Origin of the sequence: Duffyella gerundensis, assembly GCF_001517405.1 — a bacterium.
Taxonomy (GTDB): domain Bacteria; phylum Pseudomonadota; class Gammaproteobacteria; order Enterobacterales; family Enterobacteriaceae; genus Duffyella; species Duffyella gerundensis.
On record NZ_LN907827.1, the window covers coordinates 513106 to 570776 of the forward strand.

The 57671-nt window shown below is 54.0% G+C and carries 50 protein-coding genes and 2 tRNA genes (2 of these 52 only partly in view); 36 read left to right on the plus strand and 16 right to left on the minus strand.

Annotated elements, in window-relative coordinates; all coding sequences use genetic code 11:
• The 6 genes from mlaE to murA form a co-directional block, all read left to right on the plus strand.
• Positions 1–499, plus strand: the 3' portion of a protein-coding gene (mlaE, locus tag EM595_RS02355) for a lipid asymmetry maintenance ABC transporter permease subunit MlaE (protein WP_067427507.1). 284 nt of this gene lie to the left of the window's left edge; 499 of the gene's 783 nt are visible here — the last part of the coding sequence; its start codon lies beyond the left edge, outside the window; it ends in the stop codon at positions 497–499.
• A 4-nt stretch (positions 500–503) separates the two neighbouring features.
• A complete protein-coding gene (gene mlaD / locus EM595_RS02360; protein ID WP_067427509.1) occupies positions 504–1016 on the plus strand; it encodes an outer membrane lipid asymmetry maintenance protein MlaD in 513 nt (170 codons plus the stop codon).
• A 12-nt stretch (positions 1017–1028) separates the two neighbouring features.
• Positions 1029–1661, plus strand: coding sequence for a phospholipid-binding protein MlaC (gene mlaC / locus EM595_RS02365; RefSeq protein ID WP_067427511.1), 633 nt, complete (start codon positions 1029–1031; stop codon positions 1659–1661).
• Positions 1658–1951, plus strand: a complete 294-nt coding sequence (gene mlaB / locus EM595_RS02370; RefSeq protein WP_173645388.1) for a lipid asymmetry maintenance protein MlaB — start codon at positions 1658–1660, stop codon at positions 1949–1951. Before mlaC ends, mlaB begins: the two co-directional genes overlap by 4 nt.
• 113 nt (positions 1952–2064) lie before the next feature.
• On the plus strand, positions 2065–2319 hold the full coding sequence (gene ibaG / locus EM595_RS02375) for a BolA family iron metabolism protein IbaG (protein ID WP_067427515.1): 255 nt from the start codon (positions 2065–2067) through the stop codon (positions 2317–2319).
• Positions 2320–2387: 68 nt separating this feature from the next.
• Positions 2388–3647, plus strand: coding sequence for a UDP-N-acetylglucosamine 1-carboxyvinyltransferase (murA, locus tag EM595_RS02380; protein WP_067427517.1), 1260 nt, complete (start codon positions 2388–2390; stop codon positions 3645–3647).
• A 77-nt stretch (positions 3648–3724) separates the two neighbouring features.
• On the opposite strand, the gene EM595_RS02385 is transcribed toward murA, so the two are convergent.
• Together EM595_RS02385 and ispB are read right to left on the minus strand one after the other, a co-directional pair.
• Positions 3725–4018 (minus strand): helix-turn-helix domain-containing protein, encoded by a 294-nt coding sequence (locus EM595_RS02385; RefSeq protein ID WP_067427519.1) that lies wholly within the window; start codon positions 4016–4018, stop codon positions 3725–3727.
• A 245-nt stretch (positions 4019–4263) separates the two neighbouring features.
• Positions 4264–5235 (minus strand): octaprenyl diphosphate synthase, encoded by a 972-nt coding sequence (gene ispB / locus EM595_RS02390; protein ID WP_067427521.1) that lies wholly within the window; start codon positions 5233–5235, stop codon positions 4264–4266.
• 257 nt (positions 5236–5492) lie between these two features.
• On the opposite strand from ispB, the gene rplU reads away from it, so the two are divergent.
• The 3 genes from rplU (at position 5493) to cgtA (ending at position 7501) form a co-directional block, all read left to right on the plus strand.
• A complete protein-coding gene (gene rplU, locus EM595_RS02395) occupies positions 5493–5804 on the plus strand; it encodes a 50S ribosomal protein L21 (protein ID WP_067427523.1) in 312 nt (103 codons plus the stop codon).
• Positions 5805–5819: 15 nt separating this feature from the next.
• Positions 5820–6077 carry a 50S ribosomal protein L27 gene (gene rpmA, locus EM595_RS02400; RefSeq protein ID WP_007886647.1) on the plus strand — a complete coding sequence of 86 codons (258 nt, stop codon included), beginning with the start codon at positions 5820–5822 and terminating at the stop codon, positions 6075–6077.
• 251 nt (positions 6078–6328) lie between these two features.
• Entirely contained in the window at positions 6329–7501 is a 1173-nt protein-coding gene (cgtA, locus tag EM595_RS02405) for an Obg family GTPase CgtA (protein WP_067427526.1), read from the plus strand.
• 51 nt (positions 7502–7552) lie between these two features.
• Here the strand turns inward: cgtA and EM595_RS02410 are convergent, their stop codons facing one another.
• Genes EM595_RS02410 through EM595_RS02430 form a run of 5 tightly spaced genes read right to left on the minus strand, consistent with a single transcriptional unit; the run spans position 7553 to position 12393 of the window.
• Entirely contained in the window at positions 7553–7972 is a 420-nt protein-coding gene (locus EM595_RS02410) for a hotdog fold thioesterase (RefSeq protein WP_067427528.1), read from the minus strand.
• A gap of 2 nt (positions 7973–7974) precedes the next feature.
• Positions 7975–8721: a 2,3-dihydro-2,3-dihydroxybenzoate dehydrogenase gene (dhbA, locus tag EM595_RS02415; RefSeq protein ID WP_269446995.1), complete on the minus strand. Its 747-nt coding sequence runs from the start codon at positions 8719–8721 to the stop codon at positions 7975–7977.
• Positions 8722–8723: 2 nt separating this feature from the next.
• The gene (locus tag EM595_RS02420; RefSeq protein ID WP_067427532.1) at positions 8724–9578 is read right to left on the minus strand and encodes an isochorismatase family protein; all 855 of its coding nucleotides are present in this window, start codon (positions 9576–9578) and stop codon (positions 8724–8726) included.
• 20 nt (positions 9579–9598) lie between these two features.
• A complete protein-coding gene (locus EM595_RS02425) occupies positions 9599–11209 on the minus strand; it encodes a (2,3-dihydroxybenzoyl)adenylate synthase (protein ID WP_067427534.1) in 1611 nt (536 codons plus the stop codon).
• Positions 11210–11220: 11 nt separating this feature from the next.
• Entirely contained in the window at positions 11221–12393 is a 1173-nt protein-coding gene (locus EM595_RS02430) for an isochorismate synthase (protein ID WP_067427536.1), read from the minus strand.
• Positions 12394–12621: 228 nt separating this feature from the next.
• Between EM595_RS02430 and fepB the strand changes: the two genes are divergently transcribed.
• Positions 12622–13524, plus strand: coding sequence for a Fe2+-enterobactin ABC transporter substrate-binding protein (fepB, locus tag EM595_RS02435; protein ID WP_067435089.1), 903 nt, complete (start codon positions 12622–12624; stop codon positions 13522–13524).
• Here the strand turns inward: fepB and entS are convergent.
• The gene (gene entS, locus EM595_RS02440; RefSeq protein WP_067427537.1) at positions 13519–14757 is read right to left on the minus strand and encodes an enterobactin transporter EntS; all 1239 of its coding nucleotides are present in this window, start codon (positions 14755–14757) and stop codon (positions 13519–13521) included. The two genes, fepB and entS, sit on opposite strands and share 6 nt — an antisense overlap.
• A gap of 136 nt (positions 14758–14893) precedes the next feature.
• On the opposite strand from entS, the gene fepD reads away from it, so the two are divergent.
• The 3 genes from fepD to EM595_RS02455 are packed head-to-tail and all read left to right on the plus strand — an operon-like array spanning position 14894 to position 17639.
• The gene (gene fepD, locus EM595_RS02445) at positions 14894–15877 is read left to right on the plus strand and encodes a Fe(3+)-siderophore ABC transporter permease (protein ID WP_071852474.1); all 984 of its coding nucleotides are present in this window, start codon (positions 14894–14896) and stop codon (positions 15875–15877) included.
• Between the two features lie 2 nt (positions 15878–15879).
• A complete protein-coding gene (gene fepG / locus EM595_RS02450; protein WP_067427539.1) occupies positions 15880–16854 on the plus strand; it encodes an iron-enterobactin ABC transporter permease in 975 nt (324 codons plus the stop codon).
• A complete protein-coding gene (locus tag EM595_RS02455) occupies positions 16851–17639 on the plus strand; it encodes an ATP-binding cassette domain-containing protein (RefSeq protein ID WP_067427541.1) in 789 nt (262 codons plus the stop codon). Before fepG ends, EM595_RS02455 begins: the two co-directional genes overlap by 4 nt.
• Before the next feature lie 24 nt (positions 17640–17663).
• On the opposite strand, the gene EM595_RS02460 is transcribed toward EM595_RS02455, so the two are convergent.
• From EM595_RS02460 to fes, 3 genes are read right to left on the minus strand one after another with little or no spacing between them, the layout of a single operon-like run.
• Entirely contained in the window at positions 17664–21590 is a 3927-nt protein-coding gene (locus EM595_RS02460; protein WP_067427543.1) for an enterobactin synthase subunit F, read from the minus strand.
• Complete coding sequence (locus tag EM595_RS02465) at positions 21583–21792, minus strand: MbtH family protein (protein ID WP_067427545.1); 210 nt, start codon at positions 21790–21792, stop codon at positions 21583–21585. Before EM595_RS02465 ends, EM595_RS02460 begins: the two co-directional genes overlap by 8 nt.
• A 36-nt stretch (positions 21793–21828) precedes the next feature.
• Entirely contained in the window at positions 21829–23046 is a 1218-nt protein-coding gene (gene fes / locus EM595_RS02470; RefSeq protein WP_067427547.1) for an enterochelin esterase, read from the minus strand.
• A 255-nt stretch (positions 23047–23301) separates the two neighbouring features.
• Between fes and EM595_RS02475 the strand changes: the two genes are divergently transcribed.
• Positions 23302–25536 (plus strand): TonB-dependent siderophore receptor, encoded by a 2235-nt coding sequence (locus tag EM595_RS02475; protein ID WP_067427549.1) that lies wholly within the window; start codon positions 23302–23304, stop codon positions 25534–25536.
• A 55-nt stretch (positions 25537–25591) separates the two neighbouring features.
• Here the strand turns inward: EM595_RS02475 and dacB are convergent, their stop codons facing one another.
• On the minus strand, positions 25592–27025 hold the full coding sequence (gene dacB / locus EM595_RS02480) for a serine-type D-Ala-D-Ala carboxypeptidase (protein ID WP_067427551.1): 1434 nt from the start codon (positions 27023–27025) through the stop codon (positions 25592–25594).
• Between the two features lie 252 nt (positions 27026–27277).
• Between dacB and greA the strand changes: the two genes are divergently transcribed.
• Positions 27278–27754, plus strand: coding sequence for a transcription elongation factor GreA (gene greA / locus EM595_RS02485; RefSeq protein WP_067427553.1), 477 nt, complete (start codon positions 27278–27280; stop codon positions 27752–27754).
• A 102-nt stretch (positions 27755–27856) separates the two neighbouring features.
• Here the strand turns inward: greA and yhbY are convergent, their stop codons facing one another.
• Positions 27857–28150, minus strand: a complete 294-nt coding sequence (gene yhbY / locus EM595_RS02490) for a ribosome assembly RNA-binding protein YhbY (protein WP_067427555.1) — start codon at positions 28148–28150, stop codon at positions 27857–27859.
• Between the two features lie 125 nt (positions 28151–28275).
• On the opposite strand from yhbY, the gene rlmE reads away from it, so the two are divergent.
• The 17 genes from rlmE (at position 28276) to EM595_RS02570 (ending at position 46431) form a co-directional block, all read left to right on the plus strand.
• The gene (gene rlmE, locus EM595_RS02495) at positions 28276–28905 is read left to right on the plus strand and encodes a 23S rRNA (uridine(2552)-2'-O)-methyltransferase RlmE (RefSeq protein WP_067427557.1); all 630 of its coding nucleotides are present in this window, start codon (positions 28276–28278) and stop codon (positions 28903–28905) included.
• Positions 28906–29016: 111 nt separating this feature from the next.
• Positions 29017–30948, plus strand: coding sequence for an ATP-dependent zinc metalloprotease FtsH (ftsH, locus tag EM595_RS02500; RefSeq protein ID WP_067427559.1), 1932 nt, complete (start codon positions 29017–29019; stop codon positions 30946–30948).
• Between the two features lie 88 nt (positions 30949–31036).
• Positions 31037–31879, plus strand: coding sequence for a dihydropteroate synthase (folP, locus tag EM595_RS02505; protein WP_067427561.1), 843 nt, complete (start codon positions 31037–31039; stop codon positions 31877–31879).
• The gene (gene glmM, locus EM595_RS02510; protein WP_067427563.1) at positions 31876–33210 is read left to right on the plus strand and encodes a phosphoglucosamine mutase; all 1335 of its coding nucleotides are present in this window, start codon (positions 31876–31878) and stop codon (positions 33208–33210) included. Before folP ends, glmM begins: the two co-directional genes overlap by 4 nt.
• Before the next feature lie 357 nt (positions 33211–33567).
• Positions 33568–33900 carry a preprotein translocase subunit SecG gene (gene secG, locus EM595_RS02515; RefSeq protein WP_067427564.1) on the plus strand — a complete coding sequence of 111 codons (333 nt, stop codon included), beginning with the start codon at positions 33568–33570 and terminating at the stop codon, positions 33898–33900.
• Positions 33901–33962: 62 nt separating this feature from the next.
• Positions 33963–34049: transfer RNA gene (locus EM595_RS02520), tRNA-Leu, on the plus strand.
• Between the two features lie 59 nt (positions 34050–34108).
• Positions 34109–34185, plus strand: a tRNA-Met gene (locus tag EM595_RS02525).
• Between the two features lie 212 nt (positions 34186–34397).
• Complete coding sequence (gene rimP, locus EM595_RS02530) at positions 34398–34850, plus strand: ribosome maturation factor RimP (RefSeq protein WP_067427566.1); 453 nt, start codon at positions 34398–34400, stop codon at positions 34848–34850.
• Between the two features lie 24 nt (positions 34851–34874).
• Positions 34875–36362: a transcription termination factor NusA gene (nusA, locus tag EM595_RS02535; RefSeq protein ID WP_067427568.1), complete on the plus strand. Its 1488-nt coding sequence runs from the start codon at positions 34875–34877 to the stop codon at positions 36360–36362.
• A 17-nt stretch (positions 36363–36379) separates the two neighbouring features.
• A complete protein-coding gene (gene infB / locus EM595_RS02540) occupies positions 36380–39079 on the plus strand; it encodes a translation initiation factor IF-2 (RefSeq protein ID WP_067427570.1) in 2700 nt (899 codons plus the stop codon).
• Positions 39080–39150: 71 nt separating this feature from the next.
• Complete coding sequence (gene rbfA / locus EM595_RS02545; RefSeq protein WP_067427572.1) at positions 39151–39573, plus strand: 30S ribosome-binding factor RbfA; 423 nt, start codon at positions 39151–39153, stop codon at positions 39571–39573.
• A complete protein-coding gene (gene truB, locus EM595_RS02550) occupies positions 39573–40517 on the plus strand; it encodes a tRNA pseudouridine(55) synthase TruB (RefSeq protein WP_067427574.1) in 945 nt (314 codons plus the stop codon). Before rbfA ends, truB begins: the two co-directional genes overlap by 1 nt.
• 106 nt (positions 40518–40623) lie before the next feature.
• Positions 40624–40893, plus strand: a complete 270-nt coding sequence (gene rpsO / locus EM595_RS02555; protein WP_025903869.1) for a 30S ribosomal protein S15 — start codon at positions 40624–40626, stop codon at positions 40891–40893.
• 297 nt (positions 40894–41190) lie between these two features.
• Positions 41191–43320, plus strand: a complete 2130-nt coding sequence (gene pnp / locus EM595_RS02560) for a polyribonucleotide nucleotidyltransferase (RefSeq protein WP_067427575.1) — start codon at positions 41191–41193, stop codon at positions 43318–43320.
• 126 nt (positions 43321–43446) lie between these two features.
• Positions 43447–44331, plus strand: a complete 885-nt coding sequence (nlpI, locus tag EM595_RS02565; RefSeq protein ID WP_067427577.1) for a lipoprotein NlpI — start codon at positions 43447–43449, stop codon at positions 44329–44331.
• Between the two features lie 104 nt (positions 44332–44435).
• The gene (yrbN, locus tag EM595_RS21500) at positions 44436–44492 is read left to right on the plus strand and encodes a protein YrbN (protein ID WP_098053093.1); all 57 of its coding nucleotides are present in this window, start codon (positions 44436–44438) and stop codon (positions 44490–44492) included.
• A 16-nt stretch (positions 44493–44508) separates the two neighbouring features.
• Positions 44509–46431, plus strand: coding sequence for a DEAD/DEAH family ATP-dependent RNA helicase (locus tag EM595_RS02570; protein WP_067427579.1), 1923 nt, complete (start codon positions 44509–44511; stop codon positions 46429–46431).
• A gap of 201 nt (positions 46432–46632) precedes the next feature.
• On the opposite strand, the gene EM595_RS02575 is transcribed toward EM595_RS02570, so the two are convergent.
• Positions 46633–47643, minus strand: a complete 1011-nt coding sequence (locus EM595_RS02575) for a luciferase-like monooxygenase (protein ID WP_067427581.1) — start codon at positions 47641–47643, stop codon at positions 46633–46635.
• 864 nt (positions 47644–48507) lie between these two features.
• Between EM595_RS02575 and EM595_RS02580 the strand changes: the two genes are divergently transcribed.
• The 3 genes from EM595_RS02580 (at position 48508) to EM595_RS02590 (ending at position 52300) form a co-directional block, all read left to right on the plus strand.
• A complete protein-coding gene (locus tag EM595_RS02580; protein ID WP_067427583.1) occupies positions 48508–49137 on the plus strand; it encodes a carbonic anhydrase in 630 nt (209 codons plus the stop codon).
• Positions 49134–50609: a SulP family inorganic anion transporter gene (locus EM595_RS02585; protein ID WP_067427585.1), complete on the plus strand. Its 1476-nt coding sequence runs from the start codon at positions 49134–49136 to the stop codon at positions 50607–50609. The genes EM595_RS02580 and EM595_RS02585 overlap by 4 nt, the downstream gene beginning before the upstream one ends.
• 278 nt (positions 50610–50887) lie before the next feature.
• Positions 50888–52300, plus strand: coding sequence for a GGDEF domain-containing protein (locus EM595_RS02590; protein ID WP_067427587.1), 1413 nt, complete (start codon positions 50888–50890; stop codon positions 52298–52300).
• Positions 52301–52736: 436 nt separating this feature from the next.
• Here EM595_RS02590 and EM595_RS02595 read toward each other — a convergent pair whose 3' ends face one another.
• Complete coding sequence (locus EM595_RS02595; protein ID WP_067427589.1) at positions 52737–55013, minus strand: AAA family ATPase; 2277 nt, start codon at positions 55011–55013, stop codon at positions 52737–52739.
• Between the two features lie 135 nt (positions 55014–55148).
• The gene (locus tag EM595_RS02600; RefSeq protein ID WP_067427591.1) at positions 55149–56168 is read right to left on the minus strand and encodes a phage integrase; all 1020 of its coding nucleotides are present in this window, start codon (positions 56166–56168) and stop codon (positions 55149–55151) included.
• Positions 56169–56219: 51 nt separating this feature from the next.
• On the opposite strand from EM595_RS02600, the gene EM595_RS02605 reads away from it, so the two are divergent.
• On the plus strand, positions 56220–57671 hold the 5' portion of the coding sequence (locus EM595_RS02605) for a hypothetical protein (protein WP_067427593.1). The gene runs 225 nt beyond the window's last position; the window shows 1452 of its 1677 coding nt (coding positions 1–1452); the start codon lies at positions 56220–56222; the stop codon falls past the right edge of the window.

Below are 57671 nucleotides of genomic sequence, written 5' to 3' on the forward strand. Positions count from 1 at the left end.
GCTGCGTGAACTGGGTCCGGTGGTTACCGCGCTGCTGTTTGCCGGCCGCGCCGGGTCGGCGTTAACGGCAGAAATCGGTCTGATGAAGGCCACAGAACAGCTCTCCAGCATGGAGATGATGGCAGTCGATCCGCTGCGTCGGGTGGTTGCGCCACGCTTCTGGGCTGGATTTATCAGCATGCCGTTGTTAACGCTGATTTTTACCGCTATTGGCATTTGGGGCGGTTCGCTGGTGGGCGTGAACTGGAAAGGCATCGATCCTGGCTTTTTCTGGTCAGCGATGCAGAACGCCGTCGATCTACGCACCGATCTGCTTAACTGTGTTATCAAAAGCGCGGTTTTCGCCGTCACGGTGACCTGGATCGCCTTGTTTAACGGCTACGACGCGATTCCAACTTCGGAAGGGATCAGTCGTGCCACCACGCGCACCGTCGTGCATTCGTCACTGGCGGTGCTCGGCTTGGATTTTGTCCTTACCGCACTGATGTTTGGGAATTGATGCAATGAATACCAGGAAAAGTGAAATTACCGTGGGTGCCTTTTTGCTGCTGGCGCTGGTGGCCGTCGTCTTTCTTTGTCTGCGCGTTGCCGATGTGAAATCGCTGGGCAACGAACCGACCTGGCGTCTTTATGCCACCTTCGACAACATTGGCGGGCTGAAGGTCAGCTCACCAGTGAAAATCGGCGGTGTCATTATTGGCCGGGTCAGCAGCATCGCGCTGGATAAAAACTATTCACCTCGCGTGGCGATGGATATCGAGAAAAAGTTTGATCGCCTGCCGGATACCAGCTCGCTGGCCATCCGTACCCAGGGCCTGCTCGGCGAGCAATATCTGGCGATGAATGTTGGCTTTGACGATCCTGATATGGGTACCGCCACGTTGAAAGATGGCGATACGCTGCACGACACCAAGTCCGCGCTGGTGCTGGAAGACTTAATTGGTCAGTTCCTTTACAAAAGCGGCGATAATAATAGTAAACAGCAGGACGATCAGCCTGCTGCGGCTCAACCTTAAGAGGCTTTAACTATGTTTAAACGTGTATTAATGATCGCGATGCTGGTCATCGCTCCGCTGGCGGCGCAGGCGGTGGATCAAAGCAATCCTTACAAGCTGATGAATGAAGCAGCAGATAAAACTTTTACGCGCCTGAAAAATGAGCAGCCGAAGATCAAGCAAAACCCAAACTACCTGCGTGAAATTGTGCGTCAGGAATTGCTGCCTTACGTACAGATTAAATATGCTGGTGCGCTGGTATTAGGACGCTATTACAAAGAAGCGACGCCTGCGCAGCGCGAAGCCTATTTCAAAGCCTTTGCGGATTACCTTGCCCAGGCTTATGGCCAGGCGCTGGCGCTGTACAACGGTCAGACCTATCAGATTCAGCCAGAGAAACCGCTGGGCGATGCGTCAATGCTGGCGATTCGTGTGTCAATTATCGATCCCAATGGCCGTCCACCGGTTCGTCTTGATTTCCAGTGGCGCAAAAACAGCCGTACCGGCGACTGGCAGGCTTATGACATGATCGCTGAAGGCGTCAGCATGATTACCACCAAGCAAAACGAGTGGGGCGATCTGCTGCGTCAACAGGGTATTGATGGCCTGACCGCACGGCTTAAATCAGCGGCTACCCAACCGATTACGCTGGATCAGCAAAAATAATGACGACACTTCGTTGGCATCTGGATGGCAGCGCGATTCGTCTTAGCGGTGAGCTGGATCGGGAAACGCTGCTTGACCTGTGGCAGCAACGGACGTCGGTGATGAAGCAAATCGACGTTATCGATGTGTCAGCGCTGGATCGTGTGGATTCTGCCGGGCTGGCGCTGCTGGTGCATCTGCGGCAGATTGCTCAGGAGCAGGGCACCACACCGCGCTTTCAGGGAATCACCGACAAGCTGCAGTCACTGATCACTCTCTATAACCTGCAACAGATCATTACAGCTAACTGATTTTTCTCACCTTCAAAAGCCCCTGCTCAGTCAGGGGCTTTTTGCTTGTTTCGGATAAAGTCGCTTTCCACTACTATGTGTGGCTGTTTATGATCAACTGACTGTGAAAAACCATGGAAACAAGTGAAATTCAAGCCGTGCTGATGAGCGCGTTACCCCTGCAGGAAGTGCACGTTACCGGCGACGGTAGCCATTTTCAGGTTGTGGCCGTTGGCGAAATGTTCGCTGCACTGAGCCGGGTAAAGAAACAACAGGCGGTCTATGCGCCGCTGATGGCTTACATCGCGGACAACCGCATGCATGCGGTATCGATTAAGACCTACACGCCGGAAGAATGGGCGCGTGACCGTAAGCTGAACGGTTTTTAAGTTGCCGATGCGGCATCATCGATGCAGTGCCGGCAGCCTTGTAGATATATCAACAGAGAGCAGGTGTAATGGATAAATTTCGTGTGCAGGGTCCAACCCGGCTGAGTGGTGAGGTAACGATTTCTGGTGCCAAGAATGCCGCATTGCCAATCCTGTTTGCTGCGTTGCTGGCAGAAGAGCCGGTGGAAATTCAGAATGTCCCGAAGTTAAAAGACATTGATACCACCATGAAGCTGCTGAGCCAGCTTGGCGTGAAAGCTGAACGCAACGGTTCAGTGCATCTTGATGCCAGCGATGTCTCAATTTACTGCGCCCCTTACGAGCTGGTGAAAACCATGCGCGCCTCAATCTGGGCATTAGGGCCGTTAGTGGCACGTTTTGGGCAGGGTCAGGTTTCTCTGCCGGGCGGTTGTGCGATTGGCGCGCGTCCGGTAGACCTGCATATTACCGGCCTGGAACAGCTTGGCGCTGAGATCAAGCTGGAAGAAGGCTATGTCAAAGCGTCGGTCGATGGTCGTCTGAAAGGCGCGCACATTGTGATGGACAAGGTGAGCGTTGGCGCTACCGTGACCATTATGAGCGCAGCCACGCTGGCCACCGGCACCACGATCATTGAGAACGCTGCCCGCGAGCCGGAAATCGTTGATACTGCGAATTTCCTCAACACGCTGGGCGCGAAAATCAGCGGCGCAGGCACAGATAAAATCACCATCGAAGGCGTTGAACGTCTTGGCGGCGGTGTTTACCGTGTTCTGCCCGATCGTATCGAAACCGGGACTTTTCTGGTCGCGGCAGCCATCTCTGGCGGCAAGGTGCTGTGTAAAAATACGCAGCCCGATACGCTTGATGCGGTGCTGGCCAAACTGCGTGATGCCGGTGCAGATATTGAAACCGGTGCTGACTGGATCAGCCTGGACATGCACGGCAAGCGGCCAAAAGCGGTTAACGTGCGCACCGCCCCGCATCCGGGTTTTCCTACCGACATGCAGGCGCAGTTCACGCTGCTTAACCTGGTCGCAGAAGGCACCGGCGTGATCACTGAAACCATCTTTGAAAATCGCTTTATGCACATTCCTGAGCTGATTCGCATGGGTGCGCACGCTGAGATCGAGAGCAATACGGCGATTTGTCATGGCGTTGAAACGCTGTCGGGTGCGCAAGTTATGGCTACCGATCTGCGTGCGTCTGCGAGCCTGGTGCTGGCGGGTTGTATCGCTGAAGGTACTACGCTGGTCGATCGTATTTATCACATCGATCGTGGCTATGAGCACATTGAAGACAAACTTCAGGCCATGGGCGCGAACATCGAACGCATCAGCGGCGAGTAAATCGCGGCAACAATAAAACGGTCGGGCTTATCCCGGCCGTTTTTTTCGTTTTTTTCACTTGGATTTATGCTGGTGGATCACAGCGATGTACGCAACGGATCCTCTTTTGACGAGGATCGGATCAGGCGTTTACGATCCAGCAGCTTGTGGGTGATCGGATCGTAATAGCGGCTTGGCCAGATTTCAGCAGGATGCACATTGATTGCACCAGCGATAAGCCATTCTCCTTTAGGCCAGGGACGCGTGAGCGCATTCGCCAGCGTAGATGAGCTCAATCCTGCCTGACGCGAAACCGCTGCCAGTGAGGTGCCTTTTTTACGCAGGGCGGCGATGATATCCGCCGGATGCCAGTCCTTGTGAGATGCGTACATACGATCTGCTCCTTTTGCGAAGGCAATTTATTGGAAATAAAAGCGCTTAAAAACTCCACGCGTATCCGATAACTACGTCATAAATTCAAACAAATAAAGGCGTTGTTTAAGAATTTATAGCAGAAGTTTCCAATAAGTTTCCAGAAATATTTCCGCCACGAAACAATTTTGCGTGGGGTTTCGCAAAAGGAATGTAATAGCCTGCAAGAGGGGAGAATCGGAAGCCGGACGGCTTCCTGATTGGCTTAAAAATCGCGTTGAACAGACATATGCGCCAGTGCTTCCAGCGCGCTGCGCCATGGGGTTTCCGGCAGCACTTTCAGCGCCGCGATGGCTTTGTCCGCTTCCTGCTCGGCGCGTTGCCGCGTCCATTCCAGTGAACCGCATTGCTGCATAGTCTCCAGCACCGGATCGAGCAGATGGCGGCCGTTGCCCTGTTCGATAGCCTGACGAATCATCGCCGTCTGCTCACTGCTGCCGTGGCGCATAGCATGCAGCAGCGGTAACGTAGGCTTGCCTTCGCTCAGGTCGTCACCAACGTTTTTGCCCAGCGTCTGGCCGTCGGCACTGTAATCGAGCAGATCGTCGATCAGCTGAAAGGCAGTGCCGAGAAAACGACCGTAATCCTGCAATGCCTTTTCCTGTGCTGGCGATGCGTCAGCTAAAATCGCCGAAGCCTGCGCCGCCGCTTCAAACAGCCGCGCCGTTTTGCTGTAGATCACATGCATGTAACTCTCTTCGGTGATATCCGGATCGTTACAGTTCATTAGCTGCAGCACTTCGCCTTCTGCGATCACGTTTACCGCTTCTGACATCAGTGCGAGGATCTTCAGCGATCCCATGCTGGTCATCATTTGAAAAGCGCGCGTATAGATAAAATCGCCGACCAGCACGCTGGCAGCGTTGCCAAAAGCCGCATTGGCCGTGGCTTTGCCACGACGCATGTCGGACTCATCCACCACGTCATCATGCAACAGCGTGGCGGTATGAATGAACTCAATCAGCGCGGCGTTAACGACGTGCAGTTTACCTTCGTATCCCATGGCGCGAGCTGCCAGCACGGCAATCATCGGCCGAATGCGTTTACCGCCGCCGCTGATAATGTAATATCCCAACTGATTGATGAGCGTCACATCTGAATTCAGCTGTTCGAGGATGGTCTCGTTGACCGCCGCCATATCCTGCGCGGTGAGTTCATTAATCTGTTCTAAGTTCATCAGTCTGTTCAGCTTTGGCTCAGTTTATTGCCATGGTAAAGGTTTTTACCGGCAGAATGTCAGGGAATCTGTTACTGGATTGTACTCGAAAAATCGGGATGAGAAACGTGAGCGATTGTGCTGCGCTTTTTTTCTGCGATCCTTTGCAAAGTGCTCTTGTCTTCTGAACGAGTATTGCGTAGAATTCGCGCCCTATTATGAATATTTATCGCGCCGCCTGAATTCAACGAAAGGCAAGCGCAGAAGCGGAGTTCTATATGTACGCGGTTTTCCAAAGTGGTGGTAAACAACACCGAGTAAGCGAAGGTCAGACCGTTCGCCTGGAAAAGCTGGACATCGCAACCGGTGAAACTATCGAGTTTGACCAGGTTCTGATGATTGCTAACGGCGAAGAAGTAACTATCGGTGCGCCACTGGTTTCAGGCGGCGTGATCAAAGCTGAGATCGTTGCACACGGTCGTGGCGAGAAAATCAAAATCGTTAAGTTCCGTCGTCGTAAGCATTATCGTAAGCAGCAGGGCCACCGTCAGTGGTTCACTGATGTGAAAATTACCGGCATCAGCGCTTAACAGGAGATCTGACAAATGGCACATAAAAAGGCTGGTGGCTCGACTCGTAACGGTCGTGACTCCAATGCAAAACGTCTGGGTGTTAAACGTTTCGGTGGCGAATCAGTTCTGGCTGGTAGCATCATCGTTCGTCAGCGTGGCACCAAGTTCCATGCAGGTAGCAATGTAGGCTGTGGTCGTGACCACACTCTGTTTGCAACCGCAGACGGCAAAGTTAAATTCGAGATCAAAGGCCCGAACAACCGTAAATATATCAGCATCGTTGCTGAGTAAGGTTTTCGCGCTTCGGGCTGGCAACGGCCTGCAATGACGAATTGAAGCCCCGCAGCTCTTGCGGGGCTTTTTACATTCTGCTGCTGGCAGGGCGATAAAAACCCGGCCAGAGCAATTCGATTGCTGTACACTTTATGTGCGAATTTTAGTGAAACAGAGTAGATGTTCCGCCGCCGGTCAGCACAGAAGACCCTGGCGGACCCGTCTGGCCGCATTTGTCTGGTCAGGCGAAAAAGTGACGGAGAGAAAAGATGAAGTTTGTTGATGAAGCAACCATTCTGGTGGTTGCAGGTGATGGTGGCAATGGTTGCGTGAGCTTCCGTCGCGAGAAATATATTCCCAAAGGCGGCCCTGACGGCGGCGATGGCGGCGACGGTGGCGACGTGTATCTGGTTGCTGATGAAAACCTCAACACGCTGATTGATTATCGCTTTGAAAAAGCGTTCCGTGCTGAACGTGGTCAGAATGGCCAGAGCCGTGACTGTACCGGCAAGCGCGGTAAAGATATCACCATCAAAGTACCGGTGGGGACGCGCATTATCGATCAGGGCACCGGTGAAACACTGGGCGACATGACGCGCCATGAGCAGAAGCAGATGGTCGCCAAAGGCGGCTGGCATGGCCTGGGCAATACCCGTTTTAAATCGTCGGTGAACCGTACGCCGCGCCAGAAAACCATGGGCACGCCAGGTGAGAAACGCGATCTGCAGCTGGAATTAATGCTGCTGGCAGACGTTGGCATGCTTGGCTTGCCTAACGCTGGCAAGTCGACCTTTATCCGTGCGGTTTCTGCCGCCAAGCCAAAAGTCGCGGATTATCCGTTTACTACGCTGGTGCCAAGCCTTGGCGTCGTGCGTATGGATGCCGAAAAGAGCTTTGTTATCGCCGACATTCCTGGGCTGATCGAAGGCGCCGCCGATGGCGCAGGCCTTGGCATTCGCTTCCTGAAGCACCTTGAGCGTTGTCGTGTGCTGCTGCACCTCATCGATCTGGCGCCGATTGATGAATCCGATCCGGTTGAGAACGCCCGCATCATTCTCGGCGAGCTGGAAAAATACAGCGAGAAGCTGTTCCAGAAACCGCGCTGGCTGGTGTTCAATAAAGTTGACCTGCTGGACGAAGAAGAAGCACAGGCACGTGCTAAAGCGATTGTGGAAGCGCTGGGCTGGGATGAGAAATATTATCTGATCTCTGCGGCCAACCGGGTAGGTGTTAACGCACTCTGCTGGGACGTAATGGCCTTTATCGTGGCTAACCCGAAAGCGGCTGAGCTGGAAGAGATGCAGACCGAGAAAGTGGAATTCATGTGGGACGACTACCATCGCGAAGCGCTGGAAAATGTTGAGCCTGAAGAAGAAGACGATCTTGATGATGACTGGGATGAAGACGACGAAGAAGGTGTTGAATTCATCTATCAGCGTTAAGCGAACTTAACGTGATAAAGGGCCGTGAAACCGGCCCTTTTTTTATGCCTTTCAGCCGAGTACCGCGACCGACAACCGGGCGCTGCAGCAGAGCTGATCGCGCGCGTTAAAAATCTCAATTTGCCAGGATTGATGCGTACGCCCGAGATGAAGCGGGCGACATACGCCGCGCACTTTGCCACTGCTGGCTGCCCGATGATGGCTGGCATTGACCTCAATGCCCACCACGCTCTGGCCCGTGTCAACACAGAGATAGCCCGCTATCGAACCCATGGATTCCGCCAGCACCACCGACGCGCCGCCGTGCAGCAAACCAAAAGGCTGGCGCGTGCGCGCATCCACCGGCATTTCCGCTTCCAGGCTCCCTGCATCGATGCGGGTAAAAACGATGCCCAGATGCGCAACCAGGCAGTTTTCGCCCATGCGATTCAGCTCGGAAAGATCGACCTGACGTTTCCAGATAGCGCTCATGATCAGGCGCCCAATGTCGCGCCGCCATCGATCACGATATCCTGCATCACGATGTGGCTGGCGAGATCCGAGGCGAGGAAAAGCACCGCGTTGGCAATCTCCTGCGGCTGCGCGATCTTCTGCAAAGGAATGCCGATCTTATATTGATCCGGGAAACCGGCGATGGTGCGCTGTTCGGCATCCGGCGTGTGCCACAGGCTGCGCTGCATATCAGTATCGGTTGAGCCGGGCGACACCAGGTTACAGCGCACGCCGTGCGGCGCCATTTCCAGCGCTACCGACAGGCACAGGCTGCGCAAGGCCGCTTTGGAAGCGCCATAGGCGGACATACCAATGCGCGGTGCGTGCGCCGAGTTAGAGGCAAGCGTGACGATGGCGCCACTGCGCTGCTCACGAAAGCGCGGCAGCGTTTGCTGGAACAGGTTAAATGCGCCGCCGACGTTGACCGCCATCAGCGCCTGAAAATCGGCAACCGGCAGCGTATCGGTAGCGCCGATACGCAGGATACCGGCACCGTTGACCAGCACATCCAGCTGTTTTTGCTCTGCCAGCAGCGGCTGGCAAACGCGGGCAACCTGATCGGCATCGGCCACATCCAGCGTCACGCAGCGAAACGGATAATCCGTCTGCCTGAACTGCCGATCAAATCCCACCACCTGCGCTCCGGCCTGCTGAAAGGCGAGCGCGATATGATAGCCAATGCCTTGTCCGGCGCCGGTTACCCAGACCTGCTTTGCGGTGAAATCGATATTCATGGCTGCGGCTCGCGTGACAGCAATGCCCACCAGCCGTTGATGCTGGGATCTTTTGCCAGGCTCACAAAGTCGATGTCAGCGTGCACCTGACGCCAGCGGGCGGCCAGCGTCATCACCCGCACGGAATCGAGGCCATAATCGATCAGGTTATCGTCATCTTCCGGCTGATCATCATCTTCCAGCAGCGGCAGAACCATAGCGCGCAGCTCCGCCTTGTCGAGCGGCAGCGGCATCAGATCGCGGGTCATCACTACGCGGCCGCTGCGGCCTGCGGTGTAAGTCAGCGCCATCATATGCTCTTCACGGGTAAAATCGGCCAGCGCATCGGCCACCATAAAGGGTTTGATGTTACGCATGAAGGCGTCGGTGGCGGTGGTCAGGCAGCCAATATGGGCATACACGCCGCAAATAATCAGCTGATCGCGGCCCATTTCATGCAGCGTCTCTTCCAGCGGCGAGCGATGAAATGCGCTGTAGCGCCATTTCACCAGCACATGATCGTCAGCGTCCGGTGCCAGCGCCGCCGCCACTTTCTGCTGTTCAGGATGCTTGTTCAGTCCCGGTCCCCACATGTCATTCAGCAGGGCGCGATCGGCATCGCTCTGTTCATTCGGTTGCGCGGTATAAAACACCGGCACACCTTGCGCTTTGCAGTAGCGGCGCAAGCAGGCAATGTTCTCTACTACCTGCTGAATCATCGGACTGTTCTCGCCCCAAAAATTGAGAAAATAGTCCTGCATGTCGTGAATCAGCAGCGCGGCGCGCGGCGGCTCAAAAGCCCACTGTACTTTGTTCTGCGGCAGGTCTGCCGCGTCAGGCAGCGCGTAGTCGGCCAGTTTGGGAATGGTCATTGTGGTTCTCCAGATTCAGTTCAGGCTTGCTGCTCAGCAAGCTGTTGGCGCAGACGTTTTTTATCCACCTTGCCAACCGGTGTTAATGGCAGAGCATCAACGCAGGTGATGCGATCGGGCAGTTTGAACTCCGCCACGCCGAGCTCGCGCAGATGACGACGCAGCATCACCGGTTTGATTGGCTGCCGCACCACGATAAACGCACAGCTCTTCTCGCCCATCAGGCTGTCTTCCATCGAGACCAGCGCGGCATGGATCACATCGCTATGCTTCAGCAGCAGGTTTTCGATCTCTTCCGCCGCGATCTTCTCACCGCCGCGGTTGATCTGATCTTTCTCCCGGCCCTGCACGCGAATATAACCCTCGGCATCAATGGCGATCAGATCGCCCGAGCAGTAGAAACCGTTGTCATCAAAGCTGACGGCGTTGTGATCGGGGCTTTGATAGTAGCCGCGAAAGGTATACGGACCGCGCGTCATCAGGCGACCCGTGCTGCCCGTTGGCAGCGGATGACCCTGCTCATCGGCAACCCACACTTCATCATCGGGCGAGATAGGGCAGCCCTGGGTAGTAAAAATGCGCGCGTCGCTGTCATCAAGGCGCGTGTAGTTGACCAGCCCTTCCGCCATGCCAAACACCTGCTGTAGCTGACAACCGATTTCAGCCGGAATGCGCGCAGCGAGCACGTCGCTCAGGCGAGCGCCGCCGACCTGCAACAATTGCAGCGAGGCGAGCTGCTGGTTGCCGCCCCATTCGTTGATTGCTTGCAGCCACAGGCTTACCGCAGGCGGCACCAGCGCCGTGACGTTGATCTGATGGCGCGCAATTAGCGGAAAGCAAAGGTTGGCGCTGGGATCACTGGCCAGAATAACCCGGCCACCGGCGTAGAACACACCCAGCGCGCCAGGAGAACTCAGCGGGTAGTTGTGCGCCGCGGGCAGGGCGCAGAGATAGCGCGTATCGGCGGTAAACTGGCAAATCTCCACGCTGCCGCGAATGCTGTAGTAGTAATCGTTATGGGTGCGCGGAATCAGTTTTGGTGTGCCGGTGCTGCCGCCGGAGAGCTGAAAAAAAGCCACTTCATCGGCGGGCGAAGGCGAGGCTACAAAATCCTCTGCCGCTTCGTTGATGAGCGTCGTCAGCGATTGCGTGTCATCGGTGCCATTAATGAAAGCCAGCGTGCGCAGCTCGGGCTGCTGGTGACGAAGCGCATCCAGCCAGAGATCGTCGGCAAACAGGCTATGCTGACGATCGGCAATCAGCAGAGCAGGTGAGATCAGTTTGGCATAGGCGCTCATTTCGGTGCGCTGATGGCTGAACAACGCGTTCACCGGCGCCACGCCGATTTTAAACAGGGCAAACAACACAATGTAAAACTCAGCAACGTTGCCGAGCTGCACCAGTGCGGTATCACCCTGTTTCAGGCCACGCCGCTGGAGCGCGGCGGCAAGGCGGTCTGACTGCTGCGCCAGCTGGCGATAGGTGAGCTGCTGTTCACCACAGATCACCGCCACGGCATCGTTTTCCGCCTGACGGTTAAGGATGTCAGTGAGCGGCAGGTCGATCCAGTAGCCTTTTTGGCGATAGCGCGCGGCGAGATCGTCAGGCCAGCGCGTATAGGAAATAGTCATAGTGGCTTCTCTTATTGCAATCCAAAAGCGCGCAGCATGGTGTCGAGCTTAACGCCGGTTTCATTCCATTCAGATTCCGGCGAGGAATCGGGCACGATGCCTGCGCCGGCAAACAGTCGCACGCGTGTGTTATGAACGGTGCCGCAGCGAATCGTCACGACCCATTCGCCGTCGCCTGCTTCGTTACACCAGCCGACGATGCCGCCAAACAGATGGCGATCAAAAGGTTCCAGCTGAGCAATCAGCTTTTGTGCCCTGGCGTGCGGAAAACCGCTGAGTGCAGGCGTCGGATGCAGCAGGCTGGCGAGAGATAATGCGTTATCGCGTGGATCGCGCGCTTCGCCGTTGATCCAGGTGGCCAGATGCCACAGTGTTGGCGTGGTCACCAGCTGCGGCGTTTCCGGCACCGAAAGCAGCGAACTGCGGCTTTGCAGCACATCGCGCATCGCATCGGTAACCAGCTTGTGCTCGTGACGATCTTTAGAGGAGTGCATCAGGCGCTGGCCGACAGCATTATCCTGTTGCCGATCCTGCTGACGCCGCGCGGAACCGGCTAACGGGCAGGAGCTGAACTCGCCGTTTTGCTTACGTAACAGCAACTCCGGGCTGGCGCCGAGCAGTGAGCCGCCGTCAGGCAGCGGCACATGGAAGTTATAGCTGGTGGGATTCTGGTTAATGATACGGCGCATCAGCATGGCGGTATCGACCGGCCGCTCGGTGGTGATATCCATCAGCCGCGACAGCACGACTTTATCCAGTTCACCCTGCGAGGTGGCGTTTACCGCTTGTGCCACCATGTCGGTAAAGGCGGCATGATCCGGCAGCGCAGTGCGGCTTGTTACCGTGGGTAAAGGCGTATCGGTAAAACCGCCAGCGAGCTGCTGACGATCAAAAAAGTGGCTCGCTTCGGGAATGAACAGCGCCGAAGGCTGACTCGCATCAAAAGGAATCGCGCCGACCATAATGGGATTTTGAATGCCCTGTTGCTTCGCCTCGCTGAACTGTTGGCGAAGCTGGCATTGAAACGCGCCATCGGGCTGTTCAGCGCCTGCCACCGGCGTGGTCAGTCGACTAAAGCACCCTTGAGTCCACAGGCTGCGCCAGGGAGACAGATAGAAGAAGCCGCGACTGACGGCGTCAAAATCCTCTACAAAGGCATTTTCAAACACGGAAGTTTCCACCATAATCCAACCTCTAAATGATAAGAGTAGTGATAATTATTATCATTTGTATTGTGGCTCTGTAACCTACGTCGATTGCCGTTCAGAGTCAATAAACAGGGCGCATTTTCTTCGCGTCGAGCCGTCAGACGGCGATTTTTGCGCCTGTTTGACCGCCGCTTTAAAGGAGTGAATTACGTGAAAGCCAGACCGTTTATTGTTACCGCCACGCTGCTGTGCTCGCTGTTTAGCATGATGGCGCATGCTGCCGGAAGCTGGCCGCGCGAGATTAAAAGTGCGCAGGGCACCCTTACCCTGGCGCAGGCACCACAGCGGATTGTTTCTACCAGCGTTACCCTGACCGGATCGCTGCTGGCCATTGACGCGCCGGTTGTCGCCAGTGGCGCCACCGCACCGGGCGGCCGTCTGGCGGATAAGCAGGGCTTTTTCCATCAGTGGGGCGACGTCGCCGCGCAGCGCGGCGTGAAGCGTCTCTATATTGGTGAAGCCAATGCCGAGGCGATTGCGGAACAGGCGCCGGATCTGATTGTGGTCAGCGCCACCGGCAACGACTCCGCCATTAAGCTGGTGGATCAGCTGTCGGCAATTGCACCGGTGCTGGTGGTTAATTACGATGATAAGAGCTGGCAGCAGGTGGTTGCGACGCTGGGAGAGGCCACCGGGCATGAGGCGAAGGCAGCGCAAATTGTGAAGGATTTTGATCGTCGCGAAGCGGCGCTGAAGAAGAAGATCACGCTGCCACCACAGCCCGTCACGGCAATGGTGTATAACGCCGGTGGCCGCTCCACCAATATCTGGACCGCTGATTCTGCGCAGGGAAAGCTGCTGCAGCAGCTCGGTTTCACGCTGGCCAGGCCGCCTGTGAGTCAAACCAGCCACAGCATGGGTAAGCGAAAAGATATCATTCAGTCTGGCGGTGAGAATCTGGCCACCGATCTCAATGGCCAGAGCTATCTGCTGTTTGCCGCCACGGAGGCGGACGCCAGCGCCCTGATGCAAAATCCGTTTCTTGCCGATACCGCGGCGGTAAAAGCAAAACGGGTGTATGCGCTGGGCACCGATACCTTCCGTCTGGACTACTTTAGCGCCAGCAACCTGCTGACGCGGCTGGAAACCCTGTTCACATCCTCATGAGAGCGAGGCGGCAGGCTGACGGTAACGGCGTAAACCGCGCAGCGTCAGCAGCATAACAACCGCCACCAGCGCGGCGGCGGCGCCAAATACCGTCGCTGCCTGCTGCGGCAGCAACAGCGATCCCATGCCGCCTAACAGCGCGGCACCAAGCGCATCGCCGGTGACATTCTGCGCCGTCCACAACCCGTTTACCCTTCCTAATAACGCATCCGGTGTGAGCGACTGAATCATGGCGTACTGCAACAGGCTGTTGATCGCGCTGAGCCAGCCAAACGCCACCAGGCAGAGCAGCGCCAGCCAAAATTGCGGCATCAGGCTAAAAAGTGCCAGCGCGATAAAAGCCAGCAGAGCGGTGATCAGCATCAGTTGACCGGGGCGGGCTGCCGTTTTGAGCTGGCCGCTGGTTAAGGCGCCGATTGCCGCACCGGCAGGCACGGCGGCATACATCAGGCCAATTTGGGCCGGTGCCACCAGCCAGTGCGGTGCCAGCGCCGGATACAACACGCGAACCGCACTTGCCAGGGTAATCAGCGCGCCGATCAGCGCAGCCGATCCCACCAGCGGGCTGGCCAGCAGAAAAGAGAAACCACCCGCCAGCGCCCGCAGGGGATTTTCGCGCGGCTGTGGCGGAGGTGGCAATGCGGGCAGCCGCAGCAAGGGCAGCAGCGTCAACAGCGTGCCCAGCGCCGCCAGCGCATAGTTCCAGACCACGCCACCGCTGGCGATCACCAGGCCACCTACCGCCGGTGAAAGGATTGAGCCAAACCGCACTGTCAACATGGTGATGGCACCCGCCTGCATCAGATTTTCGCGTCCTACCAGCGCGGGTGTGGCAGCCAGCAACGCGGTAACGCCAATGGCACCGAAAAAGCCATCCCACAGCGCCAGCAAATAGATCGCGGTGAGCGAGGGTGCAGGGAGCAGGGCGTTGCAGGCGAGGCCGACAAAACCGATGCCACAGGTTGAACGGGCAAACAGAATCAGCCGTTTACGTGGATAGCGGTCAGCCAGCACGCCGCCGAGCAGCAAGCCGATGAACATGCCGCCGCCCGCCAGGGTCACCGACAGGCCAACCTGCCAGCTGGAGTGGGTGAGCTGCTGAATTTGCACCGGCACCGCCACCACCAGCATGCCAAGCGCCAGAATCGAGAGAAAACGCGCAACGAACACGGCGCGAAAGTCGGGATGGGTTTTTAATAAGCTGAGGTCAATCAGATGGGAAGATTTCTTCATTACAATGCCTTGCAGCAATTTACGCGTCAGATCGGTATTGAGTCATGGTAACATAGGTAATACGAGTAATAACGATAATAACAATCATTATCATGTTTGCACCGCGGCCAACGGGCCGCCGAAAGCGGAGAGCGTAATGCGCCAGGCTGGCGGAATCACAGGTCTGTTACTGCTGTTGATCATCCTTTCGGCGTTGAGCGTAATGCTGGGCGCCAAATCTATCCCGCTTCAAACGGTTGCCGACGCGCTGACCAGCCAGTGTCATCGCGCGGATTGCTTGATCGTGCGTGAAGCACGCATACCGCGCACGCTGGCCGGCTGGCTGGCCGGTGCCGCACTGGGCCTTGCTGGGGTGCTGATGCAAACCCTAACGCGCAATCCGCTCGCCGATCCCGGTATTTTAGGCATCAATGCCGGTGCCGGCTTTGCGGTGGTGATCGGCATCGCGCTGTTTGGCGCCGATACGCCAGCGGCCTGGCTGTGGTTCTCCTTCGGTGGTGCACTGCTCGCCTCGCTGCTGGTGGCGCTCACCGGTGCTATCGGCGGCGGACGTGCCAATCCGGTGCGGCTGACCCTGGCGGGCGTGGCGCTGAGTGCCGTGCTGGAGGGACTGACCTCCGGTATCTCTTTGCTCAATCCGCAGATTTACGATCATCTGCGCTTCTGGCACACCGGTTCGCTGGATATTCGCAGCATGTCGATGCTGGCCACCGTGGCGCCAGCGATTGCCATCGGCACGCTATTGGCACTGACACTGGCGCGACCACTGAACAGTCTGAGCATGGGCGGCGAACTGGCTACCGCGCTGGGCACGCGCGTGGTTGGCACCCAGCTGGCTGGCCTGCTTGCCATTACGTTGCTGTGCGGCGCAGCCACCGCAGCCGTCGGCCCGATCGCCTTTCTTGGCCTGATGGCTCCGCATATTGCGCGACGTCTGGCGGGCGACGACCATCGCTGGTTGCTGCCCATTACCCTGTTGTTAACGCCTTGCCTGCTGTTGGCTGCCGACATCATCGGTCGCCTGTTGGTGCCCGGTGAACTGCGCGTTTCCATCGTGACCGCTTTTATCGGTGCGCCGGTGCTGATTGTGCTGGTGCGCCAGCAGATGGGGAGACGATAACGATGCGTGCTCTCTGGCCATGGCTGCTGCTGGCGGCGTGTTTTGCGCTGGGTATGCTGGCGCTACAAAGCGGTAATCTGGCGTTCACCTCTGCTCAGGTCTGGCAGGCACTGACCGGTAGCGCGCCGCGCAATGTGGCGTTGATCGTGATCGACTGGCGGCTGCCTCGCGTGTTGACGGCGCTGCTGATTGGCGCGGCGCTCGGCGTCAGCGGTGCTATTTTTCAGTCGCTGTTACGTAATCCCCTCGGCAGCCCGGATATTCTCGGTTTTAACACCGGCGCCTATACCGGTGTGCTGGTCGCGCTGGTGCTGTTTGACCAGAGCATGGGCGGCATGACCGCAGCCGCTATGGTGGGCGGTATCGCCACCGCGCTACTGGTATGGCTGCTCGCCTGGCGTAACGGCGTCGATACCTTTCGCCTGATTATCGTTGGCATCGGCATACGGGCGCTGTTAATGGCGTTCAACAGCTGGCTAGTGATCAGCGCCTCACTGGATGCCGCGCTGAGTGCCGGGTTATGGAGCGCCGGTTCCCTGAATGGCTTAACCTGGGCGAAATTGCCGCTGACTGGCACTTTGATTGTGATGGCGCTGCTGGGCGCAGGTCTGTTGGCGCGTCGCATGCGGCTGCTGGAGATGGGCGATGAAAGCGCCTGCGCGCTGGGCGTACCGGTTGAACGAACGCGCATGCTGCTGATGCTGGTGGGTGTGATGCTTACCGCGGCGGCGACTGCGCTGGTTGGCCCTGTCTCCTTTGTGGCGCTGGTGGCACCGCAGATCGCCCGCCGCCTGGGTGGCGGTTTGCGGCTGCTGTTGCCGATGTCAGCGCTGTGCGGTGCGCTGCTGCTGCTGGGCGCGGATTTCGCTGCCCAGCGGCTGTTTCAGCCTTATCAGCTGCCGGTCGGTGTGATCACCGTTAGCCTTGGCGGTCTCTATTTACTGGCTTTACTGGTGCGGGAGTCACGACGCAAATGAATTCACGTCTGCGAGCCGAACGGCTCACGCTCGGCTATGAAAAACGCCTTATTGCCCGCGATCTGTCGGTGACCATTCCCGATGGTGAGCTTACGGTGATCATTGGGCCAAACGCCTGCGGTAAGTCGACGCTGTTGCGCACCCTGAGCCGCCTGATGAAACCGCAGGCGGGCGAGGTGTTTCTTGATGGCGAAGCGATAGCGCGTTATCCCACTAAAGAGGTGGCGCGTCGGTTAGGCCTGCTGCCACAAACCTCGACCGCGCCAGACGGCATCACCGTCAGCGAACTGGTGGCGCGCGGACGTTACCCGCATCAGTCGCTGTTCAGCCGCTGGCAGGCGGCCGATGAACAGGCGGTTCAGGAAGCGATGCAGGCCACCGGCGTGGCAAACCTGGCGCAACAAACGGTGGATACGCTCTCCGGCGGCCAGCGACAGCGCGTATGGATCGCCATGGTGCTGGCGCAGCAAACGCCGTTATTGCTGCTCGATGAGCCGACCACCTGGCTTGATATTGCTCATCAAATTGAACTGCTGGAGCTAATGCAGGATCTTAACCAACGCCATCGACGCACGCTGGTGGTGGTGCTGCACGATCTGAATCACGCCTGCCGTTACGCCACACATTTAATCGCCATGCGCGACGGGCAGATTCTGGCAGAGGGAGCGCCAAAAGCGATCGTCAATGAAGCGTTGATAGAAGCGGTATTTGGGCTGCGCTGTACCATTATCGACGATCCGGTTTCTCACACGCCGCTGATTGTGCCGCTGGGCCGGAAGAAATAACGCCGCCTCGCGGCGGCGTAAAAGTCAGAACCGGCTGAGCAGCTGGTTCAACTGCGGTCCAAGGCGGGTAAATATCGGTGGCGAAATGATATCGACATGCGCACAGGGCTGCGGCCAGATCTCAAGGCTGCCGACAAAGGGCGCCCAGGCGCGTTGCGGATCCTGGCCCGGCTGCTGCGTCTCCTCCGCAAGAAATAACGTCGCCTTACCGGAAAAACAGGCGCTGCGTGCGGTGGTCAGCAGGCGCACCGAATCAGCATAGTTAGCCTCTATGGTGCTGAACAGCTCTGCCATCTCCTCGCCTGCGGCATTACGCTGTGCAGCAAGAAACTGCTCACGCTCACGATTAACCTCATCCAGTACCGCCTGATCCAGTACGTTCTCACCGCGCCGCTCATCCCAGTTCTGCGTTTCCGGTGGCCAGGTATCGAGCAGGCCGAGGAACGCCACCTCTTCGCCGAGCGCCTGTAAACGCGCCGCGATGCCCTGCGCCAGCGTACCGCCGAGCGAATAGCCGATGAAGTAGTAAGGCCCCTGCGGCTGCACGCGGCGCACGGTCGCCAGATGCGCATCGCATACCGCATCAAGGTGCGCGCTGTGTTGCAAAGGCCCATGCGGATGCGGCGACTGAATGCCGGTCAGCGACCAGCGTGGATCGATATAGCGCTGCAGCACGCTGAACTGCCAGGCAAAGCCGGATGCCGGATGGAAGCAGAACAGCCGTGGGCCGGTGCTTTCACGGAGCGGCAGCACCGCGTCGAAGCCAGCCGCTACCGCCTCTTCTGCATTTTCTGTTAGCTGCCGGGCCAGTTTGGCCACCGTTGATGCAATCATGATCTGGCCAACGCTGACCGGACGGTTCAGGGTTTTGCGCAGGCCCGCGGCCAGCCGCATCGCCAGCAGTGAATGGCCGCCGAGGGCAAAGAAATCGTCGTCGGCGCTAACGCTTTCGCAGCCCAGTAGCTGGCAGAATGCCGCAGCGATCTGCTGTTCGATGCCAGGCAGTGGCGCACGGCTGGCATGGGCTGCCTGTTGAGTAGGCAGCGGCAGCGCGTTGCGGTTCAGCTTGCCGTTAACGCTCAGCGGAAATTCCGCCAGCTGAACGATGGCGACTGGCACCATATGCGCCGGTAGCAGTGTGGCTAGCTGCTGGCGCAGTGCATCGCCGTCGACAGGATCGCGGGCAATCACATAGCTCACTAACTGGCGGGCATCGCCCTGAGCGGCATCCTGCTGGCCCAGTATGCAGGCGTGCGTAACCGCCTGTTCAATGCCAGGCAGGGAGCACAGCGCATGATCGATCTCATTGAGCTCAATGCGCTGACCACGAATTTTGAGCTGATCATCGCTGCGTCCAAGGTATTCCACCGCGCCATCAGGCAGCCAGCGTGCCACGTCGCCGGTGCGATACATGCGCTCGCCCGGCTGGAAAGGATCGGCCACAAAGCGGCTGGCGGTGAGATCGGGACGCGCCAGATAACCCTGCGCCAGCTGGATGCCGGTGAGATAGAGATCGCCCGCGATGCCCGGCGGTACCGGCTGCAAGCGTGAATTAAGAATGCGCAATCCAGTATTCCACACCGGAAAACCGATCGGTACGCTGGCGCCGGTCACCGCCGCCAGCTCAGGGCCAAATGCCGGATACCAGCTAACATCCACCGCGGCTTCCGTCGGTCCATACAGATTATGCAGCGGCACGGCGGTAAGCTGTTCCCATTGTCGGCACAGCGCGGTGGGCAAGGCTTCACCGCTGCAGAAAACCTGGCGCAGGCTGGCGCAGCGCGCCACCGCTTCATCATCGGTCAGCGACGCCATAAATGCGGCCAGCATCGACGGCACAAAGTGCGTGGTGGTGATCCGATGCTGGCTGAACAGCTGTTGCAACGCCTCAGGATCGCGATGCGCTTCCGGCGGTGCCATCACCAACTGCGCGCCCACCAGCAGCGGCCAGAAAAATTCCCACACCGACACGTCGAAACTGCCAGGTGTTTTTTGCAGCACCACATCGGTGGCGTTCAGCGGATAGCGATCCTGCATCCAGAGCAGACGATTGACGATCGCTTCATGGCCTACCACCACGCCTTTAGGGCGGCCGGTTGAGCCAGAGGTATAGATCACATAGGCGGCATCTTGCGGCGTTGGCATCGGCAACGGACTCGCCTCGACTACCGGCAGCAGCGCCTGATAATGCAGTTGATCCACCGCGGCCAGCACAGCAAAACGCTGGGCCAGCGCGCTGTCGGTAAGCAACAGGCGCGGCGCAGCATCCTCAAGCATCAACGCCAGGCGATCGTCGGGATAACCGGTATCAAGCGGTAGCCAGACGGCACCCACGCTGACGATTGCCTGTAGAGCCAGCGAAACAAATACCGATCGGGGCAGGGCAACGGCAACAATGTCACCACGTGTCACGCCCGCTGCCAGCAGCTGTTGCGCCAGAGCGATCACCTGCTGATGATTTTGTTGATAGGTTAGCCGGTGCCGCGCATCCGCCAGCGCAGGCGCCTGAGGCGTGCGCGCCGCCTGTTTTGCCAGCAGGCTGGCCAGCGTTTCAGCAGGCAGCGGCTGCGCGGTGTGGTTGATGTCGTCAATACGCTGCTGTTCTTCCGGCATCAACAGATCGACTGCCGCGCAGCTCAGCGTTGGCTGGGCTGCCAGTTGTTGCAGCATCAGCGGCAGGCGGCGCGCGTGCTGCTGCAACGTGGCGTGGTCATAACGCGCGGCGTTGGCCAGCAGCTCCAGCGAGATATCGCCCTGTTCGCTGAGATAGATCGCAATTTCCAGATCGCGCACCGGCCCGGAAGCCAGCTGATGGGTGATGCCCTCAACACCTGCAAAATCAAGGCGATAATCAAACATCTTCAGGTTGATTACCGGGCCATAAAGCGGCTCGCCGTCGCCAATACGACCGAGATCGCGCTGCACCTGTTCGGCGTCATAGCGTTGATGACGACGCAGCTTTTTCAGGCGATCGGCCAGCGAGGCGGCAAAAGCGCTTAACGGCTGGCTGTCATCAAGCTGCACGGCCAGCGGCAATACGTTAATCACCGGTCCGGTCGCGCAGAGCGCCGCCGATCCGATGCGGCGCATAAAGATGAAGCCGGCTGAAAAATCGTTTTGTCCACTGAGACGCGCCAGCCATAGCGCCACCAGACCGATCGCCATATCTGCGGCGCTAAGGTGCTGTTGCTGACCTTCTGCCACCAATGCGCTGAAGGCATCACGTGGCAGCGCGATCGTTTCGCGCAGAATGGTGGTACTGGCGGTTTCGCCGCTTAGCGGCTTCAGGGAAATGGACGCAGGCGGCGGCAGAAGCGCGCCCTGCTGCTGCCAGAACGCCTGGTCACGCTGCCATGCGGCGGACGCCTGATAGCGCTGATACTCTTCCACTACCTCACGGAAAGGGATAAACGGCGTCGGCTCGGGCGGCCGTTGCTGGCATAACGCGCTGTAGATCGCCGCAATGCGGCGGGTCAGGGCGGTAAAGCTAAAGCCGTCCACCACCAGATGATGAAAGCGTTGATACCAGAACCAGCGCTGCTCGCCAACGCGCAGAATCTGATGATGCCAGAGCGGCGCACCGCTCAGCACACGCAGATCGCCTGCCATATCCTGCTGCATCAGCTGGCGCGCGGCGGCAACCGGATCGGCGTGCTGACGCAAATCGTGCATCGCCGGGGCGCTGAACGATTGCGGCTGCGGCCACTGCACGGGCACACCATCCCGCTCGCCAAACGCCATATTCAGCGTATCCGCTTCCTGCATGCCGAGCACGACCGCCTGTGACAGGTACGACAGATCGAGAGGACCATTCAGTTCGACGTAATGAGCGACAGCGAAGGCGTTATGTTGCGCAGAGAGCTGATCGGCCATCCAGATACCGGGCTGGGCAGCAACCAGCGGCATCGGTGCCAGCTGCACCGCGTGCTGTGGCGTTAATGTTTCAGACATGATGATGACCCCCGATTTGCGTAGGCTCCTGCCAGTGTTGAGCCAGCCAGCTGTCGCAGGCGGCGCGCGGTTGTGGTCCAAATACCGGCTGCCAGCCCGCAGGCAGCGGATAGCCAGCGGGCCACAGGCTGTATTGCCGTCGTGCGTTACTCAGCACCTGGCACTCCAGCTGCGCATCGTCAAAAGGGTTGAGATGTTCCATGTCATTCTCCTGCAATAAAACCCGTTGGTGTGACGGTTAGCACCGTTGCCACAGCGACGTTAGCCCATCGAGCAAGCCACCGCGCCAGCACAGCGCATCGTGGCCGCCTTCAACCAGGCGATAGTTGACCTGATGTCCGGCATCGGTCAGCTGATGATGAAGATCGTGGTTGGCGGTGAGCACCAGAGGTTCCCGGCTACCTGCCTCAATAAAGAAACGTTGTGCCTGGCCTTGCCCCAAACCGGCGGCGATCTGACCGTTGAGCCAGCCAGGCTGTTGATCCGCCGCATTAAGTGCCCGATCGGGCCACCAGAACGATCCCGATTGGCTGATTGCCGCGCCGAAACGCTGTGGCCAGTGCAGTGCCGCATACACCGCTGACAGGCCGCCAAAGCTCTGGCCCGCCACCAGCGTTTGTTGTGGATCGGCGGTAAAGGGAATCGTGGTCTGCACCTTCGGCAGCAGTTCCTGTTGAGCCGCCAGCCAGAAATCGGCATTGCAGGGCAGCTCGGCGCTGCGGTGAGCGGTATCAATGACGTCAATCAGAATGTAAACCGCGGACGGCAGGTCGCCGCGCTGCGTCAGCGTATGCAAGGGGCCGGCGATGGGCATCTTTGTTGCCCAGAACTGCCCATCCAGCAGGATAGCCAGGGGGCGATCGGCGTGCGGTGCGCCGGTCTCGATGATCCAGATACGGCGCCGATTGCCCAAACGCGCACTCTGCCAGTCATGTGGCGGCGCGATGTGCGTTTCCTCGCCCCGATCTACCGCCTCCCAGAGTTGCTGATCGGGCGCGAGCGGCATATGCAACGGCGACACGCCATTGCCGCGTCCGCCGCACCAGCTGCGTAGAGGATTTAACGAATCGACCTGGGCGGCAGGAAGCAAGTCACGCCACCAGGCACGCAGCGTCATCATGTCCGGCTCGCCGTTAAAATCGCGCGCCTGGCGATCGGGAATCAGGCTGTAACTGCCACGCCAGGTTGCTGGGAGCAGATAGCTTCCCAGCCAGACGTCGGTGCCGGTTACGCGCTGCAGTGAGCGTGGAACAGCACGCTGATGATGATCGGTGACGCCGGTAATATTCAGCCAGACGCGGCGCAGAGGAGAGGTTGCTTCACTACCGTCGGCGTCGCGCCAGAAGAACGTGACGCGAAAATGGCGATCGTCTGCCGGTTCAATTCGCGGAATACCCGCCTGTTTTTGCGCCTGCCACCAGCTTTCACTGCCGGTCTCATTACTTAATAACGTCATACAGCGTGTGTCATTTCTTCCGCGTAAGCGGCCCGCGATAATGTAATGAATAATACTATTGATAATTATTTGCATTTGCAATAGGGTGTTTCCGCCCGTTCAGGCGCGGCTTTTTTCCGCACTATCCGCAGTGGCATGTCGGTGTTTTCAGCGTTGGCTGACGACCGCGGAAAAGCACTCCCGGGCAGGATTATCAAACGACATCATCGTGTTACCGCGTCCATTCTCCGACGCAGGTTGCTCAGGAATAACATAATGAAAAAACTCTCCCGACTCTCTTTTGCTGTTTTGCTTGAACTGGGGCTTATCGGTGGCGCGCATGCGGCCGAAGACAGTACGACTACCGATCAAACGGATGCTGAAAATGGCACGCTGGTGGTCACCGCGGCCCAGCAGAATATGCAGGCGCCTGGCGTTTCGACTATTACGGCTGATGAGATCAGGAAGCGGCCACCGGCGCGCGACGTCTCCGAGATTATCCGTACCATGCCGGGCGTTAACCTGACCGGCAACTCTACCAGCGGTCAGCGAGGTAATAACCGGCAGATCGACATTCGCGGCATGGGCCCGGAAAACACGCTGATCATGGTGGACGGCCTGCCGATAAGCAGCCGCAACTCGGTGCGACTCGGCTGGCGCGGCGAGCGTGATACCCGCGGCGACAGCAGCTGGGTGCCGCCGGAGATGATTGACCACATTGAGGTGATTCGTGGACCGGCCGCCGCGCGCTACGGTAACGGTGCCGCGGGCGGCGTGGTCAATATCATCACCAAAAAAGACACCAACCACTGGCATGGATCGTGGAACACCTATTACAACGTGCCGCAACATGATGAAGAGGGTGCCACCAAACGCACTAACTTCAGCCTTTCGGGCCCGCTCGGCGATGATGTCAGCTTCCGGCTGTATGGCGGCCTGGCAAAAACCCAGGCCGATGCGCAGTTTATCAATGAAGGCCATCAGTCGTTGCGGACCGGCAGCTACGCCAGCACTGTACCCGCCGGGCGCGAAGGTGTGGTCAATAAAGACATCAATGCGCTGCTGCGCTGGGCTTTTGCTCCGATGCAGGCGCTGGAGTTCGAGGCGGGCTACAGCCGCCAGGGCAACCTCTATGCTGGCGATACGCAAAACACCAATACCAGCGCGCTGGTGCAGAGCAAGTACGGCGATGAAACCAATCGGCTCTATCGCCAGAACTTTGCGCTGACCTGGACCGGCGCCTGGGATAATGGCATCAGCACCCGCAGTTACGCTCAGTATGAGAACACACGTAACTCGCGTATGAATGAAGGGCTGGCTGGTGGAACAGAAGGGATCTTCGCCAACAGCGACTTCTCCACCATTGAGCTAAACGACGTGCTGTTGCACAGTGAAATCAGCGTACCTTTCGAACTGGGCGTGAATCAAACCGCCACCTTCGGCACCGAGTGGAATCAGCAGAAGATGAAGGATGCGTCATCCAACACGCAAACCTTTATGAGCGGCGCGGTGGACGGGATTTCCGGCACTGATCGCAGCCCTTATTCGCAGGCAGAGATTTTCTCGCTGTTCGCGGAAGACAATATTGAGCTCACCGACAGCACCATGCTGGTGCCGGGACTGCGCTTCGATCACCACTCGATTGTCGGCAATAACTGGAGTCCGTCGCTGAACCTGTCGCAGGGGCTGGGCGATGATGTCACGCTGAAACTGGGCATTGCGCGGGCTTATAAAGCGCCAAGTCTCTATCAAACCAACCCCAACTATCTGCTCTACAGTCGTGGCCAGGGCTGTGCCGACAGCGCGGGTGCCTGTTATCTGATGGGTAACGACGATCTGAAAGCCGAAACCAGCATCAATAAAGAAGTCGGGCTGGAATGGAAACATGACGGTTATCAGGCGGGCGTCACCTGGTTCCGCAACGACTATCGCGACAAAATTGAGGCGGGCTACACGCCGGATGGCGTTTCCTCAGGCGGCGCAGCTGATGTTTATAAATGGGAAAATGTCCCTAAAGCGGTGGTTGAAGGCCTGGAAGGTACGCTGAATTTGCCGGTCAGCGACAGCATCAGCTGGAACAACAACATCACTTATATGCTGCAGAGTAAAAACAAAGAGACCGGCGATCGCCTGTCGATTATTCCGGAATATACCCTCAACTCAACGTTGAGCTGGCAGGCTATGCCAGATCTTTCCCTGCAATCAACCCTCACCTGGTACGGCACGCAAACGCCGAAGAAGTATAATTACAAAGGTGATGCGGTTACCGGCAGTGAGAAAGATGAGGTGAGCCCGTACTCTATCGTTGGCCTGAGCGGCACGTATGATGTTAATAAGTACGCCAGCGTGACGCTGGGCGTCGATAACCTGTTTGATAAGCGGCATTATCGTGAAGGCAATGCGCAGACCACCGGCAACTCGGCGACCAACGCCTGGATGTATGGCGCGGGTGCCAACACCTACAACGAATCAGGCCGCACTTACTACGTTAGCGTCAATACGCACTTCTGATCGAACAGGGCGGCATTGCGCCGCCCTGTTTATCCTGTGACTAATGCACTCAGCCTCAGTTATTACTGTAGATATCTTTGTAGAGACGGCTTTCAAATCGCACCAGCGGCACTCTGCGAATACGCTGATCTTCTGGCGGCACGGCATAACCTGACAGGAACTGCACAAAGGCCACGCGCTGACCGCTGGCGGTGGTGATAAAACCCGCCAGATTATAAACGCCCTGCAACGAGCCAGTTTTCGCCGACACTTTGCCATCCACTCCCGCTTCGTGTAGACCGCCGCGATAACGTAACGTGCCATCGTAGCCCGCTAACGGCAGCATCGAAATATAGTTGAGCGTCTGATCATTTTTCGCAATGTACTGCAACACCTGCATCATGGTGTCAGGTGCGATCAAATCGTGACGTGACAGCCCTGAGCCATCAACCTGAATGCTGTTGCCCATATCAACGCCCGCTTTGGCCTGCAAAATCCGGCGCACCGCATCCGATCCCGCACGCCAGGTACCGGGCACGTTAAAATAGTGATGGCCAATGGTGCGGAAAACGGTGTCGGCGATCATGTTGTCTGACTTTTTCAACATGGTTTTTAACAGATCATGCAACGGCGCTGACTGTTTTTGTGCCAGCACGGTACCGGCAGGGGTTTCACGCGTCTGACGCACCACGTGACCGCTGATGTCGATATCGGCAGCGCGTAATTGGGCTTTAAGAATCGCGCCTGACCAGGCTGCACCATCCTGAATAGCGAAGGCCAGCGGCAGCGGTTCAGCACGCTGGCGCATACAGCCAGTGAGCGTGTAGCGGTTCAGTTCGCCCGGCACCACATCAAGTTCACAGTACTGCGCTTCACCAGAGTTCTTACCCAGCGTTTTCACCTGGCTGAACATGGTTACCGGATAGTAATCGGCAACGCGGATAAAGGCATTTTCGCCAGCGGTCGGCGAACTGTAGAGCGACACGGAAAAGCAGTTTTTGTCTATAATTGCCGCGGCGGGGGGTGCGCTAAAACATTGGGTCAAATCGTTCCATGGCCAGCCGGGTGCTTCATCGTGGCTGGCAAAGACCGAGGTATCGATCACCAGGTTACCTTTGATATGCGTGATGCCCTGCTTTTTAAGCTGCGCCACCATATTGCGGGTGTCCTGACGGCCGAGCGTTGGGTCACCGCCAAAGCGCGCGATTAGATCGCCGTTTAAGGTGCCGTCAGAAAGTGAGCCATGCGTTTCCAGCGTCGTCTGGAAACGAAAATCGGGACCCAGCTCAAGCAGTGCGGCCAGCGCGGTCACCACTTTCATGGTGCTGGCGGGCAGGGCCATCTGTTTGCTGTGGTAATCGATAATCGGTGCCGATGCGCCTACTTTTTGTACCATCAGTGCGAGGTTCGCGCCATCAGGCAAATACTGCATGTAATCCTCAATGGGAGCTGCCTGGGCTTGCAGCATAAATGCGCAGGTTAATCCGGTAACAAGTCGTGAAAATCGCATAATCTCGCGGTAACTGACGGAAGAAGGCGACCATACTACGGTGCATTGAGGTGGAAAGTAAACGATGACCCAAGCTGAACTCTGGGTTAAAATACGTATCAAAATGCAAAACCATTTCCTGGCCTGGAAACTTTTCCGGGTCAGGATACTTTTGTTTGCAAAACCTGTGTAGGCGCTGCAGAAGGTGACTTTTGCGTTCAGCTGTCAGGATGGACACCTGGTATAAACAGGAACGACAACGAGGGTATCAAGATGAACCAAATTCCGATGACGTTAAGGGGCGCAGAAAAGCTGCGTGAAGAGCTTGAAGAGCTGAAAACCGTTAAGCGCCCCCGAATTATTGCCTCAATTGCTGATGCGCGTGAGCATGGCGATTTGAAAGAGAACGCGGAATACCATGCTGCGCGTGAAGAGCAGGGATTCTGTGAAGGCCGCATTCAGGAGATTGAAGCAAAACTCTCTAATGCGCAGGTTATTGATGTCACGAAAATGAATGCCAACGGGCGAGTCATTTTCGGGTCAACCGTTAGCGTGCTGAATGTCGATACCGATGAAGAAGCGACCTATCGCATCGTCGGCGACGATGAAGCAGACTTTAAGCAAAATCTGATTTCGGTGAACTCACCGATGGCGCGCGGACTGATTGGTAAAGAAGTGGATGATGTGACCGTGGTCAAAACACCAGGTGGCGACGTCGAGTATGAGATTCTGAAGGTAGAGTATCTCTAAGCACTTCTGTTACGCTGATAAGCGCGACGCATTGTAAAGAAAGGAAAAAGGCCGCGGTGCGGCCTTTTATCCCTGGCTGGAGCGTGTCACTTTCTCTCGCGCTTAACGCGGTAGAGAAATTTTGCTCTCTTTAGAAGGGCGGAACAGCACCAGCGTTTTGCCAATGACCTGAACGTTACTGGCGCGTGTTTCGCGCACGATAGCCTCGACAACCAGATTTTTGGTTTCGCGATCTTCAGTGGCAATTTTCACTTTGATCAGCTCGTGGTGTTCAAGCGCCTGTTCGATTTCGGCCAGCACACCTTCGGTCAGGCCATTGTTACCCAGCATCACGACAGGTTTCAGTGGATGGGCAAGACCTTTCAGGTGCTGTTTTTGTTTGGTACTCAGATTCATCGTATTTTTTACTTACTTTGGGATTGAAAACGGTTCATTCTACCGCCATCTCTGGTATATCACCAAATCGGCGTGCCGATTTGTGCGGTTATTTATCGCATCGATGAAGAATAGTTGGAAAAAGTATGACGGGTAAAAAGCGTTCGGCCAGCTCAAGCCGCTGGCTGCAGGAACACTTTAGCGATAAATATGTGCTACAGGCACAGAAAAAAGGGTTGCGGTCACGCGCCTGGTTTAAACTTGATGAAATCCAGCAGGGCGACAAGATTTTCAAGCCCAACATGACCGTCGTCGATTTAGGCGCGGCGCCGGGTGGCTGGTCACAGTATGTGGTGACCCAAATCGGCAACAAAGGGCGCATCATTGCCCTCGATCTTCTGCCTATGGATCCTATCGTTGGTGTTGATTTCCTTCAGGGTGATTTCCGCGACGAAGCCGTACTTGCTGCTTTACTGGAGCGAGTAGGGGAGTCAAAAGTTCAGGTTGTCATGTCAGATATGGCACCTAATATGAGCGGCACACCTGCCGTAGATATTCCACGATCGATGTATTTGGTTGAACTGGCGCTCGAGATGTGTCGAGATGTACTGGCGCCGGGTGGGAGTTTTGTAGTGAAAGTGTTTCAGGGAGATGGCTTCGATGAATACCTGCGGGAAATTCGCTCCCTGTTTACGAAAGTGAAAATTCGTAAGCCGGACGCTTCGCGCTCCAGATCGCGTGAAGTGTATATTGTAGCGACAGGGCGCAAACCATAGCCATAAGCTGAAATCATTGCCTTTTTAAGGCGATTTTAGCGACAAAGGATATAGCGTGCCCTACGCTGTCTGTTAACACAGTTGTAATAAGAGGTTAATCCCTTGAGTGACATGGCGAAAAACCTGATTCTCTGGTTAGTCATCGCAGTCGTGCTGATGTCTGTCTTCCAGAGCTTTGGGCCCAGCGAGTCGAATGGCCGTAGGGTTGACTACTCAACCTTCCTGTCGGAAGTGAACCAGGATCAGGTCCGCGAGGCACGTATTAACGGGCGTGAGATTAACGTAACCAAAAAAGACAGTAACAAATATACGACTTACATTCCGGTAAACGATCCAAAGCTGCTTGATAACCTGCTGACTAAAAACGTCAAGGTTGTTGGCGAGCCACCGGAAGAGCCAAGTTTGCTGGCTTCTATCTTCATTTCGTGGTTCCCGATGCTGCTGTTAATCGGCGTCTGGATCTTCTTCATGCGGCAAATGCAGGGCGGCGGCGGCAAAGGCGCAATGTCCTTTGGTAAAAGCAAAGCCCGCATGCTGACGGAAGATCAGATTAAAACCACGTTTTCCGATGTTGCCGGTTGTGATGAGGCCAAGGAAGAAGTTAGCGAACTGGTAGAATATCTGCGCGAGCCGAGCCGTTTCCAGAAGCTGGGCGGTAAGATTCCTAAAGGCGTGCTGATGGTTGGCCCACCGGGAACCGGTAAGACCTTGCTGGCAAAAGCGATTGCTGGCGAAGCGAAAGTGCCATTCTTCACCATTTCTGGTTCTGACTTCGTTGAAATGTTTGTCGGTGTCGGCGCATCACGTGTGCGTGACATGTTTGAACAGGCTAAGAAAGCCGCGCCTTGTATCATCTTTATTGATGAGATCGATGCGGTCGGTCGTCAACGTGGTGCCGGTTTAGGCGGTGGTCACGATGAGCGTGAGCAGACGTTGAACCAGATGCTGGTTGAGATGGACGGCTTCGAAGGCAATGAAGGCATTATCGTTATTGCAGCCACTAACCGTCCTGATGTACTGGATCCTGCGCTGCTGCGTCCAGGCCGTTTTGACCGTCAGGTTGTTGTTGGCTTGCCAGATGTCCGTGGCCGCGAACAGATTCTGAAAGTGCATATGCGTCGCGTACCGCTGTCAACCGACATCGATGCAGCAATCATTGCACGTGGTACGCCTGGTTTCTCCGGTGCTGACCTTGCGAACCTGGTCAACGAAGCTGCACTGTTTGCCGCTCGCGGTAATCGTCGTGTGGTATCAATGGTTGAGTTCGAAAAAGCGAAAGACAAAATCATGATGGGTGCTGAGCGCCGGTCAATGGTGATGACGGAAGCGCAAAAAGAGTCAACGGCTTACCACGAAGCAGGCCACGCCATTATTGGTCGCCTGGTGCCAGAGCATGATCCGGTACATAAAGTCACGATTATTCCTCGTGGCCGTGCGCTGGGTGTGACCTTCTTCCTGCCTGAAGGCGACGCGATCAGCGCCAGCCGTCAGAAGCTGGAAAGCCAGATTTCTACCCTGTATGGCGGTCGTCTGGCTGAAGAGATTATCTACGGCGTGGAACGTGTATCGACCGGTGCGTCCAACGATATTAAAGTGGCGACAAACCTGGCGCGTAACATGGTGACGCAGTGGGGCTTCTCCGAGAAGCTTGGGCCGCTGCTGTATGCAGAAGAAGAGGGCGAAGTGTTCCTCGGTCGTTCTGTAGCAAAAGCTAAGCATATGTCTGATGAAACGGCTCGCATTATCGATCAGGAAGTGAAATCCCTTATCGAAACTAACTACCAGCGTGCACGCCAGATTCTCAACGAGAATATGGATATCCTGCACTCAATGAAAGATGCGTTGATGAAGTATGAAACCATCGATGCACCGCAAATTGACGATCTGATGGCACGTCGCGAAGTGCGTCCGCCAGCAGGCTGGGAAGATCCGGGTGCCAGCGGTAATTCAGATAACAACGGCACGCCGAAAGCGCCGCGCCCTGTTGATGACCCGCGTACGCCAAACCCAGGCAACACGATGTCTGAACAATATAACAAATAGCCCTTGCTGATTTGTTATCATGAAACCCCGGCTGGTCCGGGGTTTTTTTCATTCTTTTTTCAACGGTTGCCGCAAGGAGAAGACGCAAATGAAGCTGTTTGCACGCGATTCCCATCTCGATTTATCCTTTCCCCATGTGATGGGCATTCTCAATGTGACGCCTGATTCATTCTCTGATGGTGGCCAACACAACACGCTGGTTGCTGCGCTAACGCACGTTAACGAGATGGTTAATGCAGGCGCAACGATTATTGATGTCGGTGGCGAATCAACGCGGCCGGGCGCTGATACGGTGAGCGTGCAGGAAGAACTTGACCGTGTCATACCGGTGATCGAAGCGATCGCACAACGATTTGAGGTATGGATTTCGGTGGATACGTCAAAACACGAAGTCATCACCGCCGCTGCACAGGCCGGCACGCACATTATCAATGACATTCGCTCACTGAGTGAAGCCGGTGCGCTGGAAGCCGCAGCGGCAACGGGTTTGCCGGTTTGTTTAATGCATATGCAGGGTGACCCGCAAACGATGCAGCAGGCACCGCAATATCAAAATGTGATAGCCGAAGTCGATAGCTGGTTTACTGCTCAAATCGCCAGATGCGAAACAGCCGGCATTAAAAAGAGCAACTTGTTGCTCGACCCCGGCTTCGGTTTCGGTAAAAATCTCAGCCACAATTATCAGCTACTGGCACAGCTAGGCCATTTTCATCACTTTGAACTGCCGCTATTGGTCGGCATGTCGCGCAAATCGATGATCGGGCAGCTGCTGAATGTCGGCCCTTCACAGCGTTTAACCGGTAGCCTGACGTGTGCGGTCATCGCCGCGATGCAGGGCGCGCAGATCGTTCGCGTTCATGATGTAAAAGAAACCGTAGAGGCGATGAGAGTCGTCGAAGCGACACGGAGAGCAGAGGAACAACAGGCATGAGCAATCGTAAATATTTCGGCACCGATGGCATTCGCGGCAAAGTAGGCGAAATGCCAATTACGCCAGATTTCGTTCTGAAGCTGGGCTGGGCGGCCGGTAAAGTGCTGGCACGGCATGGCTCCAAAAAAATCATCATTGGCAAAGATACGCGTATTTCAGGCTATATGCTGGAGTCCGCGCTGGAAGCCGGTTTGGCAGCAGCAGGTCTTTCGGCGGCGTTTACCGGCCCAATGCCAACGCCGGCCATTGCTTATCTGACTCGTACATTCCGTGCTGAAGCGGGCATCGTTATCTCGGCATCGCATAATCCGTTTGATGATAACGGTATTAAGTTCTTCTCTGCTGAAGGCACCAAGCTGCCCGATGATGTGGAAGAAGCGATTGAGCTGGAGATGGAAAAGCCGCTGACCTGCGTCGAATCAGCCGAGTTGGGACGCGCCAGCCGTATTGTGGACGCAGCGGGCCGTTATATCGAATTTTGTAAAGGCACTTTTCCCAGCGAACTGAACCTTAACGGTCTGAAGATCGTAGTGGATTGTGCTAACGGTGCGACCTACCATATTGCTCCGAATGTGTTGCGTGAGCTGGGCGCCACGGTGATTTCCATTGCCACTCAGCCAGACGGCATGAATATCAACAAAGAGTGCGGTGCCACAGACTTACGGATGTTGCAAGAACGCGTTGTCGCTGAAAAGGCCGATCTGGGCCTGGCCTACGATGGCGACGGTGATCGCATCATGATGGTTGATCACCTTGGCGAGAAAGTAGACGGCGACCAGATTCTCTACATTATCGCGCGTGAAGGCCTGCGTCAGGGGCAACTGCGTGGCGGCGTGGTTGGCACATTGATGAGCAATATGGGCCTGGAGTTGGCGTTAAAGCAGCTCGGCATTCCATTTGTTCGTGCAAAAGTTGGCGATCGCTATGTGCTGGAGAAAATGCAGGAGAAAGGCTGGCGTCTGGGTGCGGAAAACTCTGGGCACGTCATTTTGCTGGACAAAACCACCACCGGTGACGGCATCGTGGCTGGCCTGCAAGTGCTCACTGCCATTGTGCGCAATCATATGAGCCTGCACGATCTTTGCAGCGGCATGAAATTGTTGCCGCAGATTCTGGTCAACGTGCGTTTCTCGGGCGAAAGCGACCCGCTGGAAGAAGCATCAGTTAAAGCCGTTACCGCAGAAGTTGAGAAAGAACTGGCGGGAAGAGGGCGCGTATTGCTGCGTAAATCGGGCACTGAGCCGCTCATCCGCGTGATGGTTGAAGGTGAAAACGAGCAACAGGTTACCGCGCTGGCCAATCGCATCGCCGATGCGGTTAAAGCCATATAAGTGCAGCTTTTGGCTTAATGAAATACCGCCCGCCTGACGTGCGGTATTCTCTGTTTTGCCAGGGTGTTTGAGCTACGTAATCATCGCTGGCACTGTGGTAAGTATGCGTGTGGATGATCCAACATGATGGCTGGTTGAGTTATTGCTTAACTCCCGGTAAAAAGCGGCGTTTTGCCGCTTAAATCATCAGGATGGCGTTTTTTTCTGCAATCAGCATGCGCGATTGAAATTGCACTTGCGAAGGTGAGCACCTTTGGTTAGTATTCACACCCGCTTCAGATGGGTGATGACGAGATTCCCCATCGTTTAGTGTGAAGCTTTTGATGTGCAGTTATCGCGCAAGGAAACAGGTTAATTATGTACGAAGCTCTTTTAGTAGTTTTCCTTATTGTAGCCCTCGGCCTTGTTGGTCTGATCATGCTGCAACAAGGCAAAGGCGCTGATATGGGAGCATCATTTGGTGCAGGCGCATCTGCAACACTGTTTGGTTCAAACGGCTCAGGTAATTTCATGACCCGTATGACCGGCATTTTAGCAGCGCTGTTCTTCATCATTAGCTTGATTCTGGGTAACCTGAACACCAATAAAAGCGCTAAAGGAAGTGAGTGGGAAAATCTGACGGCGCCGGCTCAGTCTCAACAGACGCAGCCAGCCAAACCGGCAACGCCGAGCAGTGATATCCCGCAGTAAGCAGTAAGGTCGTCAGCGCAATTCGACGCGACAGAAAGTGGAGTCGTCGTCTGTAAAGAAGTGCCGAGGTGGTGGAATTGGTAGACACGCTACCTTGAGGTGGTAGTGCCCGATTGGGCTTACGGGTTCAAGTCCCGTCCTCGGTACCAAATCTCAGTATTACTTGCATTTTATGCATGTTCGGCGTAATATTCGCCACGTTTTCGGACGCGGGGTGGAGCAGCCTGGTAGCTCGTCGGGCTCATAACCCGAAGGTCGTCGGTTCAAATCCGGCCCCCGCAACCACTTTCCCTTAGAGTTCTTTTTCAAATATACTGTGTGTATCTTCGGACGCAATATCAGCGGATTTTGAAAAAAATTCTGATGGATGGTGTGCCGAGCCGCTATTGCGGCATACAGGGTCCAGTCGCATAAAGCCCCGAATTTTCGGGGTTTTTTGTTATCAGGGAATCGTAACACTGGGCTATAAGCCCTTTTTTTATGTCTTGGGGGTGGCCTTGTCCACATTAGAGCAGAAATTGACAGCGTTGATCTCAGCACCGGTTGAAGCGCTTGGCTACGAATTGGTGGGTATTGAGTTCGTGCGTGGTCGCACATCCACACTGCGTATCTACATTGATAGTGAAAACGGCATCAATGTTGATGACTGCGCAGACGTCAGCCATCAGGTAAGCGCCATTATGGATGTTGAAGATCCCATCACCGTTGCTTACAACCTTGAAGTTTCCTCACCTGGACTGGAACGTCCACTCTTTTCCGCCGAGCATTATACGCGCTTCCTGGGCGAAGAAGTCAGTCTGGTATTGCGCATGGCCGTGCAGAACCGCCGTAAATGGCAGGGCATCATTAAATCTGTCGAAGGTGAAATGATCACGGTGACCGTCGAGGGTAATGATGAAGTGTTCGCACTGAGCAACATTCAGAAAGCGAACCTGGTCCCCCACTTTTAAAAGTTCGGATTGAGGCTAACCAGGATGAACAAAGAGATCTTAGCTGTCGTAGAAGCCGTTTCTAACGAAAAGTCCCTGCCACGTGAGAAAATCTTCGAGGCGCTCGAGAGCGCTCTGGCCACAGCGACCAAGAAAAAATACGAGCAGGAAATTGAAGTCCGCGTCAGCATCGACCGCAAGAGCGGCGATTTTGATACGTTCCGTCGTTGGGTGATCGTTAATGAAGTGACGCAGCCAACCCGTGAGATCACGCTGGAAGCAGCGCGTTACGAAGATGAATCACTGAATCTTGACGATTACGTTGAAGATCAGATTGAATCGGTAACGTTTGACCGTATCACTACGCAGACCGCGAAACAGGTTATCGTACAAAAAGTACGTGAAGCCGAACGCGCCATGGTGGTCGATCAGTTCCGTGAGCACGAAGGCGAGATTATTACCGGCGTTGTTAAAAAAGTTAACCGCGACAATATCAGTCTTGATTTAGGCAGTAATGCCGAAGCGGTTATTCTGCGTGAAGATATGCTGCCGCGTGAAAACTTCCGCCCAGGCGACCGTATCCGCGGCGTGCTTTATGCGGTTCGTCCGGAAGCGCGTGGTGCGCAGCTGTTTGTCAGCCGCTCTAAGCCAGAAATGCTTATTGAGCTGTTTCGTATTGAAGTGCCAGAAATTGGCGAAGAAGTTATTGAGATTAAAGCAGCCGCTCGCGATCCGGGCTCACGCGCTAAAATCGCGGTGAAAACCAACGATAAGCGTATTGATCCAGTTGGCGCCTGCGTGGGTATGCGCGGTGCGCGTGTTCAGGCGGTATCCAGCGAGCTGGGTGGCGAACGCATTGATATCGTGCTGTGGGATGATAATCCTGCGCAGTTTGTAATCAATGCAATGGCGCCTGCTGACGTTGCCTCAATTGTGGTAGACGAAGATAACCATACAATGGATATCGCCGTCGAAGCAGGCAACCTTGCTCAGGCCATTGGCCGTAATGGGCAAAACGTACGTCTCGCCTCGCAGCTTAGCGGCTGGGAGCTGAACGTTATGACCGTCGATGATTTGCAGGCGAAACATCAGGCTGAAGCACACGCAGCCATTGATGCCTTCACCAAATACCTTGATGTCGACGAAGAGTTCGCCACCGTGCTGGTTGAAGAAGGCTTCTCCTCACTGGAAGAGCTGGCCTATGTGCCGATCAACGAACTGCTTGAGATTGATGGTTTAGATGAAGAGACCATCGAAGCACTGCGCGACCGCGCAAAAAATGCGTTGACCACATTAGCGCTGGCGAAAGAAGAGAGCCTGGGTAATCAGGAACCTGCTGAAGACCTGCTGAATCTGGAAGGCATGGAACGCGCTCTGGCATTCAAACTGGCGGCAAAAGGTGTGTGCACGCTGGAAGACCTCGCCGAACAAGGTGTTGATGACCTGACTGATATTGAAGGGCTGGACGATGAGAAAGCCGGCGCGCTAATTATGGCCGCACGCAATATCTGCTGGTTCGGTGACGACGCGTAACAACAGGAAGGAACAGCATGACAGATGTAACCGTAAAATCACTGGCAGCAGAGATTCAGACTTCGGTGGAACGCCTGGTACAGCAGTTCGCTGATGCAGGGATCCGCAAGTCTGAAAATGACTCTGTAACCCAGCAAGAGAAAGAAACCTTACTGACGCACCTGAACCGTGAGCATGGTAGTAGCGCGTCAGGTAAACTGACATTGCAGCGTAAAACACGCAGCACCTTGAATATTCCCGGTACCGGCGGTAAAAGTAAGTCGGTCCAAATCGAAGTCCGCAAGAAGCGCACCTATGTGAAAGGCGATGCGGAATCTGAGCAGCAAGCTCAGATCGAAGCTGAAGCTCAGGCGCAGCGTGAAGCGGAAGAACAGGCTCGTCGTGAGGCCGAAGAGAAAGCGAAACGTGAAGCTGACGAAAAAGCAAAACGTGAAGCGGATGAAAAAGCCAGGCGCGAAGCTGAAGTGAAGCGCGAAGCAGCGGAAAAAGAGAAATTGAGCAATAATCAAACCGACGAAGTAACCCGGGCTGCCCAGTCAGACAAAGCCCGCCGCGAGGCTGAAGCTGCTGAACTGAAGCGCAAAGCCGAAGAAGAAGCACGTCGTAAGCTCGAAGAAGATGCGAAGCGTGCTGCAGAAGAGGCACGCAAAATGGCTGAAGAGAAATCAGCTGAATGGGAATCTAAAGCTGCTACTGAAGTAACCGAGGATAGCGCTGACTATCACGTGACCACTTCACAGCACGCCCGTCAGGCTGAAGATGAAAACGATCGTGAAGTAGAAGAAGGCCGTAGTCGTGCCCGTACGACCAAGGCTGCGCGTCCTGCCAAAAAAGGCAACAAGCATTCTGAAGCCAAAACCGATCGTGAAGAAGCACGCGCCGCAATTCGTGGTGGCAAAGGTGGTAAACACCGTAAGCCAAGCACGCTGCAGCAAGGCTTCAACAAGCCGGCTCAGGCCGTTAACCGTGACGTCATCATCGGCGAGACTATTACCGTTGCTGAACTGGCCAATAAAATGGCGGTAAAAGGTTCACAGGTCATCAAAGCAATGATGAAGATGGGCGCAATGGCGACCATCAACCAGGTTATCGATCAGGAAACCGCTCAGCTGGTTGCTGAAGAGATGGGACATAAAACCATCCTGCGCCGCGAGAATGAGCTGGAAGAAGCAGTAATGAGCGATCGCGACAGCACCGGTTCTCAGGAATCTCGTGCACCAGTCGTGACCATCATGGGCCACGTTGACCATGGTAAAACCTCACTGCTCGATTATATCCGCTCAACCAAAATCGCCTCTGGCGAAGCGGGCGGCATTACTCAGCATATCGGTGCTTACCACGTTGAAACTGACAACGGCATGGTAACTTTCCTTGATACCCCAGGCCACGCCGCGTTTACCGCCATGCGTGCCCGCGGTGCTCAGGCAACAGATATCGTGATTCTGGTTGTTGCTGCGGACGATGGCGTGATGCCTCAAACCGTGGAAGCGATTCAGCATGCTAAAGCGGCCGGTGTACCGGTTGTTGTGGCCGTCAACAAAGTTGATAAGCCTGATGCCGATCCGGATCGCGTTAAAAACGAACTCACCCAGTACGGTATCATTCCGGAAGAGTGGGGCGGCGAGAACATGTTCGTTAACGTATCGGCAAAAGCGGGTACCGGTATTGACGATCTGTTGAATGCTATTCTGCTGCAGGCTGAAGTTCTTGAACTGTCAGCAGTGCGTGAAGGCATGGCAAGCGGCGTCGTAATCGAATCCTTCCTGGATAAAGGTCGTGGTCCGGTTGCAACCGTTCTGGTTCGCGAAGGTACGCTGAACAAAGGCGATATCGTGCTGTGTGGCTTTGAGTATGGTCGCGTGCGTGCGATGCGCGATGAGCTCGGTCGCGAAGTCATGGAAGCCGGCCCGTCTATTCCGGTAGAAATTCTTGGCCTGTCCGGTGTGCCGGCAGCGGGTGACGAAGCCACTGTTGTTCGTGATGAGAAGAAAGCGCGCGAAGTTGCACTTTATCGTCAGGGCAAATTCCGTGAAGTTAAGCTGGCGCGTCAGCAGAAATCTAAACTGGAGAACATGTTTGCTAACATGAGCGAAGGCGAAGTTTCTGAACTGAACATCGTGCTGAAAGCTGACGTTCAGGGTTCTGTGGAAGCGATCTCCGATTCACTGCTGAAACTTTCTACTGACGAAGTAAAGGTTAAGATTGTTGGCTCTGGCGTAGGTGGTATCACCGAAACCGACGCCACGCTGGCGGCTGCTTCAAACGCGATTCTGCTTGGCTTTAACGTTCGTGCCGATGCCTCAGCGCGTCGCGTTGTCGATACCGAAAGCCTCGACCTGCGTTACTACTCCGTGATCTATAACCTGATCGACGAAGTTAAAGCAGCGATGAGCGGCATGTTGGCACCGGAATACAAACAGCAGATCATTGGCCTGGCTGAAGTTCGTGATGTATTTAAATCACCGAAATTTGGCGCCATTGCTGGTTGTATGGTGACTGAAGGTACAATCAAACGTCACAATCCAATCCGTGTACTGCGTGACAACGTGGTTATCTATGAAGGCGAGCTGGAATCACTGCGCCGCTTCAAGGATGACGTTAACGAGGTCCGTAACGGTATGGAATGTGGTATCGGTGTTAAGAACTACAACGATGTGCGCCCAGGCGACATGATCGAAGTATTCGAAATCATCGAAATCAAACGTACCATTGAGTAACAGTCCCGTTTCGGTGACGCTATATTTGGGAGGCCTGTGCGCCTCCCGAATTATTTGAGAGGAATAAAATTATGGCGAAAGAATTTGGTCGCCCACAGCGCGTATCGCAAGAGTTGCAAAAAGAGCTGGCGATGATTATCCAGCGTGAGATTAAAGATCCGCGTGTTGGCATGATGGTGACGGTTTCAGGCGTGGAAGTGTCACGCGATCTGGCCTACGCCAAAGTGTTTGTTACCTTTCTGAACGACAAAGATGAAGATGCCGTTAAATCAGGCATTCGTGCGCTTCAGGACGCTTCAGGCTTTATTCGCTCATTATTGGGCAAAGCTATGCGCCTGCGCATTGTGCCTGAACTGACCTTTTTCTATGACAACTCGCTGGTTGAAGGCATGCGCATGTCTAACCTGGTTACCAGCGTAGTGAAAAATGATGCTGAACGCCGTGGCGAAGATGTGACGGACGAAGACGCAGCGGATAAAGACAAGGAGGACTGATGAGTCGTCCTCGTCGTCGTGGCCGCGATATTCACGGCGTTTTGCTGCTGGATAAGCCGCAGGGACTCTCCTCCAATGATGCGCTGCAAAAAGTGAAGCGCATCTTTAACGCCAACCGAGCGGGCCATACCGGCGCGCTTGATCCGCTTGCCACCGGTATGCTGCCAATCTGTCTCGGCGAAGCCACGAAGTTTTCCCGCTATTTGCTCGATTCTGACAAACGCTATCGCGTTATTGCTCGTCTCGGTCAGCGAACCGATACCTCTGATGCAGATGGCATTGTGGTAGAGGAACGTCCGGTTGCGTTTAATAATGAGCAGCTTGAAACGGCCCTGGAAAGCTTTCGCGGCGAAAGCCAGCAGGTGCCCTCAATGTATTCAGCATTGAAGCATCAGGGTCGCCCGCTTTATGAGTATGCGCGTCAGGGCATTGACGTGCCGCGTGAAGCGCGTCCAATTGTAGTATACGAGCTACTGTTTATTCGTTGGGAAGGCGAAGAGCTGGAACTGGAAATCCACTGTTCCAAAGGCACTTATATTCGCACCATTATTGATGATCTCGGTGAGAAATTGGGATGTGGTGCGCATGTGACCATGCTGCGCCGCCTTGAAGTGGCCACCTATCCGGTGAGCCAGATGGTGACGCTGGAACAGTTGCAGGCCCTGGAAAAAACCGCGCTGGAATCCGATCCTGCAAATCGTGATGCGCTCGACCAGTTACTGATGCCGATGGACAGCCCGGCCGCGGCCTTTCCCGAGGTCAACCTGCCGGAAAGCAGCGCGGCTTACTTTAAGCAGGGTATGCCGGTACAGGCAGCTGGCGCGCCGCAGAACGGTCTGGTTCGGGTCACTGAAGGCGCGATGGGAAAATTCATCGGTATGGCTGAAATAGCTGACGATGGGCGTGTGGCGCCAAAAAGGCTGGTTGTTGAATATTCTGACTGACTCATTTGCGATCGCAATGGGCTAAGAGTAGAATAAGCCCGCTTTTCATTGGGTCGCTGAATTAGAGATCGGCACCCTTACATTCATTTTTTTATTGGAGTTTATTATGTCTCTAAGCGTTGAAGCTAAAGCAGAGATCGTTGCTAAATACGGTCGTGGTACTAACGACAGCGGTTCTACCGAAGTTCAGGTTGCACTGCTGACTGCTCAGATTAACCACCTGCAGGGTCACTTCTCTGAGCACAAAAAAGACCACCACAGCCGTCGCGGTCTGCTGCGTATGGTTTCCCAGCGTCGTAAGCTGCTGGATTACCTGAAGCGTAAAGATGTTGCACGTTACACCAGCCTGATCGAAAGCCTGGGTCTGCGTCGCTAAGTCTACAATTTGTTCAACAGCGTTAAATTGTAGAAAGCAACGTCTGGTGAACAGATTTGTGCGAGTTTCGCGAAAAGGGGGCCTTTATGGCCCCTTTTTTTAAGCAATGCGCAGCAATCCACGCCAAACTCATGTATTGTTGCTGAGAGTGATCTTTGCTTGCAGAGGTTCGCGCGGCTAATGAGAAACTTTACTCCGGGCGGAGTTAAAGATTGTCATTAGTCGCGAGGATGCAAATAAAGATTGAGGTCAATTGCGGACTACATAACGTCCGCGTCGAAGTTAAAGGATACAATTTTGCTGAATCCGATCGTACGTAAATTCCAATATGGTCAGCATACCGTCACGCTTGAAACCGGTATGATGGCGCGCCAGGCAACGGCCGCCGTAATGGTAAGCATGGATGACACCGCGGTATTCGTTACCGTTGTAGGACAGAAAAAAGCTAAGCCGGGACAGGACTTTTTCCCGCTGACCGTTAACTATCAGGAGCGTACCTACGCTGCTGGCCGTATTCCAGGTAGCTTCTTCCGCCGTGAAGGCCGTCCAAGCGAAGGCGAAACCCTGATTTCGCGCCTGATCGACCGTCCGGTTCGTCCACTGTTCCCGGAAGGTTTTGTTAATGAAGTACAGGTTATCGCTACTGTCGTTTCCGTTAACCCACAGGTTAACCCGGATATCGTAGCGATGATTGGTGCTTCTGCCGCTCTGAGCCTGTCTGGCCTGCCGTTCAATGGTCCAATCGGTGCCGCGCGCGTCGGTTATATCAACAATCAATACGTGCTGAACCCAACTGTAGATGAAATCAAGCAGAGCAGCCTCGACCTGGTTGTTGCCGGTACGCAGGGCGCTGTATTGATGGTTGAATCTGAAGCTGACGTGCTGAGCGAAGATCAGATGCTGGGTGCCGTGGTTTATGGCCATGAGCAGCAGCAGATTGTGATCGAAAACATCAACTCTCTGGTTGCTGAAGCAGGCAAACCACGCTGGGACTGGCAGCCAGAAGCGACTAACGATGCACTGCACAGCCGCATCGCTGCGCTGGCTGAAAGCCGTCTGAGCGATGCTTACCGCATCACTGAGAAGCAAGAGCGTTACACGCAGGTTGGCGTGATCAAGTCAGAAACTATCGCCGCGCTGCTGGCTGAAGATGCCACGCTGGATGAAAGTGAAATCAGCGATATTCTGCACGCCATCGAAAAAGATGCTGTCCGCTCGCGTATTCTGAACGGCGAACTGCGTATCGATGGCCGCGAGAAAGACATGATCCGTGGTCTGGATGTGCGTACTGGCGTGCTGCCACGTACTCACGGCTCTGCGCTGTTCACCCGTGGTGAAACGCAGGCGCTGGTTACCGCAACGTTGGGTACTGCACGTGATGCGCAGAATCTTGATGAGCTGATGGGCGAGCGCACTGACAGCTTCCTCTTCCATTACAACTTCCCTCCGTACTCGGTCGGTGAGACAGGTATGGTCGGTTCGCCGAAGCGTCGTGAGATTGGCCACGGCCGTCTTGCTAAGCGCGGCGTGTTGGCGATGATGCCTAAGCCAGAAGATTTCCCGTACACCGTACGTGTGGTGTCTGAAATCACTGAATCTAACGGTTCTTCTTCAATGGCCTCTGTTTGCGGTGCCTCTCTGGCGCTGATGGATGCAGGTGTGCCGATCAAGGCCGCTGTTGCCGGTATCGCAATGGGTCTGGTCAAAGAAGGCGATCGTTATGTTGTGCTGTCCGACATCCTTGGTGATGAAGATCACCTCGGCGACATGGACTTTAAAGTAGCCGGTAGCCGTGAAGGTATCACCGCGCTGCAGATGGATATCAAAATCGAAGGCATTACCCGCGAAATCATGCAGGTTGCTCTGAACCAAGCCAAAGGTGCGCGTTTGCACATCCTTAGCGTGATGGAACAGGCTATCAGCACGCCGCGTGGCGATATCTCTGAATTTGCTCCACGTATCCATACTATTAAGATCAGCCCGGACAAAATCAAAGATGTCATCGGTAAAGGCGGTTCAGTTATCCGTGCTCTGACCGAAGAAACTGGCACCACGATTGAAATCGAAGATGACGGTACAGTGAAAATTGCTGCAACCGACGGCGATAAAGCACAGCATGCTATTCGCCGCATCGAAGAAATCACTGCTGAAATCGAAGTTGGCCGTGTTTATAACGGCAAAGTAACGCGTATCGTCGATTTTGGTGCGTTCGTTGCTATCGGCGGCGGTAAAGAAGGTCTGGTTCATATTTCTCAGATTGCTGACAAGCGCGTTGAGAAAGTGGCTGACTATCTGCAGATGGGCCAGGAAGTTCCGGTTAAAGTGCTGGAAGTTGATCGCCAGGGCCGTGTTCGCCTGAGCATCAAAGAAGCGGTCGAGCAGCCGCAGGCGGAAGCCGACGTAGTGACAACACCTGACGCCGAGTAATCGTTTGTCTGGCGAGCTCTCCCTGCACGCAGGGAGAGTTTTGTTTCATCGCGAGGGCGGGAAACCTTTTGCACAGCGGGCGGATGACAGGATACGCATCCCAATGTTTGTATTCAGGAGTGGGAAATGAAGCCATTTTTGCGCTGGTGTGTTGTTGCGACGGCTTTGACGCTGGCAGGATGCAGCAACTCAAATTGGCGTAAGAACGAAGTCCTGGCTGTTCCGCTACAGCCCACATTGCAACAGGAAGTCATCCTGGCGCGCATGGAACAAATTCTTGCCAGTCGGGCAATTACCGATGATGAACGCGCACAGCTGTTATATGAGCGCGGAGTGTTGTATGATAGTTTGGGTTTGAGGGCACTGGCGCGTAACGATTTTTCGCAAGCGCTGGCTATCAGACCCGATATGCCTGAAGTATTCAATTACTTAGGCATATATTTAACGCAGGCGGGGAGCTTTGATGCCGCCTATGAAGCGTTTGATTCTGTACTTGAGCTTGATCCAACTTACAACTATGCGCATTTAAATCGTGGTATCGCCCTCTATTACGGCGGACGATACAAGTTAGCGCAAGATGATCTGCTGGCGTTTTATCAAGACGATCCTAACGATCCTTTCCGCAGTTTGTGGCTCTACCTCGATGAACGCGAGATGGATGCCGACAAAGCCAAAGTGGCGCTTCAACAGCGTTATGACAAAGCGGCTAAAGATCAATGGGGATGGAATATTGTCGAGTTCTACCTTGATGACATTAGCGAGAAGACGCTAATGGAACGTCTCAAGGCGGACGCAACGGATAACACCTCGCTCGCTGAACATCTCAGTGAAACCAACTTCTATTTAGGTAAACATTACCTAAGTCTGGGGGAGAAGGACGACGCGAAAGCGTTGTTCAAACTGGCGGTCGCTAACAACGTAAACAACTTTGTTGAGCACCGATACGCATTGTTGGAACTGGCGCTACTCGGCCAGACACAAGACGATTTATCAGAATCTGACCAGCAATAGCTGACGAACTTTTATTGCCTGAATTTCCGAAACGTCATCATCTTACGGGGTGAGGGCTTTCTTGTTCGTCAAAACCACTAATTTGAGCCGGTTCACACTTTTTGATGAAAATGACTGAAAGTTTTCACGACGAGTTATGTAGACTGGCCGCCGCAATCTAAGAGGCACGTGTACTACATGACTGATATCCAAACCACTTTTGCTGACCTTGGCCTGAACGCCGACCTTCTCGAATCACTGAACGGCATGGGCTACGTTAAGCCATCCCCAATCCAGGCTGAGTGTATTCCTCACCTGCTGGCGGGCCGCGATGTGTTAGGTATGGCGCAGACCGGGAGCGGTAAAACTGCAGCTTTCTCGCTGCCACTGCTACACAACATTGACCCTACTGTTAAGGCACCACAGATTCTGGTGTTAGCACCAACGCGTGAGTTGGCAGTACAGGTAGCAGAAGCAGTAACCGATTTCTCTAAACATATGCGCGGTCTGAATGTGGTTGCCCTTTACGGCGGCCAACGTTATGACGTGCAGCTGCGCGCTTTACGTCAGGGACCACAGGTTGTTGTGGGTACGCCTGGCCGTCTGCTTGACCACCTGAAACGCGGCACGTTAGATCTCTCTAACCTGCGCGGCCTGGTGCTGGACGAAGCTGATGAAATGCTGCGTATGGGCTTCATCGAAGACGTCGAAACGATCATGGCGCAGATTCCTGAGGGTCATCAGACCGCTCTGTTCTCTGCCACTATGCCAGAAGCGATTCGTCGTATTACCAAACGCTTTATGAAAGATCCTCAGGAAGTGCGCATTCAGTCAAGCATGACGACGCGTCCTGATATCAGCCAGAGCTACTGGACCGCTTACGGTCGTAAAACTGACGCACTGGTGCGTTTCCTTGAGTCAGAAGATTTTGATGCGGCGATCATTTTCGTACGTACCAAAAACGCGACACTGGAAGTGGCCGAAGCGCTGGAGCGTAGTGGTTATAACAGCGCGGCACTGAATGGCGACATGAACCAGGCATTGCGTGAGCAGACCCTGGAGCGCCTGAAAGATGGTCGTCTGGACATCCTGATCGCTACCGACGTCGCAGCACGTGGTCTGGACGTTGAGCGTATCAGCCTGGTTGTTAACTACGATATCCCTATGGATGCAGAATCGTATGTTCACCGCATCGGCCGTACCGGTCGTGCTGGCCGTGCTGGTCGCGCCTTACTGTTCGTTGAGAACCGTGAGCGTCGTCTGCTGCGTAACATCGAACGCACCATGAAGCTGACCATTCCAGAAGTGGAATTGCCTAATGCAGAACTGCTGGGCGAACGCCGTTTGGCTAAGTTTGCCAGCAAAGTTCAGCAGCAGCTGGAAAGCAGCGATCTGGATCAATACCGTGCACTGCTGAGCAAGCTTTCTCCGCAGGATGAGCTGGATATGGAAACACTTGCTGCCGCACTGCTGAAAATGGCACAGGGCGAGCGTCCGCTGATCGTTGTGCCAGAAGCGCCACGTCCACAGCGTCGTGAGTTCCGCGATCGTGACGATCGTCGCGGTGATCGTCCGGACCGTGCACCACGCGAAGCTCGTGAAGCACGCGATGGCGACCGTCCACGTCGTGAGCGTCGTGAAGTTGGCGATATGCAGCTTTACCGCATCGAAGTGGGCCGTGATGATGGCGTTGAAGTGCGTCACATCGTTGGTGCTATCGCTAACGAAGGTGATATCAGCAGCCGTTACATTGGTAATATCAAGCTGTTTGCTGCGCACTCAACCATTGAGCTGCCAAAAGGCATGCCGGGCGACATTCTGCAGCACTTCACCCGCACGCGTATTCTGAACAAGCCGATGAATATGCAGCTGTTAGGTGATGCTCAACCACACGAGCGTTCAGCTGAACGTGGTGGCGATCGTCGTCCTGCAGGCGCTGGTCGTGGTGGTGAGCGTGGCGGACGTGAAGCCGGTGCAGCTCGTGAGCCAGGCCGTCGCTTCAGTAGCGATCGTCCACAGGCTGGTCGTGAAGGTAACCGCGGTACGTTCAATCGTGAAGGTGGACGTGGTCCACGTCGCGAAGAAGGCACCAGCGCACCAACACGTCGCCGTGATGCCTGATTGCCATCGCAAGGGCTGATTTTCAGTCCATAATAAAAAAACCAGCCCTCGTGGCTGGTTTTTTTCGTCTGCCTAACCGATAAGCGCCGCAGATAGTGAAGCAAATAGTGAAAAAGGGCGTCAGGGGAAGAAAAGATTCAGGGATGATTCAGGCGGGAAAACGGGCCACCGCCTGTAAAGCGATGGCCCGGGCGTAAAGCATTACAATGATTTAGAAGCCTGCATCGCCAGAGCAAACGAGCGCAGTCGTGCCTGCGTATCAAAGATCTGGCCATTGATCATCAGCTCATCCGCCTGGGTTTCGCGAATCAGCGCGGCCAGTCCGTTACGCACTTTATCCACGTCACCGACAACCGACATGCTCAATGCCTGCTGAACGCCATACTGCTCAGCGGGTGACCACAGATTATCCATATTTTCCACCGGTGCCGGCAGTGGCCCTGGTCGGCCGCGGCGCAGATTAATAAACTGCTGCTGCATTGAGGTAAACAGCAACCGCGCTTCCTGATCGCTGTCGGCTGCGACCACATTGATGCACACGGTAGCATAGGGCTTCGCCAGACGCTCCGACGGCTGGAAGTTCTCGCGGTAGAGGTGTAACGCCTGATAAAGCAGTTCCGGTGCGAAGTGCGAAGCGAAGGCAAAAGGCAGCCCCATCTTCGCCGACAGCTGAGCGCTGTACAGGCTGGAACCCAGCAACCAGACCGGAATCTTCAGTCCCAGCCCGGGTACCGGTATCACCGGCTGATGCTCGCCTTCTTTAGCGTCGAACCAGCTAATCAATTCGGCAACATCATCGGGAAAGCTGTCCACGTGCGGATTGGCATGGTGACGGCGCAACGCCATCATTGTGCGCTGATCGGAGCCCGGCGCACGGCCAAGGCCCAAATCGATACGGCCCGGATAGAGTGATTCCAGCGTGCCGAACTGCTCGGCAATCACCAGCGGCGCGTGGTTTGGCAACATCACGCCACCGGAGCCGAGGCGCAGCGTACGCGTGTTGGCAGCGAGATAGCCTATTAATACCGACGTTGCTGCACTGGCAATGCCGGTCATATTGTGATGTTCAGCCAGCCAGTAGCGATGGAAACCGAGTTCTTCTGCCTGCTGGGCCAGCGCCAGCGAGTTATGAAACGCATCGCGAGCGTTCGAGCCTTGAGGTATAGGAGCTAAATCCAGCACCGAGATGGGAACGTGTTTTTTCTCAGACACAGATTCTCCTTTGTCAGGGTAAATGAAGGGGCGCAGCGTGTCATCGCCCGCTAATACATCAAGTATTACGCAACCCTGATTATATTAAAACCGCATTTACCGTAGTTGGCCGATCACAGCACATACGGTTTAGCCCACCGTTACGCTTCCGGCTTCGCTGGCCAGAGCATCCTCTTTTATGGCCAGTTTTGTGCCACGCTAAGCTGTACTTTTTGTGGGAAATTCCAGGCGACTATCTATAAGCCGAATGAAGTTTCTTTCTTTTTCACGTCCACGCGACTTTTAGACTTTAGGTTGAGAATAAATTGTCGTCAAACAGTTGGACAGTCCGGTGATATTCCTCCATCGATACGACTTATTAATAGCCGCCTTTACTGGGTTAATTTATCACGGCGGTTATCATTTCTTTAGGTATTACCCCGGGCTAAACAGTTAATTCGCTCGATCCCTGCTGTTTTGGAATGAGATAATTCGCACTTTTAATTGAGATTAAAAAATATCATATTAATTCCATTGGAAAAGTAATTGTATTATTTTGTCATTATAATTTTTTCTTATTCCTTAATTTAAATGAATTATGTTTATGATTTATAGTGATTTTTAAATCAATCGGTAATGAGACTTTCATCTAATTAATATCGCACTGCTGACGATTTCAATACATTAAATAAATATAAATTTACAAACTGAATTTTCCGTTTATTTATGGAAATTTTATTGATGCGTTATTACGCTTTAAAGGCTATAACCTTTTTCTGTGACGAGTAACACTTTTCAGGCTGCAGCGAGTTTTGTACAAATTGCACCATTTATTAATTACGTCATCCGGGCAGCACGCCGCCAGATAACAGAGAGAGACCTATCGTGACGACACTTAAACCCTTGTTAGCGAAGAATCGCAGTTGGGCCTTACAGCGCCGCCAACGTAATCCAAAATATTTTGAGAAGTTTTTACATCAACAAAAACCGCATTCTTTATGGATAGGGTGTTCTGATAGTCGCGTACCGGCTGAAGTATTAACTGGATCGCATCCGGGTGAGCTTTTTGTCCATCGCAATATTGCCAACATGGTTGTCAGTAATGATGACAACACGCTCAGTGTGCTGCAGTACGCCATTGAACAGCTTGAGGTAAAGCGCATTGTGGTTTGCGGCCATTATGGTTGCGGCGGCGTACAGGCCGCGCTGGCATTACCCGACAGTCCTCTTGCCCATGAAGATTCACCTTTATCGCGTCGTATCAGTCAGCTACGTGACGCGCTGCACAGCGGATTACGTGAATTTACCGCTTCAGAGGATAACGAAAGCGACAAACTCAACCGCCTGGTTGAAGCCAATGTCCTTGCCCAATTTGCTGAGCTCATCGCGACAGATCCGGTAAGAAAAGCCTGGCAGCAGGGCAGAGAATTAGACGTCTTTGGCTGCGTGTACGATCTGCAGTCAGGTCACCTGAAAGAGTTAATCCAGCAGTCAGCAGAGGAACCTTTACCATGAATCTCAGCACTCTGAAGCAGGATATTCCTGCTGGCCTTGTCGTTTTTCTGGTGGCGTTACCGCTTTGCCTGGGCATTGCTCAGGCCAGCGGTTTGCCGCCATTTGTCGGCCTGCTCACCGGCGTTATCGGTGGTCTGCTGGTCACCTCATTAAGCCCGTCACGCTTTGCCGTGAGTGGGCCGGCGGCCGGTCTGGTGACCATCGTGGTCGGTGCCATCGAAACGCTGGGTTCGTTTTCCGCCTTTTTGTTCGCGCTGATTTTGGCTGGCGTGCTGCAATTTTTGCTGGGCGTCATGCGGGCAGGGCGCTTTATTACGCTGGTACCGGGTAGCGTAATTAAAGGCATGCTAGCGGCAATTGGTATTCTGCTGATCATGCAGCAGATTCCGGTTGCGCTTGGCGCCGCCAGTGATGCCAGTCTGAGTAGCCTGTTCAGCGGCGATTTCGCCTTCTCGGCGTCTGCTATTGTTGTCTCGGGCATTGGCCTGTTGATTTTATGGGCCTGGACCACGCCGCTGGTGAAAAACATCAAAGGGCTGAATTGGGTGCCGGGGCCGTTGATTGCGGTACTGTTTGGCGGCCTCGCCGTGGTATTTGGCGATCGTATCTGGGCCGAGATGTCTGCCAACCTGCCGCGCATTGTGCTGCCCACCTTTGACAGTCCGGGCGCACTTATCGCTGAACTGGAGCGGCCGGACTGGCAGGCGTGGCAAAACCCGGCGGTCTATGTCGTGGCGGTAACGCTGGCGCTGGTTGCCAGTCTGGAAACCCTGCTCAGTGCTGAAGCATTGAAAAAGCTGCGTCCGCAAAACCCACCGCCGTCACCTAATAAAGAGATGCGCGCGCAGGGGGTCGGCAATCTGGTCGCTGGCCTGTTAGGCGGCTTGCCGGTAACGGCGGTTATCGTGCGGAGTTCGGTAAACGTCAGCGTGGGTGCGCAGAGTAAAGTCTCTATCCTGCTGCACGGCGTGTTGTTGCTGATTTGCGGCCTGTGGTTCAGCGATCTGCTGAACGTCATCCCGCTGGCCAGTCTCGCCGCGGTGCTGCTCTATACCGGCTATAAGCTGGCGACGCCACGGTTGTTCGTCGAGCAGTTCCGTATGGGTGCACAGCAGTATGTGCCGTTCCTCGCGACCATCGGCGGTATTTTGGTATTTGGCATGCTGGCGGGTATCGGTATTGGCCTGGCGACGCAGATACTTTGCAGCATCTATAAGAGCCATCGCAACGCGCTGCAACTGACGCGCTATGACGATCACTATGTGCTGCGTTTCCAGCAAAACCTGACCTTCATGCATAACCCACAGCTGCAGGGATTATTAGCCGAGATTCCTGAGAACAGCGTGGTTATCGTCGATCACGATAATGCGGAGTACCTCGATCCTGACGTTAAAGCCGTACTGGAAGATTTTGGCGACAATGCGCGCCAGCGAGGCATCCGTCTCAGCCAGTGGCCGGTTGCCGTGAAATAAGTCCTATAATGGGCATATCGCACTGATATGCCCATTCACTGCTCTATAAACGCCTGTTCTTTTTTTCAGCAATTGTTCCTGCTCTCCCGCACCAAAAGCCTGTGCTATGATGCCGCCGCTTCGCTCGGATAAATCCCATAACTGCCCGGATTTGATGCTTATTGGTTGCGCCATGTAACCAATTCGGTAGATAAAACACGCCTTGCGAACCGCATAATGAAATTTTCTGGCCGCTACCGCAGTTGCCGGCGAAAAGTGAATGATGGTGAGAGTAGGGTATGTGCGTAAAGTGGCTGGATGAAAAACGTGAAATAAGTTCGGCTATGACATTATTTGTCACTACCGCGCTATTCTGCTTTGTTGGCAGTCACTTACGTATGCCGCAGGAGCTTTCGCTATTCTGGCCGGTAAATGCGCTTTTGACCGGCATTATCGTGCGCTTCCCGTGGCTGCATCGCACCAGAAACTATTTCGTCTGTTACACCGCGATGGTGCTCAACGACACCATCTTCTCCGGCTGGACCGGCGGCGCTTTCACCATCAACTTCGCCAATATTCTTTTTGTCTTTGTAGCCGCCGCTATACTGCTGGCTTCGCCGCCTGCTCAGGACGGCAATGCCTTACGTGTCGGCAAAGCGATGCGCATCTTTGCTGCCTGCCTGATAGCGTCCATCAGCTGCGCTAGCTGGGGCGCACTGGCGCAGGGCGAAGGCATGAATGAGAAACTCATCACCGCGTGGAGTGACTGGTTCAGCGAACAGTTTTCAACCGGCGTGCTGCTGCTGCCTTTTTTACTGACGCTCAAACGACAGACCACGCTCTCCCGCGCCGTAATTTCGACCAAAATGGTGCTGCCGGTTATCGCCTTGATCCTCTCTGTTTGCGCCAGCGCGATGATTGGCGGCGCTGGTAGTCTTTCCTTTCCGCTACCGGCAATGATTTGGTGTGCCATCAGGTTGCCGATCGTGGCGACCACGCTGCTGATGCTGATTACCGGCATCACAGAAATTATCCTGGTGGTTGATGGCATCATTACTATTCAGGGCGGCGACAGTAGCCTGCCGCTTAGTCATCTGATGTCGGCCCGACTGGGCGTCGCCACGCTGGCCATCGGACCGTTTATCGTTTCTGTCAGCATGGATGCCATTCGGCGGCTTAATCATCAGTTGGCGCTGCGTGCCGACTACGACTTTCTCACGCGTCTACTGTCGCGATCCGGATTGTATGAACAGCTGCGCGGCCGGGAAATTGCCAGCTGCCAGCGCGCTGGGGTAATGATCATTGATATCGACTATTTTAAATCGATCAATGACAGCTTCGGCCATGATGCCGGTGATGCGGTGCTGGAAGAACTGGCGCAACGATTACGTAACGTCGTGGGCGATCGCGGCCTGCTGTGCCGGTTTGGCGGCGAAGAGTTTGTGGCGGTATTTTTCAATGTCGATCGTGAAGCGCTCTGGCATCACGCAGAATCCATTCGGCAGGCGATAGAACAGGAAAAGTTTGTGCTGCAGGGTAATACGGTGAATATCACCGTAAGTATTGGTATCGCCTGTCAGCATCGGTTATCCGGTAAAGATCGCATCAGCGCCATCAACGGCCTGATCTCCGCCGCCGACAAAAATCTCTACTATTCCAAACGCAACGGCCGCAACCAGACATCACCAGCGCTCCACGAGTGCATAGCGTAAGAGAATTTATCCGCATGGCGGAGGGGATTAATTAATATATCAATGAACCCACAGCTATAAATTTTAGGCAATAAAAAGCCACCCTCGCGGAGTGGCTTAATATTCTGATTTAACAGCTAAAATTTGGTGGCCCCTGCTGGACTTGAACCAGCGACCAAGCGATTATGAGTCCGATCGTGAATCAAGTGAAATCATTAACTTACTGATTTTTATGTTTTCTTTAGGCCGGATAGTGATGAAAAGTGGCGCATAGCGTTGCGCTCTGCTGCCACTTTGCTGCCAAGCCAAGCCAAGCCAAGCCAAGCCAAGCCAAGCCAAGCCAAGCCAAGCCAAGCCAAGCGTACTCTTAAGATGGATGATGGGTCGGTTTTACTCATATCCTATAGTGAAATGTATACAGTCAAAAATTCATAAGAAAGATATTTCATTAAATAAATTAGCTTCCTACCACAACATTAGAATAAATTTGATCCGCTTCATTTAGATTTTGATGTTCGCCTTCATAAAGTTCATCTCCAGCCATCATCATAACATAGTGGGACTCATGGCCAGATTTTATAAATATATTTTTGAAAACCCTCAAATACACTTCAATCTGATCGTCGATGGTTTGAATAAAAAGGTCGTCAGGAATACAGTGCGAACCGTCATTAATCCAATGTAAAAGGGATAGGCATATTTTTTGTTCTTCATTTCTTTCGAACTTAGTAACGATATCCTCATCACTTAGTTTGCCTAGAATCTTGAAATAGTTTTCAAGGATTCTTCTCATTATATTCGGAGTTGAGATGCCAGATCTGTGCCTTCTATCTTTCAACTCTTTCCACATTAATTCATACGCGGAGTTTATAGGGTTTTTTTGCTCGTGGAAATTAAGGGAAGTTCGATTGTTTGATTTTCTGATAATCCAGAAGTGTGTTTTATTACACCCATTAGAACGACCATTTTGGAAAGATGCTTCTTTATGAAAATAAATGTTATGAGTAAACAAAAGAATTTGTTTTATTGAAGAACCAGTTTTGACGCTACTGATCATTCCCTTTACAATTGCGCTTACAATATATAATACATTACTATCTAAACTTGAGATTGGGTCGTCAATCACTACTACTCTATTTTGAGTAATATCATCCTGCTTTGCTGCCCCATTAGCTAACTGAACAAAATATAGGAAGGTTATAAAGGTAACTTCACCTTCACTTAATGATTCAAAAGCTAAATCACCATTCTGACGTTTAATCACATAATGATTTTCTAACCTCTCAGAAGGTAAAATTTCAAAGTTTATAAATCCATAAGCTTTCAGTGTTCTATTTATTTCATTAACTGCTGGTTGAACACTAGTTGTATTTCTACTTAATATGGTTATTTCTGCTTTCTTACTTTCAATTTTAATTTTGCATTCATGGATTTTATATTTTAGTGCTTCAGCAGCTTTGCTGACTCCCTTGTGTTTTCTAATGAAAAACGAAACTTCATCTTTAAATTCCGCAGTTAAAAATAGCCAGGTGTCTTTTATAAACAGTTCTCTTTCCAGTTCATAATTGGTCACAATCTTATTGTGATCGATTATTTGACTATTTGCTTTATGAAATAAGTTGATGATAACTTCTAAGGTTTTTTTAGTTGAAGTTAACTCCACTTTTTCACTAGGTTTTTCAAGTTTATTATTTATAGCCATCAAATTGGTAGAAATCTGGCTCTCTAATATTGTTAGCGTTAGCCCTAATTCATCAGCATCTAACTTAGAATTGATGTTTTCTTTCTCTTGTTGCAATGTGCTTTTTAATATCCTTAATATTTGAGATGATTGCTGATGATAATCAAATGCAAGATTCTTTATAGTCTTGATCTTGAGTTCATATGATTTGTCAAAAAATTGTTCAATCTTAAATTTAAATTCATCGTCAATAGTATCTTTCTGACAGAAGGGACATGTTTTACTGGAGTTAATGTATCTCCGCCCATGGTTAACCCAATCTTGGCAACTTAATGATTCAATCAAACCTGCTATATCCACATCATGTTTACCAGTAATGATTTCTTTCCATATTGAATTTGACTCTGTGACATCAATCTCTTCAAATTCGATATTTATTAATAAATTATAAAGCTGTGGCTTTTCGCCTAAAATTGTTAAGCTTCTATTTTTTAGAGTGTCATAATCGCAGGTGTCGTTTAAATTTTCATTTTCAGTATGTAATCTAATTATTTTTGATTTGAATAAATCTTTTTTCTGAAACCCTTTGAAAGCTTCTTTGAAATCTACTTCATACTTTTTAAAGAGGGACCAGCACTTGTCTGTAAATTCGGTGCTAAGAGTGTCTTGTTCTGTTGTTTTTGATAAATGATCTTTTGTATAAGCAGTTAACTGTTTTTCGAACTCCTCTTGCTCTGATTTCTTAAATTTTATTTCCGCTAATTGTTCTGTCGTTGCTTCCCCTAGCGTAAACACGCCAGCAATATCACTACTTGAAAAGTTTTTATCTCTAAACTCCTTGTTATAAACTAAAGTTGATAGTGGCTGGTTGTTTCTCCAGGTAATACTGCAGTTATGATATTTTTCTAGCGAGGTGTCAGAAAGGTAATTTGATGCAGTAGTTTTTCCGCATCCATTAGCACCATAAAAGAAATTTATTTCTTTAAGATTGTTAATTACGATTCCATCGTTATCATAGGTTGCAACGTTAGCTAATTTAAGTGATTCAATCATAACAACTCCTTTTATTTCATGACTGGGCTAATGAGACTTAGTTATGTAAGGTTTAATAAGTCTGAAATTTAGACTTTATTTACTGATCTATTTGGGGGTAATAACCTCAGTTTATATTCTCCATTCATGTTGACATTATTTTTCAGTTTGAATTAAGGGGTTGAGTAACATCGCTTCGGATAGGTGATCTGGAGCAAAGTGCGCATAACGCATTGTAACCTTGATATCTGTATGTACCAGTATCCGCTGAAGCACAAGAATATTTCCACCATTCATCATGAAATGTGACGCGAAAGTGTGACGCAGCACATGCGTTAGCTGTCCGGCTGGCGTTTCAATTCCAGCCCGCTGCATAGCCTTTCTGAACGCCGAGTAGCATGGCGTGAAAAGGGGCTGCGTTTTGCGGCTAACAGGCAATTCTGCCAGTAATTTTTCTGTTATCGGCACCGCCCGGTTTTTCTTGCCTTTAGTTTTCACATAAATGATCTGACCCGCCCGAACTTGATTTCCCTTAAGGCCTTCCGCCTCACTCCAGCGCGCGCCTGTAGCCAGGCAGATTTTGACGATTGCCGTCAAATCTTGAGAGCGGCTTTTATCGCACTCAGCCAGTAGCACACGGATTTCATCGGTGGTGAGATATGCCATTTCTGACTCACCGATTTTAAATTCCCTGATGTTCTCCAACGGATTCGGGGCTTTCCATTCATCAAGGCGTCGCAGCTCGTTAAACACCGCACGAAAATACGCCAGCTCAAGGTTAACTGTTCGCGGAGTGACCGTCTTAACTCTCGTGGAGCGGGTAATCTTTCCGCTTAACCGCTGCTCACGGTAAGCAGAAAAACCCCTGGCGTTAAACTCAGTCGCAAGGGGATTGCCCATTGCCTCGCAAGCAAACGCCATTGTGCTCCGACGCTTCTCTCCATCAGCAAGGGTTATGCCATGCGCGTTGAACCAGAGTTCAACTAAGTCGATAACGCGCCTCTTATCCGTCTTTTCACCCAACCAAGGTTTATCCTGCGCCTGATCTTTGATGTGCTTCTCAAAAGACAGGGCTTCGCCTTTGGTCACAAACTGGCGGCGGATGCGTTTACCATCGCGCCCGTTTGGGAAAACCTGAGCCTGCCATTTCCCATTGGCTAATTTACTTACAGCCATATCCTGCCTTACAGATATTCGGTGCGAGCAACAACCTTACCCAGCACTTTGATGTCTTCTGCCTTACATTCAAAAGACGCTTTCGAAGTGCATCTGACTGATGCCGCTCTGGTGCTGGAGCTTAGCAGCTGTGGCCGTGGCTTCATCACGGCAAAGACCAGCACTGATTACACCGGCAAAATGGTCCGCATTGATACCGGCTACCCTGACCGGCTGCTGCGCTGGTTCACCGGGTACGTGGAGCGCTCGCAGCCTTCGGACACCGGCTATCAGCGTCTTTTCATCCGTGAGCTGTGCGGCGTGTTTGATCGTGCCTGGCCGTGCGCATTTCAGCACCCAACGCTTCGCCAGATTGCCGCCTGGCTGGAAGAACACAGCGGCCTGACCGTCACCGTGCCGCAGGCAGATTACAGCGACAGGCCGATCCCGCACTTCACGCACAGCGGCACAGGATTTCAGCTGCTGGCCAGTCTGGGGCGCGCTTTTGGGATTGCCGATTACATCTGGTATCAGCTGCCCGATGGCAGTATGTATCTGGGTGGCGCTGAAAAGGCGCTGTTTGCCGGTAAGCCGGTGGATATTCCGCCGGAGTTCAGCCAGTCCACTGCCGGTGGCAATACGATGACCGTACCTGTGATCCAGTCACTGCGTCCGGGCGTGGAGGTGAACGGCCAGCGCGTGACAAAGGTGCAGCTGAACAGCGACACCATGACAATCACCTGGACGCCGCGAAACCGCACAACAGGCCAGCCGCTGCAGAAAACACCGGTACAGCGTCAGGTTGAAAGCCATTATCCGGAGCTGGCCAGCGGCCTGCACCTGCCGAAAATGGCGCGTGTTGTTGCCCCATCCGAGGCGGTTAAAAGCGGAAACTTTGCGGACCCCTTCAGGCCGCGCTATGCCGTCGATCTGCAACTGCTGGACGCTGACGGCAATCCGGACGGCAGCACGCCGGTTTATCCTGCCGTGCCGCTGCCCGTTCCGATGGCCGGTAATGATTCCGGCATGTTTCAGTTTCCGCCAGAGGGTACGCTCGTTGAGGTCGGTTTTACCGGCGGGCGCCCGGACAAGCCGTTCGTGCGCCAGACCATGCCGGGTGGGACCAGCCTGCCGGACGTGAAGCCGGGCGAGCAGCTGCAGCAGCAGCGCGCGGAAGTATCACAGCGGGTAACACAGGCGGGAGACTGGGAACGCCAGACCGATCAGGCTATCCGTGAAACGTCCATGAGCCGGGAAGTAAAAGCCGATATGGAAACGCGTGAGCTGGTCAGCAGGGAAACGACAGTCAAAGCCACGGACAGGACCACTGTGATCGGAACGGCGTCACTGATGGCCGGTGCAATTCAGCACGTGACGACAGGCAATTACAGCGTGGCCACGCAGCAGAGCCAGCTGATTACAGTGGGCGGCAATGCTGAAACGGACATCACCGGCAGCGCGGCAATAGAAGTCGGGCAGGCGCTGACAGAAAAAATCGGCCAGCTGCGACAGAGCATTGCCGGG

Coding starts and splice junctions, on each gene's coding strand:
- EM595_RS02600 (WP_067427591.1), bottom strand. CDS start 56,168: ATGGCTGTAAGTAAATTAGCCAATGGGAAATGGCAGGCTCAGGTTTTC.
- ibaG (WP_067427515.1), top strand. CDS start 2,065: ATGGAAACAAGTGAAATTCAAGCCGTGCTGATGAGCGCGTTACCCCTG.
- rbfA (WP_067427572.1), top strand. CDS start 39,151: ATGGCGAAAGAATTTGGTCGCCCACAGCGCGTATCGCAAGAGTTGCAA.
- EM595_RS02590 (WP_067427587.1), top strand. CDS start 50,888: ATGTGCGTAAAGTGGCTGGATGAAAAACGTGAAATAAGTTCGGCTATG.
- EM595_RS02570 (WP_067427579.1), top strand. CDS start 44,509: ATGACTGATATCCAAACCACTTTTGCTGACCTTGGCCTGAACGCCGAC.
- infB (WP_067427570.1), top strand. CDS start 36,380: ATGACAGATGTAACCGTAAAATCACTGGCAGCAGAGATTCAGACTTCG.
- EM595_RS02595 (WP_067427589.1), bottom strand. CDS start 55,013: ATGATTGAATCACTTAAATTAGCTAACGTTGCAACCTATGATAACGAT.
- folP (WP_067427561.1), top strand. CDS start 31,037: ATGAAGCTGTTTGCACGCGATTCCCATCTCGATTTATCCTTTCCCCAT.
- EM595_RS02585 (WP_067427585.1), top strand. CDS start 49,134: ATGAATCTCAGCACTCTGAAGCAGGATATTCCTGCTGGCCTTGTCGTT.
- rlmE (WP_067427557.1), top strand. CDS start 28,276: ATGACGGGTAAAAAGCGTTCGGCCAGCTCAAGCCGCTGGCTGCAGGAA.
- rpmA (WP_007886647.1), top strand. CDS start 5,820: ATGGCACATAAAAAGGCTGGTGGCTCGACTCGTAACGGTCGTGACTCC.
- nlpI (WP_067427577.1), top strand. CDS start 43,447: ATGAAGCCATTTTTGCGCTGGTGTGTTGTTGCGACGGCTTTGACGCTG.
- secG (WP_067427564.1), top strand. CDS start 33,568: ATGTACGAAGCTCTTTTAGTAGTTTTCCTTATTGTAGCCCTCGGCCTT.
- murA (WP_067427517.1), top strand. CDS start 2,388: ATGGATAAATTTCGTGTGCAGGGTCCAACCCGGCTGAGTGGTGAGGTA.
- EM595_RS02420 (WP_067427532.1), bottom strand. CDS start 9,578: ATGACCATTCCCAAACTGGCCGACTACGCGCTGCCTGACGCGGCAGAC.
- EM595_RS02455 (WP_067427541.1), top strand. CDS start 16,851: ATGAATTCACGTCTGCGAGCCGAACGGCTCACGCTCGGCTATGAAAAA.
- rpsO (WP_025903869.1), top strand. CDS start 40,624: ATGTCTCTAAGCGTTGAAGCTAAAGCAGAGATCGTTGCTAAATACGGT.
- mlaC (WP_067427511.1), top strand. CDS start 1,029: ATGTTTAAACGTGTATTAATGATCGCGATGCTGGTCATCGCTCCGCTG.
- EM595_RS02460 (WP_067427543.1), bottom strand. CDS start 21,590: ATGTCTGAAACATTAACGCCACAGCACGCGGTGCAGCTGGCACCGATG.
- EM595_RS02475 (WP_067427549.1), top strand. CDS start 23,302: ATGAAAAAACTCTCCCGACTCTCTTTTGCTGTTTTGCTTGAACTGGGG.
- glmM (WP_067427563.1), top strand. CDS start 31,876: ATGAGCAATCGTAAATATTTCGGCACCGATGGCATTCGCGGCAAAGTA.
- ispB (WP_067427521.1), bottom strand. CDS start 5,235: ATGAACTTAGAACAGATTAATGAACTCACCGCGCAGGATATGGCGGCG.
- EM595_RS02425 (WP_067427534.1), bottom strand. CDS start 11,209: ATGACTATTTCCTATACGCGCTGGCCTGACGATCTCGCCGCGCGCTAT.
- fepD (WP_071852474.1), top strand. CDS start 14,894: ATGCGCCAGGCTGGCGGAATCACAGGTCTGTTACTGCTGTTGATCATC.
- rplU (WP_067427523.1), top strand. CDS start 5,493: ATGTACGCGGTTTTCCAAAGTGGTGGTAAACAACACCGAGTAAGCGAA.
- entS (WP_067427537.1), bottom strand. CDS start 14,757: ATGAAGAAATCTTCCCATCTGATTGACCTCAGCTTATTAAAAACCCAT.
- cgtA (WP_067427526.1), top strand. CDS start 6,329: ATGAAGTTTGTTGATGAAGCAACCATTCTGGTGGTTGCAGGTGATGGT.
- mlaD (WP_067427509.1), top strand. CDS start 504: ATGAATACCAGGAAAAGTGAAATTACCGTGGGTGCCTTTTTGCTGCTG.
- EM595_RS02410 (WP_067427528.1), bottom strand. CDS start 7,972: ATGAGCGCTATCTGGAAACGTCAGGTCGATCTTTCCGAGCTGAATCGC.
- fepB (WP_067435089.1), top strand. CDS start 12,622: ATGATGGCGCATGCTGCCGGAAGCTGGCCGCGCGAGATTAAAAGTGCG.
- fepG (WP_067427539.1), top strand. CDS start 15,880: ATGCGTGCTCTCTGGCCATGGCTGCTGCTGGCGGCGTGTTTTGCGCTG.
- EM595_RS02385 (WP_067427519.1), bottom strand. CDS start 4,018: ATGTACGCATCTCACAAGGACTGGCATCCGGCGGATATCATCGCCGCC.
- EM595_RS02430 (WP_067427536.1), bottom strand. CDS start 12,393: ATGGTGGAAACTTCCGTGTTTGAAAATGCCTTTGTAGAGGATTTTGAC.
- fes (WP_067427547.1), bottom strand. CDS start 23,046: ATGACGTTATTAAGTAATGAGACCGGCAGTGAAAGCTGGTGGCAGGCG.
- truB (WP_067427574.1), top strand. CDS start 39,573: ATGAGTCGTCCTCGTCGTCGTGGCCGCGATATTCACGGCGTTTTGCTG.
- EM595_RS02465 (WP_067427545.1), bottom strand. CDS start 21,792: ATGGAACATCTCAACCCTTTTGACGATGCGCAGCTGGAGTGCCAGGTG.
- ftsH (WP_067427559.1), top strand. CDS start 29,017: ATGGCGAAAAACCTGATTCTCTGGTTAGTCATCGCAGTCGTGCTGATG.
- nusA (WP_067427568.1), top strand. CDS start 34,875: ATGAACAAAGAGATCTTAGCTGTCGTAGAAGCCGTTTCTAACGAAAAG.
- yhbY (WP_067427555.1), bottom strand. CDS start 28,150: ATGAATCTGAGTACCAAACAAAAACAGCACCTGAAAGGTCTTGCCCAT.
- greA (WP_067427553.1), top strand. CDS start 27,278: ATGAACCAAATTCCGATGACGTTAAGGGGCGCAGAAAAGCTGCGTGAA.
- dacB (WP_067427551.1), bottom strand. CDS start 27,025: ATGCGATTTTCACGACTTGTTACCGGATTAACCTGCGCATTTATGCTG.